General features: G+C 69.7%; 53 protein-coding genes and 1 tRNA gene (1 of these 54 only partly in view). 9 read left to right on the forward strand and 45 right to left on the reverse strand.

What is annotated here, in order from left to right; genetic code table 11:
- From VFR90_RS09150 to glyA, 6 genes are all read right to left on the reverse strand, one after another.
- Positions 1-97: the 5' end (the start) of a malate--CoA ligase subunit beta gene (locus VFR90_RS09150; protein WP_326405810.1), read on the reverse strand. 1,073 nt of this gene lie to the left of the window's left edge; only the first 97 of its 1,170 coding nucleotides appear in the window; the start codon lies at positions 95-97; its stop codon lies beyond the left edge, outside the window.
- A 36-nt stretch (positions 98-133) separates the two neighbouring features.
- Positions 134-760, reverse strand: a complete 627-nt coding sequence (gene fchA / locus VFR90_RS09155) for a methenyltetrahydrofolate cyclohydrolase (protein ID WP_326405811.1) — start codon at positions 758-760, stop codon at positions 134-136.
- 11 nt (positions 761-771) lie between these two features.
- A complete protein-coding gene (locus tag VFR90_RS09160) occupies positions 772-1,638 on the reverse strand; it encodes an NADP-dependent methylenetetrahydromethanopterin/methylenetetrahydrofolate dehydrogenase (protein ID WP_326405812.1) in 867 nt (288 codons plus the stop codon).
- Positions 1,639-1,701: 63 nt separating this feature from the next.
- Positions 1,702-2,655: a D-2-hydroxyacid dehydrogenase gene (locus tag VFR90_RS09165; protein ID WP_326405813.1), complete on the reverse strand. Its 954-nt coding sequence runs from the start codon at positions 2,653-2,655 to the stop codon at positions 1,702-1,704.
- Positions 2,656-2,657: 2 nt separating this feature from the next.
- The gene (locus tag VFR90_RS09170; protein WP_326405814.1) at positions 2,658-3,860 is read right to left on the reverse strand and encodes an aminotransferase class V-fold PLP-dependent enzyme; all 1,203 of its coding nucleotides are present in this window, start codon (positions 3,858-3,860) and stop codon (positions 2,658-2,660) included.
- A gap of 46 nt (positions 3,861-3,906) precedes the next feature.
- A complete protein-coding gene (gene glyA, locus VFR90_RS09175; protein WP_326405815.1) occupies positions 3,907-5,169 on the reverse strand; it encodes a serine hydroxymethyltransferase in 1,263 nt (420 codons plus the stop codon).
- Between the two features lie 174 nt (positions 5,170-5,343).
- On the opposite strand from glyA, the gene VFR90_RS09180 reads away from it, so the two are divergent.
- The 4 genes from VFR90_RS09180 to VFR90_RS09195 all read left to right on the forward strand — a co-directional run bounded on the left by VFR90_RS09180 (position 5,344) and on the right by VFR90_RS09195 (position 10,798).
- A complete protein-coding gene (locus VFR90_RS09180) occupies positions 5,344-6,606 on the forward strand; it encodes a glycerate kinase type-2 family protein (RefSeq protein ID WP_326405816.1) in 1,263 nt (420 codons plus the stop codon).
- A gap of 30 nt (positions 6,607-6,636) precedes the next feature.
- On the forward strand, positions 6,637-8,325 hold the full coding sequence (locus VFR90_RS09185) for a formate--tetrahydrofolate ligase (protein WP_326405817.1): 1,689 nt from the start codon (positions 6,637-6,639) through the stop codon (positions 8,323-8,325).
- A gap of 17 nt (positions 8,326-8,342) precedes the next feature.
- On the forward strand, positions 8,343-9,731 hold the full coding sequence (gene folC / locus VFR90_RS09190; protein ID WP_326405818.1) for a bifunctional tetrahydrofolate synthase/dihydrofolate synthase: 1,389 nt from the start codon (positions 8,343-8,345) through the stop codon (positions 9,729-9,731).
- Between the two features lie 137 nt (positions 9,732-9,868).
- On the forward strand, positions 9,869-10,798 hold the full coding sequence (locus VFR90_RS09195) for a transglutaminase-like domain-containing protein (RefSeq protein ID WP_326405819.1): 930 nt from the start codon (positions 9,869-9,871) through the stop codon (positions 10,796-10,798).
- Here VFR90_RS09195 and VFR90_RS09200 read toward each other — a convergent pair.
- The 11 genes from VFR90_RS09200 to argJ form a co-directional block, all read right to left on the reverse strand.
- A complete protein-coding gene (locus VFR90_RS09200; RefSeq protein WP_326405820.1) occupies positions 10,761-12,008 on the reverse strand; it encodes a glycosyltransferase in 1,248 nt (415 codons plus the stop codon). The two genes, VFR90_RS09195 and VFR90_RS09200, sit on opposite strands and share 38 nt — an antisense overlap.
- Before the next feature lie 52 nt (positions 12,009-12,060).
- A complete protein-coding gene (locus VFR90_RS09205; protein ID WP_326405821.1) occupies positions 12,061-13,608 on the reverse strand; it encodes an O-antigen ligase family protein in 1,548 nt (515 codons plus the stop codon).
- Between the two features lie 54 nt (positions 13,609-13,662).
- A complete protein-coding gene (epsG, locus tag VFR90_RS09210) occupies positions 13,663-14,553 on the reverse strand; it encodes a chain length determinant protein tyrosine kinase EpsG (RefSeq protein ID WP_326405822.1) in 891 nt (296 codons plus the stop codon).
- 5 nt (positions 14,554-14,558) lie between these two features.
- The gene (locus VFR90_RS09215; protein WP_326405823.1) at positions 14,559-15,956 is read right to left on the reverse strand and encodes a hypothetical protein; all 1,398 of its coding nucleotides are present in this window, start codon (positions 15,954-15,956) and stop codon (positions 14,559-14,561) included.
- Positions 15,957-16,005: 49 nt separating this feature from the next.
- Complete coding sequence (gene epsE / locus VFR90_RS09220) at positions 16,006-16,839, reverse strand: polysaccharide export protein EpsE (RefSeq protein ID WP_326405824.1); 834 nt, start codon at positions 16,837-16,839, stop codon at positions 16,006-16,008.
- A gap of 214 nt (positions 16,840-17,053) precedes the next feature.
- Positions 17,054-17,785, reverse strand: coding sequence for a bifunctional demethylmenaquinone methyltransferase/2-methoxy-6-polyprenyl-1,4-benzoquinol methylase UbiE (gene ubiE / locus VFR90_RS09225; protein ID WP_326405826.1), 732 nt, complete (start codon positions 17,783-17,785; stop codon positions 17,054-17,056).
- A gap of 5 nt (positions 17,786-17,790) precedes the next feature.
- Positions 17,791-18,207: a gamma-butyrobetaine hydroxylase family protein gene (locus VFR90_RS09230; RefSeq protein WP_326405827.1), complete on the reverse strand. Its 417-nt coding sequence runs from the start codon at positions 18,205-18,207 to the stop codon at positions 17,791-17,793.
- A 33-nt stretch (positions 18,208-18,240) separates the two neighbouring features.
- Positions 18,241-18,684 (reverse strand): HIT family protein, encoded by a 444-nt coding sequence (locus VFR90_RS09235; protein ID WP_326405828.1) that lies wholly within the window; start codon positions 18,682-18,684, stop codon positions 18,241-18,243.
- Positions 18,681-22,628, reverse strand: coding sequence for a DUF3683 domain-containing protein (locus VFR90_RS09240; protein WP_326405829.1), 3,948 nt, complete (start codon positions 22,626-22,628; stop codon positions 18,681-18,683). The genes VFR90_RS09235 and VFR90_RS09240 overlap by 4 nt, the downstream gene beginning before the upstream one ends.
- A gap of 167 nt (positions 22,629-22,795) precedes the next feature.
- Complete coding sequence (locus tag VFR90_RS09245; protein WP_326405863.1) at positions 22,796-24,139, reverse strand: MFS transporter; 1,344 nt, start codon at positions 24,137-24,139, stop codon at positions 22,796-22,798.
- Positions 24,140-24,146: 7 nt separating this feature from the next.
- Complete coding sequence (gene argJ, locus VFR90_RS09250; protein ID WP_326405830.1) at positions 24,147-25,388, reverse strand: bifunctional glutamate N-acetyltransferase/amino-acid acetyltransferase ArgJ; 1,242 nt, start codon at positions 25,386-25,388, stop codon at positions 24,147-24,149.
- A gap of 96 nt (positions 25,389-25,484) precedes the next feature.
- On the opposite strand from argJ, the gene VFR90_RS09255 reads away from it, so the two are divergent.
- Entirely contained in the window at positions 25,485-26,714 is a 1,230-nt protein-coding gene (locus tag VFR90_RS09255; RefSeq protein ID WP_326405831.1) for a hypothetical protein, read from the forward strand.
- Positions 26,715-26,729: 15 nt separating this feature from the next.
- Here the strand turns inward: VFR90_RS09255 and secA are convergent, their stop codons facing one another.
- Both secA and VFR90_RS09265 read right to left on the reverse strand, forming a co-directional pair.
- Entirely contained in the window at positions 26,730-29,495 is a 2,766-nt protein-coding gene (gene secA, locus VFR90_RS09260) for a preprotein translocase subunit SecA (RefSeq protein ID WP_326405832.1), read from the reverse strand.
- Positions 29,496-29,724: 229 nt separating this feature from the next.
- Entirely contained in the window at positions 29,725-31,002 is a 1,278-nt protein-coding gene (locus VFR90_RS09265) for a M23 family metallopeptidase (protein ID WP_326405833.1), read from the reverse strand.
- 14 nt (positions 31,003-31,016) lie between these two features.
- Between VFR90_RS09265 and VFR90_RS09270 the strand changes: the two genes are divergently transcribed.
- Positions 31,017-31,379, forward strand: a complete 363-nt coding sequence (locus tag VFR90_RS09270; RefSeq protein ID WP_326405834.1) for a hypothetical protein — start codon at positions 31,017-31,019, stop codon at positions 31,377-31,379.
- Positions 31,380-31,404: 25 nt separating this feature from the next.
- On the opposite strand, the gene VFR90_RS09275 is transcribed toward VFR90_RS09270, so the two are convergent.
- From VFR90_RS09275 to petA, 6 genes are all read right to left on the reverse strand, one after another.
- Positions 31,405-31,480, reverse strand: a tRNA-Thr gene (locus VFR90_RS09275).
- Between the two features lie 42 nt (positions 31,481-31,522).
- A complete protein-coding gene (locus VFR90_RS09280) occupies positions 31,523-32,074 on the reverse strand; it encodes a ClpXP protease specificity-enhancing factor (protein WP_326405835.1) in 552 nt (183 codons plus the stop codon).
- A gap of 18 nt (positions 32,075-32,092) precedes the next feature.
- A complete protein-coding gene (locus VFR90_RS09285) occupies positions 32,093-32,707 on the reverse strand; it encodes a glutathione S-transferase N-terminal domain-containing protein (protein ID WP_326405836.1) in 615 nt (204 codons plus the stop codon).
- A 133-nt stretch (positions 32,708-32,840) separates the two neighbouring features.
- Positions 32,841-33,611: a cytochrome c1 gene (locus VFR90_RS09290; protein ID WP_326405837.1), complete on the reverse strand. Its 771-nt coding sequence runs from the start codon at positions 33,609-33,611 to the stop codon at positions 32,841-32,843.
- 29 nt (positions 33,612-33,640) lie between these two features.
- A complete protein-coding gene (locus tag VFR90_RS09295) occupies positions 33,641-35,041 on the reverse strand; it encodes a cytochrome b (protein ID WP_326405838.1) in 1,401 nt (466 codons plus the stop codon).
- Positions 35,042-35,072: 31 nt separating this feature from the next.
- Entirely contained in the window at positions 35,073-35,687 is a 615-nt protein-coding gene (gene petA / locus VFR90_RS09300; protein ID WP_326405839.1) for a ubiquinol-cytochrome c reductase iron-sulfur subunit, read from the reverse strand.
- A gap of 262 nt (positions 35,688-35,949) precedes the next feature.
- On the opposite strand from petA, the gene mscL reads away from it, so the two are divergent.
- Both mscL and VFR90_RS09310 read left to right on the forward strand, forming a co-directional pair.
- Complete coding sequence (mscL, locus tag VFR90_RS09305) at positions 35,950-36,363, forward strand: large conductance mechanosensitive channel protein MscL (RefSeq protein WP_326405864.1); 414 nt, start codon at positions 35,950-35,952, stop codon at positions 36,361-36,363.
- A 43-nt stretch (positions 36,364-36,406) separates the two neighbouring features.
- Entirely contained in the window at positions 36,407-39,040 is a 2,634-nt protein-coding gene (locus VFR90_RS09310; RefSeq protein WP_326405840.1) for a DUF1631 family protein, read from the forward strand.
- A gap of 27 nt (positions 39,041-39,067) precedes the next feature.
- On the opposite strand, the gene pdxA is transcribed toward VFR90_RS09310, so the two are convergent.
- Complete coding sequence (pdxA, locus tag VFR90_RS09315) at positions 39,068-40,096, reverse strand: 4-hydroxythreonine-4-phosphate dehydrogenase PdxA (RefSeq protein ID WP_326405841.1); 1,029 nt, start codon at positions 40,094-40,096, stop codon at positions 39,068-39,070.
- The gene (locus VFR90_RS09320; RefSeq protein ID WP_326405842.1) at positions 40,093-40,842 is read right to left on the reverse strand and encodes a Nif3-like dinuclear metal center hexameric protein; all 750 of its coding nucleotides are present in this window, start codon (positions 40,840-40,842) and stop codon (positions 40,093-40,095) included. Before VFR90_RS09320 ends, pdxA begins: the two co-directional genes overlap by 4 nt.
- 50 nt (positions 40,843-40,892) lie before the next feature.
- Here VFR90_RS09320 and VFR90_RS09325 point away from each other — a divergent pair, with 50 nt between their 5' ends.
- Positions 40,893-42,065, forward strand: coding sequence for a S1C family serine protease (locus VFR90_RS09325; protein WP_326405843.1), 1,173 nt, complete (start codon positions 40,893-40,895; stop codon positions 42,063-42,065).
- A 16-nt stretch (positions 42,066-42,081) separates the two neighbouring features.
- Here the strand turns inward: VFR90_RS09325 and tatC are convergent, their stop codons facing one another.
- The 18 genes from tatC to VFR90_RS09415 all read right to left on the reverse strand — a co-directional run.
- The gene (gene tatC, locus VFR90_RS09330; protein WP_326405844.1) at positions 42,082-42,864 is read right to left on the reverse strand and encodes a twin-arginine translocase subunit TatC; all 783 of its coding nucleotides are present in this window, start codon (positions 42,862-42,864) and stop codon (positions 42,082-42,084) included.
- Positions 42,865-42,871: 7 nt separating this feature from the next.
- Positions 42,872-43,366, reverse strand: a complete 495-nt coding sequence (gene tatB / locus VFR90_RS09335) for a Sec-independent protein translocase protein TatB (protein ID WP_326405845.1) — start codon at positions 43,364-43,366, stop codon at positions 42,872-42,874.
- Positions 43,367-43,385: 19 nt separating this feature from the next.
- Positions 43,386-43,619, reverse strand: a complete 234-nt coding sequence (gene tatA / locus VFR90_RS09340) for a Sec-independent protein translocase subunit TatA (protein WP_326405846.1) — start codon at positions 43,617-43,619, stop codon at positions 43,386-43,388.
- A gap of 81 nt (positions 43,620-43,700) precedes the next feature.
- Positions 43,701-44,048: a histidine triad nucleotide-binding protein gene (locus tag VFR90_RS09345; RefSeq protein ID WP_326405847.1), complete on the reverse strand. Its 348-nt coding sequence runs from the start codon at positions 44,046-44,048 to the stop codon at positions 43,701-43,703.
- A gap of 14 nt (positions 44,049-44,062) precedes the next feature.
- On the reverse strand, positions 44,063-44,440 hold the full coding sequence (locus VFR90_RS09350; protein ID WP_326405849.1) for a DUF4870 family protein: 378 nt from the start codon (positions 44,438-44,440) through the stop codon (positions 44,063-44,065).
- A complete protein-coding gene (locus tag VFR90_RS09355) occupies positions 44,437-44,832 on the reverse strand; it encodes a phosphoribosyl-ATP diphosphatase (RefSeq protein ID WP_326405851.1) in 396 nt (131 codons plus the stop codon). The genes VFR90_RS09350 and VFR90_RS09355 overlap by 4 nt, the downstream gene beginning before the upstream one ends.
- Positions 44,829-45,227, reverse strand: a complete 399-nt coding sequence (gene hisI / locus VFR90_RS09360; RefSeq protein ID WP_326405865.1) for a phosphoribosyl-AMP cyclohydrolase — start codon at positions 45,225-45,227, stop codon at positions 44,829-44,831. The genes VFR90_RS09355 and hisI overlap by 4 nt, the downstream gene beginning before the upstream one ends.
- Positions 45,228-45,252: 25 nt before the next feature.
- Positions 45,253-46,014, reverse strand: coding sequence for an imidazole glycerol phosphate synthase subunit HisF (hisF, locus tag VFR90_RS09365; protein ID WP_326405852.1), 762 nt, complete (start codon positions 46,012-46,014; stop codon positions 45,253-45,255).
- A 32-nt stretch (positions 46,015-46,046) separates the two neighbouring features.
- Complete coding sequence (gene hisA, locus VFR90_RS09370) at positions 46,047-46,793, reverse strand: 1-(5-phosphoribosyl)-5-[(5-phosphoribosylamino)methylideneamino]imidazole-4-carboxamide isomerase (RefSeq protein WP_326405853.1); 747 nt, start codon at positions 46,791-46,793, stop codon at positions 46,047-46,049.
- 28 nt (positions 46,794-46,821) lie between these two features.
- A complete protein-coding gene (hisH, locus tag VFR90_RS09375) occupies positions 46,822-47,481 on the reverse strand; it encodes an imidazole glycerol phosphate synthase subunit HisH (protein WP_326405854.1) in 660 nt (219 codons plus the stop codon).
- 81 nt (positions 47,482-47,562) lie between these two features.
- Positions 47,563-48,162, reverse strand: coding sequence for an imidazoleglycerol-phosphate dehydratase HisB (gene hisB, locus VFR90_RS09380; RefSeq protein ID WP_326405856.1), 600 nt, complete (start codon positions 48,160-48,162; stop codon positions 47,563-47,565).
- Complete coding sequence (gene hisC, locus VFR90_RS09385; protein ID WP_326405857.1) at positions 48,159-49,262, reverse strand: histidinol-phosphate transaminase; 1,104 nt, start codon at positions 49,260-49,262, stop codon at positions 48,159-48,161. Before hisC ends, hisB begins: the two co-directional genes overlap by 4 nt.
- Positions 49,263-49,280: 18 nt before the next feature.
- Entirely contained in the window at positions 49,281-50,603 is a 1,323-nt protein-coding gene (gene hisD / locus VFR90_RS09390) for a histidinol dehydrogenase (protein ID WP_326405858.1), read from the reverse strand.
- The gene (hisG, locus tag VFR90_RS09395) at positions 50,600-51,250 is read right to left on the reverse strand and encodes an ATP phosphoribosyltransferase (RefSeq protein WP_326405859.1); all 651 of its coding nucleotides are present in this window, start codon (positions 51,248-51,250) and stop codon (positions 50,600-50,602) included. The genes hisD and hisG overlap by 4 nt, the downstream gene beginning before the upstream one ends.
- Positions 51,247-52,545 carry a UDP-N-acetylglucosamine 1-carboxyvinyltransferase gene (gene murA / locus VFR90_RS09400; RefSeq protein WP_326405860.1) on the reverse strand — a complete coding sequence of 433 codons (1,299 nt, stop codon included), beginning with the start codon at positions 52,543-52,545 and terminating at the stop codon, positions 51,247-51,249. The genes hisG and murA overlap by 4 nt, the downstream gene beginning before the upstream one ends.
- A 92-nt stretch (positions 52,546-52,637) precedes the next feature.
- Positions 52,638-52,925: a BolA family protein gene (locus VFR90_RS09405; protein ID WP_326405861.1), complete on the reverse strand. Its 288-nt coding sequence runs from the start codon at positions 52,923-52,925 to the stop codon at positions 52,638-52,640.
- Positions 52,926-52,947: 22 nt separating this feature from the next.
- Complete coding sequence (locus tag VFR90_RS09410; RefSeq protein WP_326405866.1) at positions 52,948-53,703, reverse strand: ABC transporter permease; 756 nt, start codon at positions 53,701-53,703, stop codon at positions 52,948-52,950.
- 35 nt (positions 53,704-53,738) lie between these two features.
- A partial coding sequence (locus VFR90_RS09415) for an ABC transporter ATP-binding protein (RefSeq protein WP_326405862.1) occupies positions 53,739-54,617 on the reverse strand: 879 nt, incomplete at its 5' end.

The following is a 54,617-nucleotide window of genomic DNA, read 5'->3' on the forward strand; positions in this document are numbered from 1 at the left end:
ACACCGCCTGGTCGGCGCTGTAGGCGACGCTGCCGCGCGGCACCGGCACGCCGAAGCCGGCGAGCAATTCCTTGGCCTGGTACTCGTGAATGTCCATCGGTTGGTCTCCTTGTGTGCGATGAGCGAGGCGGCGCTAGCCCAGCTTGGCCTTGACCTGCTCGTGGATCCGTTCGGACAGCGGCCCGCATTCGTCGAGCAGCGCCTTCAGCTCGGCGAGCGCGGCGTCGGTCCACGCGCGGTCCTTGATCTGCGGCGCGTTGATGTGCACGTTGAGCGCCGCGCTGCGCAGCGCCGCCCACGCGGCGAGCACGCCCACGCCGACGTCGCTGATCACGTTGAGGTTGCCGTGCTCGACCGCGCGCGCTGCGAGCCGCACGCCTTCGGCGCAGGCGCGCGCGCAGGCGAGCGGCGCTTCGGTCGCGGCCTTCAGGCCGCGCTGGATCGCGGCGCTGCGCACGGCCTTCTCGTCGTCGGTCGCCTTCGGCATCTTGTAGCCCGCCATCAGCGAATCGAAGGCGGCGATGTCCTCGGCCACCATGCCGGCGAGCCGCTTGCGCAAGGCTTCCGACTCGGCCAGCAACTGCTTCATCTGCGGCTCGACGGCCTCGTAGCCCTTCTTGCCGATGGTGAGGTTCGCGACCATCGAGACGAGCGCGGCGCCCATCGAGCCCATCACCGCCGCGGCGCTGCCGCCGCCGGGCGTCGCGTTGCCGCTGGCCAGCTCGTCGAGGAACCGCGCGGTGCTCCAGTCTTCGATCATCGTGCGCTCCTTCAGCCGACCATCGTCTTCGCGATGGCGTAGATCTCGTCGCAATCGAGCGAGAGGTCCTGCTGCTCGAACAGCTTGCCGATGCAGGCGCGGTGCAGCGCGATCTTCAGGGCGCCGAAGCCCAGCGCGCCGAAGACGAGCTTGCCGTGGCGCTCCTTCATCTTGTCCATCATGTCGATGCCCTCGATGCCGAGCGCGGGCGTCGCGTTGGCGTCGGCGAGCAGTTCCAGCGTCTTGTGCTCGCGCCACGCGGCCTCGTCGAGCAGCTGCACGCCGGCCGCGCCGGTCGCGAACACGATCTGCGCACCCTGGATCGCCTTCACGCGCGCCGCGTTGTCGGCCGCCTCGATCGCCTCGACCTCGACCTTGAAGCGCTCGGCGACCGCCTTGGCCGTCGCCTGCGCCTTCTCCTTGCTGCGGCCGGTGATCGCCACCTGCACGCCTTCGCGCGCCAGCATCACCGCGGCGCGCTGGCCGACCGGGCCAGTGCCGGCGAGGATCACCGCGCGCTTGCCGGCGAGCCGGCCCTTGGCCGCGTGGTGCAGCCAGGCCACGCCCGCTGCGGCGGTGGTGTTGGACCCATTGCTGTCCAGCATCACCGAGACGCGGAAGTTGGCGAAGAACTTCTTCTTCACCGCCTTCAGCAGCGCTTCGCCCGCGGCCATGTCGGAGCCGCCGACGAAGATCGCGGTCAGCTTCTTGTCCTTCGGCGCGCGCGTGAAGATTGCGCCGTCGACGAGGCCGCCGACGTTGGCCGGCGTGATGCCGCCGTAAGGCACCACCACGTCGGCACCGCCGTCGTGCGCGACGACGTTGTCGAACACGGAAGCGAGCGGGTCGGTGTCGAACTGGTAGAGCAGCTTTTTCATGGAGTAGGTCTCAGGTGGAGGCTGAAAGCCCGCACCTTAGCAAGCGGTCCTGCGGGGTCGGGCTCAAGTCACAAGGTGCTGTGGCTTGCCTTCGGCCCAGCGGTCGATGTTGTCGATGAGCTGGTCGGCGAGGAACTGCATCGCGCCGTCGCTCGCCCACGCGACGTGCGGCGTGAGGATGAAGTTGGGCCGGCGCACGTCGAGCAGCGGATGGCCGTTCTTCGGCGGCTCGGTGGTGATCACGTCGAAGCCGGCACCGGCGATCAGGCCTTCGTCGAGCGCGCGGATCAGCGCGGCCTCGTCGACCAGCCCGCCGCGCGAGGTATTGATCAGCAAGGCGCTGCGCTTCATCGCCTTCATCTGCTCGTAGCCGATGAGGTTCTTCGTGCTCGGCGTCAACGGGCAATGCAGCGAGATCACGTCGCTCTCGGCCAGCACCTGCTCGAGCGGCGTGAACTCGACGCCGGGCATCTTCGGCGGCTCGTGGTCGGCGAACAGCACCTTCATGCCGAAGCCGCGCGCGATCGCCGCGGTGCCCTGGCCGATCGCGCCCTCGCCGACGATCCCGAGCGTCGAGCCGAACAGGTCGCCGATCGGGTGCGTGAAGAAGCAGAACTGGTCGCTCTTCTGCCAGACGCCGGCCTCCACGTCCTCGCGGTAGGCCAGGATGCTGCGGCGCAGGTTGAGGATCAGCGCGAAGGCGTGCTCCGGCACCGTGTGCACCGCGTAGTTGCGGATGTTCGCGACCGCGATGCCGTGCTCCTTACAGTAGGGCACGTCGATCACGTCGTAGCCGGTGGCGGCCACCGCGATCATCTTCAGCTCGGGCAGCTGCCCGAGCACTTCGCCCCGCAGCGGCACCTTGTTGGTGATCGCGACGGTCGCGCCCTTGAGTTTGGCGACGAGCTCGTCGACCGAGGTCTTCTCGTGCTCGACGTAGCTCTCGGCCTGCGCGGGCTTGCGCACCTTCGCCTTCAGCGAAGCGCGGTCGAGGAAGACGACGCGGTGGGCAGCCATGCTCACATCCCCCCGGTGGTGCCGCTGGCCTCGGCCTCGTGCGCGCGCCAGAACTTCTGCGCGGCGCCGACGCCCGAGCCGGGCTCGATCTTGATGCCGTTGTCGAGCATCGCGAGCTCGGCGCCGCCGATCGCCGACAGCAGCATCAGCTCGTTCATGTCGCCGACGTGGCCGATGCGGAACACCTTGCCGGCCACCTTGCTCAGGCCGGCGCCCAGCGACAGGTTGTAGCGGCGGAAGGCGCGGTCGATCACCTTCGCGCCGTCGAAGCCCTCGGGCACGACGACCGCCGAGACGGTGTCCGAGTACCACTCGGGCTTCTTCGCGCAGACCTTCAGGCCCCAGCCTTCGTGCACCGCTGCGCGCACGCCGCCGGCCAGGTAGGTGTGGCGCTTGAAGATGTTCTCCAGGCCTTCCTCCTCGATCGCCTTCAGCGCCTCCTTCAGGCCGTACAGCAGCGAAAGCGCCGGCGTGTAGGGGAAGTAGCCGTTCTTGTTCTGGTTGAGCTGGTCGAGGTAGTCGAAGTAGCAGCGCGGCTGCTTGGCCGTGGTGCGGCGCGCTTCGAGCGCCTTCTCGGAGACGCAGGTGATGCCGAGGCCGGCCGGCAGCATCAGGCCCTTCTGCGAGCCAGCCACGCAGACGTCGACCTTCCACTCGTCCATGCGGAAGTCGATCGAGCCGAGCGCGCTGACGGCATCGACGAACAGCATGGCCGGGTGGCCGACCGTGTCCATCGCGCGGCGGATGCCGGCGACGTCGGAGGTGACGCCGGTGGCCGTCTCGTTGTGCGTCGCGAGCACCGCCTTGATCGTGCGGCCGGTGTCGGCTTCGAGCGCGTGCTGGTAGCGGTCGAGCGGCGCGCCCTCGCCCCATTCGCATTCGAGGACCTCGACCTCGAAGCCGAGCCGCGTGCACATGTCGACCCACAGGTGCGAGAACTGGCCGAAGCGCGCGATCAGCACCTTGTCGCCCGGGCTCAGGCAGTTGGTCAGCGCGGCTTCCCAGCAGCCGGTGCCCGAGGACGGGAAGATGAACGGCGTGCCGGTCTGCGTCTTGAAGACCTTCTTCAGGCCGGCCAGGCATTCGAGCGCCAGCGCCGGAAATTTCGGCGAGCGGTGGTCTTCCATCGACACGACCATCGCGCGCAGCACGCGGTCGGGCACGTTGGTGGGACCGGGAACGAAGAGGCCATTGCGACCAGCCATGGTGGTGTCTCCTGAAGGTGTGCGGTGAAAGGGAAAAGGAAGCGGCTCAGAGCTTCTGCGTCGGCCCGTAGACCGGGAAGCGGCGCGTCAGCGCGCTGATCTCGCCGGCGACGCGCGTGATCACCGCGTCGTCGTCGGGCGCCTCCAGCACGTCGGCCATCAGGTTCGCGATCTGCTTCGCCTCGGCGGTGCCGAAGCCGCGCGTCGTCATCGCCGGCGCGCCGATGCGGATGCCGCTCGTCACGAAGGGCTTCTCGGGGTCGTTCGGGATCGCGTTCTTGTTGACGGTCATGTGCGCGCGGCCGAGCACGGCTTCGGCGGCCTTGCCGGTGATCTTCTTGGCGCGCAGGTCGAGCAGGAAGACGTGGCTGTCGGTGCCGCCCGAGACGATGCGCAGGCCGCGCCCGGTCAGGGTCTCGGCCATCGCGCGGGCGTTGGCCTTGACCTGCTGCTGGTAGGCCTTGAACTCGGGCGACATCGCTTCCTTGAAGGCCATCGCCTTCGCGGCGATCACGTGCATCAGCGGGCCGCCCTGGATGCCGGGGAAGATCATCGAGTTCAGCGGCTTCTCGAACTCGGCGCTCGACAGGATCAGGCCGCCGCGCGGGCCGCGCAGCGTCTTGTGCGTGGTGCTGGTGACGAAGTGGGCGATGCCGACCGGGCTCGGGTACTCGCCGGCGGCGACCAGCCCCGCGTAGTGCGCCATGTCCACCAGCAGGTAGGCGCCGACGCGGTCGGCGATGTCGCGAAAGCGCTGCCAGTCGATCACCCGCGAATAGGCCGAGGCGCCCGCGACGATCATCTTGGGCTTGTGCTGCTCGGCGAGCTCGGCGACCTGCGCGTAGTCGATCGTCTCGGTCTCGGGCTCGAGCCCGTAGCTCACCGACTTGTAGAGCTTGCCGCTGAAGTTGACCGTGGCGCCGTGGGTCAGGTGGCCGCCGTGCGCCAGCGACATGCCCAGGATCGTGTCGCCCGGCTGCAGCATCGCCATGTAGACCGCCGCGTTCGCCTGCGAGCCGGAGTGCGGCTGCACGTTCGCGTAGTCCGCGCGGAACAGCGCCTTGGCACGGTCGATGGCAAGTTGCTCCGCGACGTCGACGTGCTCGCAGCCGCCGTAGTAGCGCTTGGCCGGGTAGCCCTCGGCGTACTTGTTGGTCAGCACCGAGCCCTGGACCCGCATCACGTTCGGGCTGACGTAGTTCTCGGAGGCGATCAGCTCGACGTGCTCCTCCTGGCGGTGCAGCTCCTGCTGCATCGCGGCGGCGAGTTCGGGGTCGGCGTCGGCAAGGCTGAGGTAGGCGTCGAACACGGCGGGCTCCGGCTGGTGCGAGTGCTTCGAAGCTGCACTCGATGTGCCGAAAGTCTGGCCGCGTGACGATGGCCTATGTATGAGTCTTTTTGGGCCGGGGCCTAAGCAAGACCAATGAGCCGGCGACCTCGTCCTGCCTAACATGCCGCGACCGCATCCCCGGAAAGCGCCCCGATGGCCGACGCCGCCACCACCCTGCTGCGCAGCATGTTCGACGCAGCCGTCGCAGCGGCGGCGCCCGCGCGCTGCCTCGCGGCGCACCTACCGCCGGCGCCGAAAGGGCGCACGCTGGTGATCGGCGCGGGCAAGGCAGCGGCCTCGATGGCCCAGGCGCTGGAGGCACTTTGGCCCGGCGAGCTCGATGGGATGGTCGTCACCCGTTACGGCCACGCGGTGCCGACCGCGAGGATCGAGGTGGTCGAGGCCGCCCACCCTGTGCCCGATGCCGCCGGCCGGGCCGCCGCCGCGCGGATGCTGCAGCGAGTGCAAGGACTCACGGCCGACGACCTCGTGATCTGCCTGATCTCCGGCGGCGGCTCCTCACTGCTGGCCCTGCCGGCCGAGGGCCTGACGCTCGAGGACAAGCAGCAGGTCAACCGCGCGCTGCTCAAGAGCGGCGCCAACATCACCGAGATGAACTGCGTGCGCAAGCACCTGTCGGCGATCAAGGGCGGCCGGCTCGCCGCGGCCTGCGCGCCGGCCCAGGTGCTGACGCTCACCATCTCCGACGTGCCCGGCGACGACCCGTCGGTGATCGCCTCCGGCCCGACGGTGCCCGACGCGACGACCTGCGAGGACGCGCTCGCGATCCTCGCCAAATATGCAATCACCGAGCCGAAAGCCGCGATCGAGCACATCCGCCGCGGCCACGACGAAAGCCCGAAACCCGGCGACCCCCGGCTGGCCCGCGCGCGGCAGGTGATGGTCGCGACGCCGCAGATGTCGCTGGAGGCGGCCGCGGCGGTCGCGCGCAAGGCCGGCGTCACGCCGCTGATCCTGGGCAACGCGATCGAGGGCGAGGCGCGCGAGATGGCCTTGATGCACGCCGGCATCGCGCGCCAGGTGGTGCAGCACGGCCAGCCGATCGACATGCCCTGCGTGCTGCTCTCGGGCGGCGAGGCGACCGTGACGGTGCGCGGCAAGGGCCGCGGCGGGCGCAACGCCGAGTTCCTGCTCGCGCTCGCGGTCGCGCTGGACGGCGATCCGCGCATGCACGCGATCGCCTGCGACACCGACGGCATCGACGGCACCGAGGACAACGCGGGCGCGCTGCTGACGCCCAGCACGCTCGAGCGCGGGCGCAAGAAAGACCTGCACGCGCCGAGCTACCTCGCCAACAACGACGGCTACAGCTTCTTCAGCGCGCTGGGCGACCTGGTGGTGACCGGCCCGACGCTGACGAACGTCAACGACTTCCGCGCCATCCTGATCACCTGACACCAACCATTCGAGAAGCGAGACAACGCCATGGCCTCCGACATCGACATCGCGCAAGCCGCCACCCTCCAGCGCATCACGCAGGTGGCTGCCCAGAAACTCGACATCGCCGACGAGCACCTCGAGCCCTATGGCCACTACAAGGCCAAGATCTCGCTCGACTACCTCGAATCGATCAAGGACCGCCCGAACGGCAAGCTGATCCTCGTGACCGCGATCAGCCCGACGCCGGCCGGCGAAGGCAAGACGACGACGACCGTGGGCCTGGGCGATGCGCTCAACCGCATCGGCAAGAAGACGATGGTCTGCCTGCGCGAGCCCTCGCTCGGGCCGGTGTTCGGCGTCAAGGGCGGCGCGGCGGGCGGCGGCTACGCGCAGGTCGTGCCGATGGAGGACCTCAACCTCCACTTCACCGGCGACTTCAACGCGATCCAGCTCGCCAACAACCTGCTGGCCGCGATGATCGACAACCACATCCACCACGGCAACGAGCTCGACATCGACGTGCGCCGCATCACCTGGAAGCGCGTGCTCGACATGAACGACCGCGCGCTGCGCGACGTGACGGTCTCGCTCGGCGGCCCGGCCAACGGCTACCCGCGCGAGGACGGCTTCGACATCGTCGTCGCCTCCGAGGTGATGGCGATCTTCTGCCTCGCGACCTCGGTCGCCGATCTGAAGGAGCGGCTCGGCAACATCGTCATCGGCTACACCAAGGCGCAAAAGCCCGTGACCGCGCGCGAGCTCAAGGCGCACGGCGCGATGACCGTGCTGCTCAAGGACGCGATGAAGCCCAACCTCGTGCAGACGCTGGAAAACAACCCGGCGATCCTGCACGGCGGCCCGTTCGCGAACATCGCGCACGGCTGCAACTCGGTGATCGCGACGCAGGCGAGCCTGAAGCTGGCCGACTACGTCGTCACCGAGGCGGGTTTCGGCGCGGACCTCGGCGCCGAGAAGTTCATCGACATCAAGTGCCGCAAGTCGGGCCTGAAGCCCGACGCGGTGGTGATCGTCGCGACGATCCGCGCGCTCAAGTTCCACGGCGGCGTCGACGTGAAGTCGCTCAATACCGAGAACCTGGCCGCGCTCGAGGCCGGCATCGAGAACCTCGAACGCCACGTGCGCAACGTGCGCGAGCACTACGGTCTGCCCTGCGTCGTCTCGATCAACAACTTCACCTTCGACACGCCGGCCGAGCTGAAGCTGCTGCAGGACAGGATGGCCAAGCACGAGGTGCCGGTGATCGTCGCGCGCCACTGGGCCGAGGGCGGCAAGGGCGCCGAGGACGTGGCGCGCGCGGTGGTCGACATCGTCGAGGGCAGGAAGCCGCAGAAGACCGCGGGCTTCCAGTTCGTCTACCCCGACGACGCCCCGCTCATGGACAAGATCTCCGCGATCGCGACCAGGATCTACGGCGCGGCCGGCGTCAGCGCCGACGGCAAGGTCAAGGAGCAGATCAAGAAGCTGCAGGAAGCCGGCTACGGCCATTACCCGGTGTGCGTCGCGAAGACGCAGTACTCGTTCTCGACCGACGCGAACGCCAAGGGCGCGCCGAGCGGGCACACGATCAACATCCGCGAGGTGCGGCTCGCCGCGGGCGCCGAGTTCATCGTGATGATCTGCGGCGACGTCATGACGATGCCCGGCCTGCCCAAGCTGCCCTCGGCCGAGAAGATCGACCTCGACGAGCACGGCAAGGTCGTCGGGCTTTTCTGACCACGCCGCTTCGCGCCATGCTCGCCCCCCGCCTCGGCGACCTGCCGCCGCCGGTGCTCGTCGCGACGACCGCCAATGCCGCGCCGCGCGGCCGGCCGCGCCGCCCGAGCGCGAAGGACGATCTCTCGGCCTGGCTGGCGTGGGCCGACGGCCTGCACCGCCAGACGATCGACATGGGCCTGGAGCGCGTCGTGGCGGTGAAGAACGCGCTCGGCCTCGCGCCCACCGTGCCGGTGATCACCGTGGCCGGCACCAACGGCAAGGGCTCGACCTGCGCGATGCTGGGCTCGATCCTGCAGGCGGGCGGCTTGCGCGTCGGCGTCTACACCTCGCCGCACCTGTTGCGCTACCACGAGCGCGTGCGCATCGACGGCGTGCCGGTGCCCGACGCGCTGCTGTGCGCCGGCTTCGCGCAAGTCGAGGCCGGGCGCGGCGACGTGCCGCTCACCCCCTTCGAGTTCGGCACCCTCGCGGCGATGAGCGTGCTGTGCGAGGCGGGGCTTGACGCGATCGTGCTGGAGGTCGGCCTCGGCGGACGGCTCGACGCGGTCAACGCCTTCGACGCCGATTGCGCGGTGATCACCAGCATCGGCATCGACCATGTCGAGTACCTCGGCCCCACGCGCGAGAGCATCGGCCGCGAGAAGGCCGGCGTGATGCGCGCCGGCCGGCCGGTGGTGAGCGCGGATCCCGAGCCGCCGGCGACGATCGCCGAGGAAGCCGAGCGCATCGGCGCGCGGCTCATCCAGAGCGGGCGCGACTACCGCGTGCGCAGCGAAGGCCCGGGCGATGCGCGACGGCACTGGATCGCGCGCCCCGGCCACCGGCCGATCGAGCTGCCGCCGCCGGCGCTGGCCGGCGAAGTGCAGTGGCACAACGCCGCGGCCTGCGTGATGGCGCTCGACGCGCTGGCCGATCGCCTGCCGCTCGCGCCCGAGGCGATCCGCACCGGCCTGGCACACGCCCGCCTGGCCGGCCGCTTCCAGCGCTGGCGGCGCGACGCGGCCAGCCCCGAGATCGTGCTCGACGTCGCGCACAACGCGCATGCCGCCACGCGGCTGGCCGACACGCTCGCGCGCGAGCCGCTGGGCTCGGCGCACGGCCGCACGTTCGCGGTGTTCTCGATGCTGCGCGACAAGGACATCGAAGACAGCGCACGCGCGCTGACCGCGAGCTTCGACAGCTGGTTCGTCGCCGGGATCGACGACCGCCGCGGCAGCACCGCGGCCGAGCTGGCGTCGGCGCTCGACCGCGCCGGCGTGCAGGGCGTCGTGCAGCTCGCCGGCTCGGTGCCCGAAGCGCTGCGGCGCGCGCTCGCGAAGGCAGGCCGCGACGATCGCATCGTCGTTTTCGGCTCCTTCCTTGCGGTGGCCGCGGGCTTGCGCGAACTCGGGCTCGATCGCTGAGGCGCGGGACCGCGGCGGCGTCCTACAGGCGCGGCCGGCCCGAGCCGATGGCCCGTTCGGCGGCGCGGCGCTGCAATCGACGACGATGCCCGGGACCCTTGCGGACCGATGGCATCGCCCCCGCCAAGGAGTCGTCCATGCCCGGCCTGATCGATCTCGTCCGCCCCAAGGTCCATGCCTTCGACGCCAGCGGCCGCACGCTCGAACGCCGCACCTACCGGATCGACTGCGAGTTGCGCTACGAAGTCGCCGCGCCGACCGAGTTCATCTTCCTCGTGCATGCGCAGGACACCTCGGAGCAGCTGGTGACGCAGGAGTGCCTGAGCTTTCGGCCGGCGCTCGAGCACCGCGTGTTCGAGGACCACGCCCGTGGCCACCGCTTCACGCGGCTTTCGGTCGAGCGCGGCGAGTTCACGCTCAGCTACCGCGCGCTGGTGCGCCGCACGCCGCCCCCCGCGTTGAAGCGGGGGCGCGAAACGCCGATCGCCGAGCTTCCCGACGCGCTGCTGCCGCTGCTGCTGCCGACGCGCTACTGCGAGTCCGACAAGCTGGCTTCGGCCGCGCAGAAGCTCTTCGGCGGCCACGCGCCCGGCCATGCGCGGGTGCAGGCGATCGCCGACTGGATCCACGACAGCATCGAGTACGCCCCCGGAAGCACCGACACGACGACCACCGCCGGCGACGTCTTCGTGCGCCGTGCCGGCGTCTGCCGCGACTTCGCGCACCTGGGCATCGCGATGTGCCGCGCGCTGAACATCCCGGCGCGGCTGGTCGTCGGCCACGCGCCCTTCGAGGCACCGCCGCCGGACTTCCACGCAATCTTTGAAGCCTGGCTCGGCGGACGCTGGGTGGCCTTCGATCCGACGCGGATGTCGCCGGTCGAGGACCTTGTGCGCATCGCCACCGGCCGCGACGCGAAGGACGTGGCCTTCGCGACCTTCTATGGCCCGGCGAAGCTCCTCTCGATGGAGCCGCGCATCGAACGGGTCGACGCCCGCGCCGCCGCCGCGCACCGCGACGGCGCGCCGCTCACAGCAATTCCATCAGCCACTGCGTCCGGCGCTTGAGCCAGATGTCCTGGGTGTTGTCGCGCGCGAAGGCCACGGCCGCGCTGGTCATGCCGGCGAGCTTGGCGCGGTCGCCCGCGAGTTCGACGAAGGCCTCGGCCAGGCCGCCGGCCTCGGGCCAGGGCGTGACGCGCACCGCGCCGCTCGCGCGCGCGAGGTCGTCGAAATAGGTGATGTCGAAGGCGACGATCGGGATGCCGCGGGCCATCGAATCAAAGGCGGCGCGCGGCGTGTCCTCGATCAGCGGCGCGGCGACCGACAGGTGCACGTCGGCCAGGCGCTCGAAGAGCGGCGCGCCGTAGGCGACCGGCGGCTCGAACGACACCGCGTCGCCGAGACCGGCGTCGCGCACCTGGTGCTGCAGGGCTTCGAGGCAGTCGCCGGCGCCGATCAGGCGCAGCCGCACGTCGGCGCCGCGGGCACGCGCGAGGCGAACCGCCTCGACGGCGCGGTCCATGCCCTTGTTCGGCGCGAGCCGGCCGAAATAGCCGACGACGAGCGGCCGGCTCGCATCGCGCGCCGCGGCCTCCTTCGCGGCCAGCTCGTCGGCGTTCAGCACGTGGTGCTCGGCATGCACGGTGTCGTAGAAGTTGCGCACGTTGGGCCGGCCCTGGCCGAAGTCCTTCACCATCGACGCGCTCTTCAGGCACACGAGCGTGAACATGCGCGGCGCCAGCCAGCACTGCAGCCACTTCAGCGGGTCGTACAGGTAGCGGTTGACGAGGTAGCTCTTCAGGCTCCAGCTGCCCAGGCGCCGGTAGCGCTCGGCATGGCGGCGGAAGTCGATGTCGACCATGAAGACGACAGGCTTCTTCGCGAGCCAGCCGGCCAGGTTGACCATCGCCATCAGCGGATGGCCCAGCTGGGTGGACATGCCCGAATGCACGATCGACGCGGTGCGCACCGCGTCGCGCGAGCGCTTCCACACCGGCCGCAGGTGGTGCAGCCAGAAGCCGGGGCGCGACACCGAGGTGGGATAGGCGGGCACGAACTGCACGCCGTCGTCGGCCTCGCTGAGCTCGCCGAGGCCGGGCTTGAGGCGCGCGTACTCGTCGTCGGTCAGCGACGGCGCGATCAGCACCAGCCGTGCGAAGCGCGGGCCGATGCGCAGGCGCAGCTGGCGCAGGTGTTCGGCGAATGCGCTTTCGGTGGCGCAGCGCCCGCCGGCGAGCGGGTAGGCCGGCGCCTGGACGGCCAGCACGTAATCCATCGGCGCGGAGCCGACGGCCGCTTCGGCACGATGGCCGGCGGGAGCGGCCACCTCAGTGAGCACGGCGCGCGCGGCCCTGGGTTTGCATCACGGCGCGCGCCGGCAGCGGCGCGCGCCGGCTCAGCGGCGTGATCGGCGTGACCTCGCGGCGGTCCAGGGCGATGTAGGCGGTGGTGAGCCCGAGCAGGGCCCACAGCAGCCAGTCGTAGCCGGCGGTGGCGATGTGCAGCAGCGTCGCCATCATCGAGGCGACCAGCGCGGCGCCGAGCAGCGTGTCGGACAGCTCGGCGTCGCGCTTGGCTTGCGAGATGCGCCAGGCGGTGAAGCTCGCGACGACCAGCGGCATCACGAACAACGTCAGGCCGACCAGTCCGTTGAACAGCGCGACCGACGCATACGCGTTGACCAGGTCGATGATCCCCTGGCCCTGGCGCAGGCTCTCCATGTCGCGCAGCACCAGCGGGTCGCCGAGGATCGGGTTCTTCAGGATGAGGTTCCAGGACGTCGCGGCGAGCTGCTGGCGGTAGACGACGTTGGTGCTGTCGACGGTGCCGATGAAGGGCATCACGTCCATGATGTCGTCCCCCCAGGGCGAGGCCATCAGAAGCCCGCCGCCGACCATCGCGAGCATCAGCAGCCGCTTGACGTTGGCCGCGCCGCCTGGCGCGAGCGCCGCGCACACGACCGCCGCCATGCCGGCGGCGAGCCAGGGCGCGCGCGAGAACGCGGCGATCAGGCCGAGCCACATCCACGCACCGACGACCCAGGCGGTCTTCGACGAGCCGATCGCGCGGGCCAGCGCGAGCGTCATGCCGAAGGCGATGGCCATGTGGAAACCGAAGGTGATCGAGTGGCCGAGCGAGGTCTGCGCACGCAGCGAATCGCCGCGGAACAGCCAGGCGAAGGGATCGGGCTTGCCCCAGAGCTCGCCCAGGCCCTGGTACAGCAGCCAGGAGCGCATCGTCTCGAACAGCGAGGGCAGCACGAGCACCGCGCACGAGAGCACCATGCAGGCCATCGTCTCGAACAGTGCCGCACGGGTCGTGACGGCACGGCTCAGAACGTAGTAGACGAGGCCGTAGTCGAGCACGAAGTGCAGGCCGCGGCGCAGGATGTTGGTGACCGAGTCGTGGGGCAGCAGCACGACCATCTGCACCAGCAGATAGCCGGCGACACCGATGTCGATCGCACGCAGCGCGCCGGCGTGCTCGCCGGGCCGCGGCTTGTTCCAGAGCTGCAAGGCCACGGGCAGCAGCAGCACCAGGGCCAGCAGGCGCTGATGGCTCAAGTCGAACAGCGCGCCGATGCCGATGGTCGGGATCGCGAGCATCACCGGCGGCACCGCGGTGGCCGCGAGCACGAACAACGCCACCGGGTTCGGCTCGTGCCGCGCAGCCTTGACGACGAGGATCGCGGCAATCGGTGCGTAGATCCAGAAGCTGGGGCTCGCGAAGGCAGCCACGGTGAGCAGCAGCCAGAGGTTGCGCCGCTGTTTGAACAGCTCCTCGGTCATGAAGCGCAACGCGAGCGGCTTCGCGAGGTGGAAGGTCATCCCCGCAAGCACGAGGACGACGACCAGCGCCTTGAGATTGGTCACCATCGGGGGACTTCGGCCGATTGTCGACGTCAGGGCCGCCGCACGCGGCGTCCGGCGTCAGCGCCTTGCGGCACCGGCCGGGATGTCGTTGAGCACCGAGCCGACCACGGCGACGCCGGCCTGCGTCAGGCCGAGCACGAGGTCGTTGAAGCCACTGACGCGCGTCTGCACGGTGCGCGCGATGGCCACCGCGGCGCCGGCGCGCATCGCGATCATCGCGGCCTCCTCGCCGACGGCGATGCTGGGCGTGTCGAGGATGATCACGTCATAGGACGCGCGCACGTGATGCAGCAGCTCCGAGAACGCAGGCCGGTTGATCAGCTCGAGCGGGTTCGGCGGCACCGGACCGGCCGGCAGCACCGACAGACCGACGAGGTCAGGGATGCGCACGATTGCCTCCTCGCGCGAGCGCTGCGCGAGCAGTGTCGACAGGCCGACCTTGTTCTGCAGCATGAACAACTCATGCTGGCGCGGGTTGCGCATGTCGGCGTCGATCAGCAGCGTGCGCTCGCCGAGCTGCGCGAACAGCACCGCGAGATTGGCCGCGAAGTAGCTGCGGCCTTCGCCGCGGCCCGGGCCAACGACCGCGAGCACCTGACGGTCTTCGGTCTTGTCGAACCAGCGCAGGATCAGCTGGCTGCGCACCGCGCGCAGCTGTTCGACCTGGGCGGAAAACGGCTGGTAGGCGGCGACGACTTCCTCGCTGACCGGCTTGTGGTCGGACAGGCGCAGGTAGGCGTAATCGAACTGGCGCGCCAGCGCGTGCTGGATGTCGGCCTCGGTGAGCAGGCCGAGCTTGACCGCGGCCTCGCCGAAGCGCAGGTTGTTCTGGCGCTGCATCCGCACGATCTGCTCGGCGTCGTCGGCCGAAAGCAGACCGGCGTCCATCAGGATCGCCCCGATCGTGCGGTTCGCACGCGGCAGGGTCGGCAGGGTGGCGACGCTCATTCGCATCAGGAAACTCCTATCGCGGGGAGGGCCCGGCGGCCGGCCGGCGGACCGCCGCCGCTGAGGCTGCGGAACACCGGCGCCTTCGAGCCGGCCGGGCGCAGAACGCCCAGCACCGGCACGCCTTCGAGGCCGAGGAGATCGTCGGGGCTGCGCACGCGGCGATCCTTCAGCTCCAGGCCGACGACCGCGCCCAGGCCCACCGCAAGACCGGCCAGGATCGCGACGCCGATGCCCTTGAACAGCTGCTTCAGCGAGGCGGTCGCCGGCTCGACCGCCGGGCTCATGATCTGCACGTTGGCCTGGTTGGTCTGGCTTTCCAGGCTCAGCTGGCTGAGCCGCGTGCGCGCACCTTCGTAGGCGCGCTGCGCGTTCTCGACGTCCTTGACGAGCACCGACATGTCGTCGCGTGCGCCCTTCATGCTGAGCACGCGCGCCTTCTGCGCATCGACGAGCCCCTGCAGCTCGGTGATGCGGCGCTGGTTCTGGCCGCGCATGACCGCCGCGCCGCCGGAGACGCGGCTGATCTCGGCGTTGACCTGGCGCCGCAGGTCGGCGACCTGCGCCTCGAGCGAGATGCGCTGCGGATGGCTGGTGCCGACGATGTTGCTGATCTCGCTGAGCTTGGCCTGCGTGGCCGACAGCTGCATCTTGAGGCTCTGCACCGAGGCCGCCGACTGCGGATCCACCGACATCTCGCCGCTGAGGCCGGGCATGCCGACGCCGGCCTGTGCGGTGGCGAGCTGGGTGACGAGCACGTTCAGCCGGGCGGTCTCCTGGTCAAGCTTGTCGTCGGTGATGCCCTTTTCCTGCTGGTAGTCGGAGAGGCGCTTCTGCGCGGACTCGAGATCGGCACGCAGCACCTTGGACTGCTCCTCGAACCACGCGGCGTACTGCTTGGCCGGCTGCACGCGCAGATCGACCGAGACGTCGAGGTAGGCCTGCGCGATCGCGTTGGCCGCGGCGGCGGCCATCTTCGGGTCCTGGGCGGTGTAGGTCAGGTTGATGAAGTTGCTGCCGCGCGAGGGCTCGACCGTCACACCCTTGACCAGCTGGGCGGCGAGGTAGTGGTCGATCGGCGTCTTGCGCTGGGTGGCTTCTTCCCACTGCTTGACGATCTCTTCCTTCTTGTCGAGGCCCAGCCGCTTCACCGCGCGCACCGCGACGTTCTCGCTGACCAGCATCTCGGACTGCGTGGCCATGAAGCCCGGCTGCACGAGGCCCGGCGCGACCGCGCCGAGGATCGGATCCGGCTTGAAGTCCACCAGCATCGACACCTCGGCCACGTAGCGCTTGGGCTGCAGCAGCGTGAACGCGATGCCGGCGATCGAGATCGCCGCGAACAGCATCAGGAACATCCAGCGCCGCGCCCAGACGATCCTTGCGTATTGCCAAAGGGACATGGTGTGTGACTCGCGAAGGTGGTGGGGTTGGATGGGTGACGGCGCGCGCTCAGAACAGGCTCTCGCGCACGTAGACGACATCGTCGGCGCGCAGCACTTCCTCGAGACCCGGCGTCAGGATCTGCACCTTGCCGTCGGGCCCGCGTCGATGCACCCGGATGCCCTTCTCGGTGCCGCGCTGCGTCAGGCCGCCGGCCGTAGCCAGCGCGCGCATCAGCGTCAAGCCGCGCTCCAGCCGCAGCGCGCCGGGGCGCTGCACTTCGCCGTAGACGAAGAACATCGGCGCGCGATCGACCCAGACGACGTCCTCGTTCTGCAGCAGCACGTCGTTGGTGGTGCGGTCCGGGCCGAAGACCGTCGGCAGATCGACTTCGAAGCGGAAGGGCTTGTTGTTGCGCTTGCCGACCACCGTCACCACGTCGGCGCCGGTCGGGGAGATGCCGCCGGCCAGCGCGAGCAGGTCGGTCAGCCGCATCTCGGCGGTCTCGATCGGGTAGCGGCCTGGGCGCAGCACTTGGCCGAGCACCGAGACCTGGTTGCCGCGCACCGTCGCGACGACGATCGACACCTGCGGCGCCTTGACGAAATTGCCGCTCTTGAGCCCGTCGGCGATCAGCTTTTCGCCTTGGGCGGTAGTGAGGCCGGCGAGCTTGACGGCGCCGAGCAGCGGGAAGGAGATTGAGCCCGATTCGGCGATGCGCGTTTCGATGCTCAGGTCCGGGTTCTGGAACACGGTGATGCGCACCGAGTCGCCGGCTGCAAGCTTGTATTCGGGAGGCGCCGCGGTGGCCGCCGGCGGCGGCGCCTGCCCGACGACGAGGCCCGACATCAGCACCATCGCCAGGCCAGCCAATACCCGCTTCAACGTCTGGATCGATCGCATTCGGAGGACTTTCGGGCAAGGCGGCGAGGGCTCTCGCGAGGCGCCACGCCGCAGGTCAAAGATCAGTGTAAGACCCTAGAACCGGACGGCTGCTACCCCGAAGCCGGGGGACGCGCCGCCCGCATCACAGGCCCGCGGACAAACCGCACGCTCATCGTCCTTATCGACGAGGAGCGACGAACGCCTTGGCCGGCAAGCGGCGTTCCCGCTCCACTCAGCAGCGGATGCCGACGTGCACCGCGACGACGCCGCCGGCGAGGTTGTGCACATCGACGTGGCCAAAGCCGGCCGTCTTCATCATCGACTTCAGCGTCGCCTGGTCGGGATGCATGCGGATCGACTCGGCCAGGTAGCGGTAGCTCTGCGCGTCGCCGGCGACCCAGCGGCCCAACAGGGGCAGCACCTTGAACGAGTACCAGTCGTAGGGCCTGCTCAAGACCTCGGCGGGCTTCGAGAACTCGAGCACCAGCACCCGCCCGCCGGGCCGCAGCACCCGCGCCATCTCGGCGAGCGCCTGCTCCTTGTGCGTCATGTTGCGCAGGCCGAAGGCGACGCTGACGCGGTCGAAGCTCGCGGGAGCGAACGGCAGCCGCTCGGCGTCGCAGATCGCCGTCGGCAGCATCAGGCCTTCGTCGACCAGACGGTCGCGGCCGACGCGCAGCATCGCCTCGTTGATGTCGGTGTGCACGACGAGCCCGTCGCGTCCCACCTTGCGTGCGAAGGCACGCGCGAGGTCGCCGGTGCCGCCCGCCAGATCGAGCACGCGGTCGCCTTCGCGCACCTCGGCGAGCGCGACCGCGTAGGCCTTCCACGCACGATGCAGGCCGAGCGACATCAAATCGTTCATCACGTCGTAGCGCGACGCGACGCTGTCGAAGACGCCGCGCACCCGCCTGGCCTTCTCGGCCTCGTCGACGTCTTCGTAGCCAAAGTGGGTCTGGCTCATCGTCTTCAGTGGTGGTGGCCGCAGGCCGAGCCGGCGGCGTCGGGCATCGGCGCGTCGCGATCGATGCCGGCCGCGGCGAGCCGCGCTTCGTAGTCGCGCCACAGCGCGTCCTGGTTCGCCCCGAGGCGGTAGAGCAGATCCCAGGCGTAGAGGCCCGAGCTGTGGCCGTCGGAGAAGGTCGGCTGCACCGCGTAGTTGCCGATCGGCTCGAGGCCGACGATCTCGACGCCGCGCTTGCCGGTCTGCAGCACTTCCTGCCCCGGGCCGTGGCCCTGCACCTCGGCCGACGGCGAATACACGCGCAGCAGCTCGAACGGGAGCTTGAAATGCGCGCCGTCGGAGAACTCGATCTCCAGCAGCCGCGACTGCTGATGCACGGTCAGCGCGGTGGGCGTCGGGGTGTCGGGGGTGAGGCCAGCCATGGTGTGAATCTCGAGCGACGAGGCCGCCAAAGTTTAGTAGCCGTCCAACGGTGCGAAAGCCGCGGCAACCCGCTCGTCGAGGGCTTCTGGGCTGGCACGCAGGCGCTCGGCGGGCCGCGGCTGCACGGTGCGCTGCGCAGGGCCCCACACCGGTTGCGGCCAGTGGCTGTCCCACTCAAAGCGCGCGATGACATGCCAGTGCAGATGGGGCACGAAGTTGCCGAGGCTCGCGAGATTGACCTTGGCTGGCGCGAGCGCTTCGCGCAGCACCGTCTCGACCGTCGCGACCGCCTGCATGCACGAGCTGCGCTGCGCCGGCGGCAGGTCGGTCCATTCGGCGACGTGCGCGTTCCAGACGACGCGGTAGGTCGCGGGGAAGGCCGCGTCGTCGGGGCGGATCACGCGCAGCTCCGGCCGGCGCACGACGAGCCGGCCGCCGTCTTCGGCGCACAACGGGCAGCCCGCGACGGTGCTCACACCAGCACCCGCTCGATGCCGCCGGCGTTCGCGCGTTCGACGTACCGGGGCATCCAGTCCTCACCCAGGATCTTGCGTGCCATCTCGACGACGATGTAGTCGGCTTCGAGCAGGCCGTTGCTCAGGTCGTCGCCGTAGCGGCTCAGGCCCTGCAGGCAGCTCGGGCACGAGGTCAGCACCTTGATCGGCGCCTCGGCCGCCAGCGCGCCGCTGGCGCGCAAGGCCGCCTCGTCGCGCCGCAGCTCTTCTTCCTTGCGGAAGCGCACCTGCGTCGCGATGTCCGGCCGGGTCACGCCGAAGGTGCCGCTCTCGCCGCAGCAGCGCTCGCTCTTGCGCACCTGCTCGCCAACCAGCGCCTTCACCGTCTTCATCGGCTCCTGCTGCTTCATCGGGCTGTGGCAGGGGTCGTGGTAGAGGTAGGCGCCGGCCTGCGTGGCGTCGAGGCGGATGCCCTTCTCATTGAGGAATTCGTGGATGTCGACGATGCGGCAGCCCGGGAAGATCTTCTCGAACTGGTAGCCCTGCAGCTGGTCGTAGCAAGTGCCGCAGCTCACCACGACGGTCTTGATGTCGAGGTAGTTGAGCGTGTTGGCAACGCGGTGGAACAGCACGCGGTTGTCCGTGATGATCTGCTCGGCCTTGTCCTGCTGGCCGCTGCCGCGCTGCGGGTAGCCGCAGCACAGGTAGCCGGGCGGCAGCACCGTCTGCACGCCGGCGTGCCAGAGCATCGCCTGCGTCGCGAGGCCGACCTGCGAAAACAGGCGCTCCGAGCCGCAGCCGGGGAAGTAGAAGACGGCCTCGCTGTCGGCGGTGGTCGAGCGCGGATCGCGGATCACAGGCACGTAGTCGGCGTCCTCGATGTCCAGCAGCGCCCGCGCGCTGCGCTTGGGCAGACCGCCAGGCATCTTCTTGTTGACGAAGTGGATCACCTGCGCCTTGAGCGGCGCGCGGCCGACGGTCGCCGGCGGCGCGCTCGTCTGCTTGCGCGCCGCGCGCTTGAGCACCTCGTGCGCGAGCCGCTGCGCGCGGAAGCCGATGCCCACCATCGCGCGGCGCATTGCGCGGATCGTGTCGGGGTTCTTCGCGTTCAGGAAGAACATCGCCGCGGCATTGCCCGGACGGAAGCTCTTCTGCCCCATCTTGCGCAGCAGGTTGCGCATCGCCATCGAGACGTCGCCGAAGTCGATGTTCACCGGGCAGGGCGAGAGGCACTTGTGGCAGACGGTGCAGTGGTCGGCCACGTCCTCGAACTCCTCCCAGTGCTTGAGGCTCACGCCGCGCCGCGTCTGCTCCTCGTAGAGGAAGGCCTCGACCAGCAGCGAGGTCGCGAGGATCTTGTTGCGCGGGCTGTAGAGCAGGTTCGCGCGCGGCACGTGGGTCGCGCAGACGGGCTTGCACTTGCCGCAGCGCAGGCAGTCCTTGATGCTTTCGCTGATCGCGCCGATGTCGCTTTGCTGAAGGATCAGCGACTCGTGGCCCATCAGCCCGAAGCTGGGCGTGTAGGCGTGGCTCAGGTCGGCCGCCAGCACGTCCTCGCCGAGCGTCTTCAGGGCCGCGCCGCGCAGCAGCTTGCCCTTGTTGAAGCGGCCCTCGGGATCGACGCGCTGCTTGTAGTCGGTGAAGGCGGCGATCTCGTCGTCGCTGAGGAACTCGAGCTTGGTGATGCCGATGCCGTGCTCGCCGCTGATGACGCCGTCGAGCCGGCGCGCCAGCGCCATGATCCGCGCGACCGCCTCCTGCGCCGTCTGCAGCATCGCGTAGTCGTCGCTGTTGACGGGGATGTTGGTGTGCACGTTGCCATCGCCGGCGTGCATGTGCAGGGCGACCCACACCCGGCCGTGCAGCACCTGTTTGTGGATCGCGCGGCAGGCGTCGACGACGGGCGCCAGCGCGGCGCCGGCGAACAGCGCCTGCAACGGCTTCAGGATCTGCGTCTTCCACGAGGCGCGCAGCGTGTCGTCCTGGATCAGCTCGAAGAAGCTGCGGCCTGCGGGTTGCACGACGTCCAGCCCGTGCAGCCAGCCATTCCACAGCGCCCTCACCTCGCGCAGCAGCGCGAGCGAGCGCTGCACACGGTCTTCGAGCAGCTCGGCGCTCGGGATCTCGCCCGCGTCGTCGTTCTTGCCCAGAGGCAGCGCGCCCTTGTCGAAGAAGGCCTCGAGCGCATCGACCAGTTCGAGCTTGTTGCGCAGGCTCAGCTCGACGTTGATGCGCTCGATGCCCTCGGTGTACTCGCCCATCCGGTGCAGCGGGATCACCACGTCCTCGTTGATCTTGAAGGCGTTGGTGTGCTTGCTGATCGCGGCGGTCCGCTTGCGGTCGAGCCAGAACTTCTTGCGGGCGTCGGCGCCGACCGCCACGAAGCCCTCGCCGTGGCGCGAATTCGCGAGGCGCACCACTTCGCTGGCCGCGCGTGCGACGACGTCCGGGTCGTCGCCGGCGATGTCGCCGATCAGCACCATCTTCGGCAACGTGGCCCGCTTCGACTTGGTCGCGTAGCCCACCGCCTTCAGATAGCGGTCGTCCAGGTGTTCGAGGCCCGCGAGGATGGCGCCGCCGCTCCTGCCCTGCTCGAACATGTAGTCCTTGATGTCGACGATGCTCGGCACCGCGTCCTTCGCGTTGCCGAAGAACTCCAGGCAGACGGTGCGCGTGTGCGCCGGCATGCGGTGGACGATCCAGCGCGCGCTGGTGATGAGCCCGTCGCAGCCTTCCTTCTGGATGCCGGGCAGGCCGGCGAGGAACTTGTCGGTGACGTCCTTGCCGAGGCCCTCCTTGCGGAAGACGCTGCCGGGGATGTCGAGCCGCTGCGTGCGTTCCAGCGTGCGGCCGTCGGCCGCGAAATGGCGCAGCTCGAAGCTCGCCATCGGCGCATCGTGGATCTTGCCGAGGTTGTGGTCGAGCCTCACGACTTCGAGCCACTTCGCCTCGGGCGTCACCATGCGCCAGCTCGCGAGGTTGTCGAGCGCGGTGCCCCACAGGACCGCCTTCTTGCCGCCGGCGTTCATCGCGATGTTGCCGCCGATGCAGCTGGCTTCGGCCGAGGTCGGATCGACCGCGAAGACCTGCCCCGCACGCTCGGCGGCGTCGGCGACGCGCTGTGTCACGACGCCGGCTTCGCTCCAGATCGTCGGCACCTTGTGGGCGACGCCGGGCAGCTCGACCCACTCGACCTCGCTCATCGCTTCGAGCTTCTCGGTGTTGATCACCGCGCTCTTCCAGGTGAGCGGGATGGCGCCGCCGGTGTAGCCGGTGCCGCCGCCGCGCGGGATGATCGTCAGGCCCAGCTCGATGCAGCCCGCCACCAGCGCGGCCATCTCGGCTTCGGAGTCGGGCGTCAGCACGACGAACGGGTATTCGACGCGCCAGTCGGTCGCGTCGGTCACGTGCGAGACGCGGCTCAGCGCGTCGAACTTGATGTTGTCCTTCGCGGTGCGGCGGCCCAGCTTGCGCGCGGTGCGCTGGCGCAGCCGGCTCACCGCGTCGAAGCCGCGCGCGAAGCGATCGACGGCTTCCCGCGCCATCGCGAGCAGCTCCATCACGCGGCGGTGGCGCAGCGCGGATTCGGCGTCGAGTTCGGCCTCGTCCTTGTCGGCGCGGCGGCGGTCGATTTCCCCGAGGCGGTGCTGCAGCGCCTCGACGAGCAGACGCTGGCGCTTCGGGTTGTCGAGCAGGTCGTCCTGCAGGTAGGGGTTGCGCTGGACGACCCAGATGTCGCCGAGCACCTCGTAGAGCATGCGCGCCGAACGGCCGGTGACGCGCTCGGCGCGCAGCTCGTGCAGCAGCTCCCAGGCGCGCACGCCGAGCAGGCGCTGCACGATCTCGCGATCGGAGAACGAGGTGTAGTTGTAGGGAATCTCGCGCAGCCGGGCCGTGGGCTCGGCTGCGGCGCCGGAAGCGATGGCCGGGGCGAGCGCGGAATGCAGAGGCAGGGGGGCGTTCATCGAGCCGGCGGCGCGGGAGGGCTTGCGATTATCGCGGCGCAGCATGGCCGCGCGCGGCGCGCGGGCTCATGGGCCGGGAGGCGTCGGGCGTGCCCGAGCGGGCCGTTCGAGCCGCCGCGATCAAGGCGCGCGAAGCCTTGGCGTGATGCGGCGAGCGTTGCCACGCATCAGGGCACGACGCTGTGCGGCGCGACCGAGGCTTCGGCGCCGAGCGCCTCCTCGGCCGCTTCGAGCGCCGGCAGGGCGGTGGTCGCGCGAATGACGGGGTGCCGCGACGCGGCCAGCGCGAGCAGCAGCGCGCCGCCCCCCGCGAAGGCGAGCGAGGCACGCAGGCCGACGTGCTCGCCGAGCCAGCCGCCGATCAGCGCGCCGGGGCCGGCGGGGATCAGGATCAGCCAGCGCATCGTGCTCGTCATGCGCCCGAGCAATTCCGGCGGCGTGATCGCCTGCCGCAACGCGAGGAAGTTGATGAAGATCAGCACCGCGCCGAGCCCGAAGCACAGCAGCATCGCGGCGAACACCGCCGTGCCGAAGGCGTTCGCCGGCGCCAACGCCAGCGCGCCCCAGCCGAGCCCGCAGATCGCCACCCCGAGCACCAGGCAGGGCCCCGGCCCGAGCCGCGTCGAGAGGCGGTTGCCGAACGCGCTGGCCGCCACCGTGCCGACGCCGAGCCCGACGAACGCGAGCCCGACCTGCGATTCACTCAGACCGAGCACGCGCGTCGCGAACAGGATCTGCACGACGATCGCCGCGTGATGGCACATCTGCCACAGGCCGACGGTCGCGGCCAGCGCCACCAGCAGCGGCGTGCCGCGCACGAACGACAGCCCCGCGCGCAGATCGGGCCAGAAGCGGCGCTCGGGCCGCGCCTCGAGCCGCTCGTGCACCTTCACGCCGCGCAGGATCGCCACGGAGGCGATCAGCAGCAGCGCGTCGACCAGCAAGGCCAGCGGCGCGCCGACCAGCTTGATCAGCGCTCCGGCCGCGCCCGGCCCCGCGACTTCCGCGCCCGAAGTCGCGAGCGAGTTCTTCGCATGCGCCTCGACCAGCCGCTCGCGCGCCACCACCTGCGTCAGCACGATCTGCGCGGCCGAGCCGGCCGTGACGTGGATGCTGCCCATCACGAAGGCGGCCGCGTACATCCACGGCATGCCGAGCCAGCCGGCCCACCAGGCCAGCGGCACGCTCGCCACCACCAGCGCGATGCTCGCCTCGCCGGCCACGTAGACCGGCAGCTTCCTGACGCGGTCCAGCCACACGCCGCAGGGCAGCGACAGCAGCACGAAGGGCAGGATCTCGATCGTCGTGAGCCAGCCCATCTGCGTGGGCGTGGCGTCGAGCAGCACGGCCGCGGTCAGCGGCAGCGCAAGCATCGTGACCTGCGCGCCGAAGGAGCTGATCAGGATCGAGCTCCACAGGCGGCGGTAGACCGCGTCTCGGAGCAGGTCGTCGGGCGCGAGTCGCAGCCGGCGGGCGATCCTCTCGATCAGTGGCGTGATGAACGACTGCAGGCGCGCCTCAACTGCGGTAGTCGGCGTTGATCTTGACGTAGTCGTACGAGAAGTCGCAGGTCCAGACGACGGCGCAGGGCTTGCGGTCGCTGGGGCCGCGATGCAGGTCGACGCGCACCGTGATCTCGGCGCGCTTCATCACGCGCGCGCCGTCGGCCTCCTGGTAGTCCGGATGGCGGCCGCCCTTCGTCGCGACGTGCACGTCGTCGAGCCAGAGGTCGATCAGGCCCTGATCGAGATCGTCGATGCCCGCGTAGCCGACCGCCGCGAGGATGCGGCCCAGGTTCGGGTCGCTCGCGAAGAACGCGGTCTTGACCAGCGGCGAGTGGGCGATCGCGTAGGCGACCTGCCTGCACTCGGCCTCGTTCGCGCCGCCGTCGACCTGCACGGTGATGAACTTGGTCGCGCCCTCGCCGTCGCGCACGATGGCCTGCGCGAGCTGCTGCGACACCGCGACGATCGCCTCGCGCAGCGTGGCGGCTTCGGGCGAGCCGGCGTCGGTGATCTCGGTGTGCGCGGCCTGGCGCGTGGCGACGAGCACGAAGCTGTCATTCGTCGAGGTGTCGCCATCGACGGTGATGCGGTTGAACGAGGCGTCGGCCGCCTCGCTGACCAGCGCCTGCAGCAACGACGGCGCGATGTGCGCGTCGGTCGCGACGAAGCCGAGCATCGTCGCCATGTTGGGCCGGATCATCCCGGCGCCCTTCGCGATGCCGGTGACGGTAACGACCTCGCCTTCGATCAGCACCTGCTTCGACGCGCCCTTGGGCACCGTGTCGGTGGTCATGATCGCGGTGGCCGCGTCCGCCCAGCGCTCGGCGCCGCGGTCGGCCAACGCCGCCGGCAGCGCCGCTTCGATGCGATCGTTCGGCAGCGTTTCCATGATCACGCCGGTGGAGAACGGCAGCACCTGCTCGGGCGCCAGGTTCATGTGGCGCGCGAGCGCGATGCAGGTCGAGCGGGCGCGCACCAGGCCGTCTTCGCCGGTGCCGGCGTTGGCGTTGCCGGTGTTGACGACGATCGCGCGGATGCCGTGGTCCGCGGCAAGGTGCTTGCGGCACAGCTGCACCGGCGCGGCGCAGAAGCGGTTCTTCGTGAACACGCCGGCGACCGCCGAGCCTTCGGCGAGCGTGAGCACCGTCAGGTCGCGTCGCATCGCCTTGCGCACCCCCGCCATCGCGATGCCGATCTCGACGCCGGGCACGGCATGCAACGAAGCAGGATCGGGCGCGGCGAGGTTCACGGGCATGGGGGTCTCCGGTCGAGGGGCCGGATTCTAGGGAGCCGGCCACGCCGGCATCGTGACGCGGGGGCGCCGCGCCTTGGCGCCGATAGACTGGTCCGCATGAAGCCGAACGCGCTGCTCGCCACCGTGATGCTGCTTGCCTTGACGAGCACGCGGCTCGACGCCGCGCCTGCCGCACCGCCTCCGGCCAACCCCTTGCCGCGCACACCGATGGACGCCACCGCCGATGCCGGCGCCGCGAAGGCCACGGCCCCCCGCCGCGTGCTGATTTCCGGCCACAGCCTGACCGACCAGCCGCTGCCCGACTACCTCGCGGCGATCGCACAGAGCCAGGGCCTGCCCTGGGACTGGCAACGGCAGTACGTGGTCGGCTCGTCGATCAAGGACCGCAGCGCGGGCCGGCCGAGCAACCCGGATCAGGCGCCGTGGAACGGCTACCGCAGTGGGCTCAACCGCAGTGGCGAGAACCTCGACATGCTCAAGGAGCTGCGCGCCGCCGGGGCCGGCCCGGAGCCTTACGACACGCTGCTGATCACCGAGCAGCACAGCGTGCTGGGCGGGCTGGTGTGGAACGACACGGTGCGTCACCTGCGCCACTTCCACGATCGCTTCATCGAAGCGAATCCACGCGGGCGCACCTGGTTCTACGAGTCGTGGTTCGGCATCGACGACAAGGCCGACCCGCGGCGCTGGATCGACTACGAGCGCGCCGCCTCCGTCGTATGGCGCTGCGTCGCGACGCGCATCAACGTGTCGCTCGAAGCCGAGGGCCGCGCCGATCGCATCCAGGCGCTGCCGGCAGGCCGCGCACTGGCGCATCTGGTCGAGCGCGCCACGGTCGCGCCGGGCGTCGAAGGACTGAGCGGCACCTCGCTCGACACGCCCGAAGCGCGCCGTGCCACCGTCGACAAGCTGGTGCGCGACGACGTGCACCTGACGCCGCTGGGGCTGTACTACGTCGCGCTCGTCACCTCGGCGGCGCTCACGCAAGCACCGCAGGCGGCGAGCTGGGCGCCGCCCGAGATCGACGCGGCGACCGCCGCGGCGCTGCAGCGCGAGGCATCGGCCTTCGTCGAGCAATGGCGCAAGGAGGCCGCGCGGGAAGACCTCGCCGCCTGCCGCCGCTTCGTGCAGCGCGACTTCATCCGCATCTACTGGAGCTACCTGCGCGACAAGGACTGGATCGAGAAGCAGGGCCGGCTGCGTGCGAGCCTGCGCTGGCTGACGCAGTCGGTGCAGTGGCAATGGCGCATGGCGCGCGACAACGCGGCGAATCCGTTCTGGTACGACGCGGCCAGCGACAAGAGCTACTGGCTGCCTCCGCCCTGAGCGATCGGGATCGGTTCAGGCCAGCCGGCCGTGGCAGTGCTTGTACTTCTTGCCACTGCCGCAGGGGCAGGGGTCGTTGCGGCCGGCGCGCGGCGCGTCGCTCGCCGCAAGCCTCGTCGCGACCGCGGTGGCCACATCGGCCTCGGTTTCGACGCTGCCGTCCTCGTTCGGGTGCGTGTAGGCGAGGTTGCTCACCGCCTCGGCCTGCTGCAGGGCCTGCTGGGCCGCGACCTCGACCTCTTCGCTGCTGCGGATGCGCACCGTCATCAGCAGGCGGGTCACGTCCATCTTGACGGTGTCGAGCAGCGTCGCGAACAGCTCGAAGGCCTCGCGCTTGTACTCCTGCTTCGGGTTCTTCTGCGCGTAGCCGCGCAGGTGGATGCCCTGCCGCAGATAATCGAGCGCGGCGAGATGTTCGCGCCAGTGGCTGTCGATCGACTGCAGCAGGACCGCGCGCTCGAAGGCCGCGAACTGCTCGGCGCCGACGACTTCGATCTTGTCGGCATAGGCCTTGTCCGCCGTGACGACGACCTTCTCGACGATGTCGTCGGCATCGATCGCGTCGCTTTTCTCGACCTCGCTCGCGAGCGGCAGATCGAGCAGCCATTCGTCGCGCAGCGTCTTCTCCAGGCCCGGCAGATCCCACTGCTCTTCGACGCTTTCGGCCGGCACGAAGCTGCGGACCACGTCGGTCATCGCGCCACGGCGCAGGTTCGCGATCTGCGCGGCGAGGTCGTTCGATTCGAGGATGTCGTTGCGCTGCTGGTAGATGACCTTGCGCTGGTCGTTGGCGACGTCGTCGTACTCCAGCAGCTGCTTGCGGATGTCGAAGTTGCGCGCCTCGACCTTGCGCTGCGCGCCTTCGATGCTGCGCGAGACGATGCCGGCCTCGATCGCCTCGCCCTCGGGCATCTTGAGGCGTTCCATGATCGCCTTGACGCGATCGCCCGCGAAGATGCGCATCAGCGGGTCTTCGAGCGAGAGATAGAAGCGCGAGGCACCCGGGTCGCCCTGGCGGCCCGAGCGGCCGCGCAGCTGGTTGTCGATGCGGCGCGACTCGTGGCGCTCGGTCGCGACGATGCGCAGGCCGCCCGCGGCCTTGACCTGCGCGTTGAGCCCGGCCCATTCGTCCTTGAGCTGCTGGATGCGCGCGGCCTTGTCGGCGGCGGCGATCGACTCGTTCGCCTCGATGAACTGGATCTGCTTCTCGACGTTGCCGCCGAGCACGATGTCGGTGCCGCGGCCGGCCATGTTGGTCGCGATCGTCACGGTGCCGGGCCGGCCGGCCTGGGCAATGATCTCCGCCTCGCGCGCATGCTGCTTGGCGTTGAGCACCGCGTGCGGCAGCTTCTGCTGTTCCAGCAGCTTCGACACCAGCTCGGAGTTCTCGATCGAGGTGGTGCCCACGAGCACCGGCTGCCCACGCTCGTGGCAATCGCGGATGTCCTCCACCACCGCGGCATAGCGCTCGCGGCTGGTCTTGTAGACGAGGTCGAGCTCGTCTTTGCGGATCGTCGGGCGGTTCGGCGGGATCACCACCGTCTCGAGCCCGTAGATCTCCTGGAATTCGTAGGCCTCGGTGTCGGCGGTGCCCGTCATGCCGCCGAGCTTGGCGTACATGCGAAAGTAGTTCTGGAAAGTGATCGAGGCGAGGGTCTGGTTCTCCGCCTGTATCTGCACGCCTTCCTTCGCCTCGACGGCCTGGTGCAGGCCGTCGCTCCAGCGCCGGCCAGTCATGAGCCGCCCGGTGAACTCGTCGACGATGATCACTTCGCCGTTTTGCACGACGTAGTGCTGGTCGCGGTGGTACAGGTGCCGCGCGCGCAGCGCGGCGTACATGTGGTGCATCAGCGTGATGTTGGCGGCGTCGTAGAGGCTCGCGCCTTCGGCCAGCAGGCCGGCCTGCGACAGCAGCTGCTCCGCGCGCTCGTGGCCGGCTTCGGTCAACACCACCTGATGCGTCTTCTCGTCGGCGGTGAAGTCGCCCGCCTCAATGACGCCTTCGCCGGTGCGCGGGTCAGCCTCGCCGATCTGCTTCTTGAGCTGCGGCGCGATCGCGTTGATCTTCAGGTAGACCTCGGTCTGGTCCTCGGCCTGGCCGCTGATGATCAGCGGCGTGCGCGCCTCGTCGATCAGGATCGAATCGACTTCGTCGACGATCGCGAAGTTGAGCTTGCGCGCGCAGACGCGGTCGGCCACCTCGGTGACCATGTTGTCGCGCAGGTAGTCGAAGCCGAACTCGTTGTTGGTGCCGTAGGTGATGTCGGCGGCGAACGCGGCCTGCTTCTCCTCGCGGCTCAGGCCCGGCACGTTGATGCCGACCGTCAGGCCGAGGAAGGTGTAGACGCGGCCCATCCATTCGGCGTCGCGGCGCACGAGGTAGTCGTTCACCGTCACCAGATGCACGCCCTGCCCGGCCAGCGCATTCAGGTAGATCGGCAGCGTCGCCATCAGCGTCTTGCCCTCGCCGGTGCGCATCTCGGCGATCTTGCCGGCGTGCAGCGCCATGCCGCCGATCAGTTGCACGTCGAAGTGGCGCATCTTGAGCACGCGTTTGCTCGCCTCGCGCACGACGGCGAAGGCTTCGGGCAGCAGGCTGTCGAGCGTGGCGCCTTCGGCGACGCGACGCTTGAGGGTGTCGGTGCGCGCGCGCAAGGCGGCATCGTCCAGCGCTTCGAGCGAGCCTTCGAGCGCGTTGACCTGCTCGACGACGCGCCGGTATTGCTTGAGCAGCCGCTCGTTGCGGCTGCCGAAGATCGAGGTCAGGAGTTTGGGCAGCATGCGGGCATCGTTCGATCAAGGCTCGGCGCGGTTGCCGAGAAGCGCGTCGAGCGGCGACCCAGGGGTCGCAAGCGTGCTCGCGCGAGCCGTGCAGGTGCGGACCGCAGCCCGCAAACCAAGAGCGGCGCCCGCAGGCGCCGCTCGAAGCGCGCGGAGTTTAGCTCGCGAGCCCGGGCGCAGACGCGCTGCGCCAGCGCAAGACCCATGCGCGGGGCGGGCGCCGCGAGGCTTAGCGCGAACTCGCCGCGTCGGGCGTGGCGGCGGGCGGCGGCACCTGCGGCGCGACCGGCGTCACCGTTTCGCGAATGCCGGCCGACGGCGCCGCAGCGGGCGCCTCGGCGTCCGGCACTTCGGCACGGGGCCGGCGGCGCTTGCGCTCCGCGCCCGCCGCCGCCAACGACGCGGTGTCCCGACGGTCGTCCGCAGGTTCGGCAGCGGCTTCACGCCGCTCTTCAAACGGCTCGGACGCCGCTTCACGGCGCAACTTCGGCTTGGCGCCGCCGAAGGCTTCGCCGGTCGCGCCGCGTGCAACTGCGGCCGAATGCCTGCCGGCCTGCGCCAGGAACTTGGCCGGATCCTGCGGCGCGCCGTCGACCAGCACTTCGAAGTGCAGATGCGGCCCGGTCGAGCGCCCCGAGCTACCGACCTCCGCGATCTTCTGGCCGCGGCGGATCAGGTCGCCATGCGTGACGACGACCTTCGAAGCGTGCGCGTAGCGGGTCACGAGGCCGTTGCCGTGATCAAGCTCGACGGTGCGGCCGTAGGCCGGGTGGGTTTCGGTGCTCAGCACCACCCCACCCGCTGCGGCGAGGATCGGCGTGCCGCTGTCGGCCGGGAAGTCGAGGCCGGTGTGCAGCGCGCCGCGGCCGGTGAACGGGTCGCTGCGGAAGCCGAAGCCCGAGCCGACCGGCCCCGTGACCGGCGCCGAACTCGGCACCAGCAGCGCACGCAGCCGCGATTCGAGCAGGCGCGATTCGATCAGCGTGAAGACGTCGGCGTTGCGGTCGGCGCTCTCGTCGAGCGTGGCAAGCGAGGCGGCGAGCTGGTCGAGCGTCGACACCGCGACGGTGGCGACCGGTCCTCGATCGGCCGGTACGAAGGGCCCGCCTCGACCCGCCCCACTGGCCGCGACAGCCGGCAGCGCCGGGCGGTCGAGGCCGCGGAAATCGTCGGCTTTCAGGCCAGCCAGGCCGGAGACGCGCTCGCCCATCGATTCGAGCCGGACCAGCTTGGCCTGCAGCTCGCCGACGCGCGAGGCCATTGCGTCCAGGTTCTCGCGCATCACGCGGTCGCGCTGGGCGGTTTCGTCGCGAACGACGAGCTTGACGATCCGGCTCACCACCGGCCAGCCTTCGCGGGCGGCCTTCAGCACGAGGAAGTGGTACGCGAGGCCCGAGACCAGCAGCAGCAGTGCCGCGAGCAGCGCGCCGGCGACCGCAAACTGCCAGCCCGGCATGTTCATCACGCGGCTTTTTGCCAGGCGGCCGTGGGTCACAATGACTTGCATCTCGCATCCTTTCAATGGGCGCGGCCGTGAGCTCGTCCACACCGCGTTCCTCGAATCCCACACCCCCGCTGGCGACCGGCGCGGTGACCATCGGCACCGCGCTCGCGTCGAGCGCGCCGCTGGCCCATCTGCAGGCCCTGCTGCGTGAATCGACAGCCCGCTTCGAAACCGTCCGGCCGCTGCTACCCGCCGCGCTGGTCGAGCAGCTGCGGCCCGGGCCGATCGACGAGAGCGGCGGTTGGTGCCTGCTGGCCTCGAACACCGCCGCGGCCGCAAAGCTGCGGCAGCTGCTGCCCGTGATCGAGCGGGCGCTGCTCGCAAGGGTCGGCAAGCCTACTGCCGTCCGGGTGCGCGTTCAATCGGCCCGGCCGCGCTGAAACGGCGCGCTGAAACACTTCGAGGTGGTGCCGGCTGTCCGGATCGAACGGACGACCTTCCGCTTACAAGGCGGGTGCTCTACCAGCTGAGCTAAGCCGGCACGCGGGCAATTCTAGGAAGCCGGCGCCTGCGGCCGCGCGGCTCACTTGATGCGCTTGAGCGTGGGCCGAGGGCCGCTGGGCGGCTCGTCGTCAGGATCTTTCGAGGCGATCGAGGCTTCGGCCGGCGCTTCGGCCGGCGTGCCTGCGCCGGGCGCGGGCGCCAGGCGCAGACCGCTCCGGGCGGGGCCTGCCGCATCGCCGGACGCAGGCGCCTGGGGTGACTCGGACGCCTCGCCGGCTGCGGCCGGCGCGGGAAAGGCCATGCCCTGGCCGTTCTCGCGCGCGTAGATCGCGATCACGTGATCGATCGGCACGCGGATCTCGCGCGCCACGCCGCCGAAGCGCGCCTTGAAGGCGATGAAGTCGTTGCCGAGCTGCAAGCCGCTGGTCGCCTCGAAGCTGGTGTTGAGCACGATCTCGTGGTTCTTCACGTACTCGGCCGGGACCTGCACGTTCGCATCCACGTACACCGCGAGGTAGGGCGTGAAGCCGTTGTCGGTGCACCAGTCGTGCAGCGCGCGGATCAAGTAGGGCCGCGTCGACGCGCCGCTGACGGCGGGCGCGTGCGGGGGCGGTGGCGGCGCGGAGCTCATCGTTCGGGCTTGCGCGCCTTACTTGCGCATCACCTTTTCCGACGGCGTCAGCGCCTCGATGTAGGCGGGCCGCGAGAAGATGCGCTCGGCGTACTTGAGCAGCGGCAGAGCGTTCTTCGACAGATCGATCTGGTAGTAGTCGAGACGCCACAGCAGCGGCGCGATCGCGACGTCGAGCATCGAGAAGTCGTCGCCGATGATGTATTTGTTCTTCAGGAAGATGGGTGCCAGCTGTGTGAGCCGGTCGCGGATCTGCGCGCGGGCGCGCTCGAGCTGCTTGTCGGTCGCCTTGACGCCGCCGCGGCCTTCGAGCTGGTTCACGTAGGCGAAGAGTTCCTTCTCGAAGTTGAACAGGAACAGCCGCACCTTCGCGCGCGCCACCGGGTCGCCGGGCATCAGCTGAGGGTGCGGGAAGCGCTCGTCGATGTACTCGTTGATGATGTGCGACTCGTAGAGGATGAGGTCTCGCTCGACGAGGATGGGCACCTCGTTGTACGGGTTCATCACCGCGATGTCCTCGGGCTTCGCGAAGAGATCGACGTCGCGAATCTCGAAGTCCATGCCCTTCTCGAACAGCACGAAGCGGCAGCGGTGGGAGTACGGGTCGGTCGTGCCGGAGTAGAGAACCATCATGGCGGCGGGCTCCTGTCGTTGTCAGTGTCGTCGGCGCGGCGGTTGAAGTGCGCGCCGGAAAGATTTCAGGCCGAGCCGACTGCGCCACCGGACTCGGCCTTCATGGGAGCAGGCGGCCGGGCCGCCACGGCGCTTACCTGAGGTCTCTCCAGTAGGCCGCGTTGAGCCGCCATGCGATGACGGTGAAAACCGCGAGGAACAGCAGCACGAACACGCCCAGATGCCGGCGGTCCCGCTGCGCCGGCTCGCCCATCCACTGCATGTAGGCGACGAGGTCGCCAACCGCGCTGTCGTATTCGGCCTTGCTCATCGTGCCGGGCGAGATCTGCTCGAAACCGGCGAAGCGCTGCATCGTCTTGGCGGCGTCGTGCGGGTCCTTGACCTCTTCGTAGACGGCGACTCGCTGGCCCTGCAGTTGCCACAGCACGTGCGGCATGCCGACACCGGGGAAAGCGAGGTTGTTCCAGCCGGTCGCCTTGGTCGGGTCGCGGTAGTAGGTGCGCAGGTAGGTGTAGAGGTAGTCGGCGCCGCTGCCCTTGCCCACGGCGGCGCGCGAGCGCGCGATGACGGTCAGGTCGGGCGGCACGCCGCCGAACCATTCCTTCGCGTTCTTCGGGTCCATCGAGACCTTCATCGTGTCGCCGACCTTGTCGGTCGCGAACAGCAGGTTCTGCTTGATCTGCGCTTCGCTCAAGCCGATGTCCTGCAACCGGTTGTAGCGATTGAACGCGGCCGAGTGGCAGTTGAGGCAATAGTTGACGAAGAGCTTGGCGCCGTTTTGCAGAGCGACCATGTCGGTCATCTTCTGCTCGGGAAAGCGGTCCCACTCGATGCCGCCCTCGGCGGCGCGCGCCGCACCGGCCAAGGCGAAGGCCGCGAGCAGCGAAGCGATAAGTCTTTTCATGATGATCGGAAGGCTCGACGGGGCCGGCATCAATGGGCGAAGGTCACGCGCGCGGGCACCGGCTTCGGCGTGCCGAGCTGGCTCCACCACGGCATCAGCAGGAAGAAGCCGAAGTAGTAGAGCGTGCCGACCTGCGAGACCAACGTGCCCGCGTCCGAAGGCGGCTGGATGCCGAGATAGCCGAGCACGAAGAAGAAGACGACGAACAGCCCGTAGAGGTACTTGTGCCAGCCCGGCCGGTAGCGGATGGAACGCACCGGCGAGTGATCGAGCCAGGGCAGGAAGAAAAGAATGACCACCGCGCCGCCCATCACCACGACGCCCCAGAACTTCGCGTCGAAGGTCTTCAGCAGCACGACCGCGACCGCGGCGGCAATCGCGATCGCAATCTTCGTCACGAGCGAGAAGCGTCCCTTGACGAAAGCGAGCAGCCCGCCGATCGCAACGATGCCGGCCAACACGTTGACCATCGGATCGGTCGTCGCGCGCAGCATCGAGTAGTAGGGCGTGAAGTACCAGACCGGCGCGATGTGCGCGGGCGTCTTCAACGGATCGGCCGGAATGAAGTTGTTGTATTCGAGGAAGTACCCGCCGAGCTCCGGCATGAAGAACACGATGCTCGTGAAGATGATCAGGAACACCGCGACGCCGAAGATGTCGTGCACCGTGTAGTACGGATGGAAAGGGATGCCGTCGAGCGGCATGCCGGTCTTGTCATTCTTCGTCGCCTTGATCTCGACGCCGTCCGGGTTGTTGGAACCCACCTCGTGCAGGGCGATGATGTGCGCGGCCACGAGCCCCACCAGCACGAGCGGCACCGCGATCACGTGGAAGGCGAAGAAGCGGTTCAGCGTCGCGTCGCTCACCACGTAGTCGCCACGGATCAGCAGCGCCAGGTCCGGCCCGATGTAGGGAACTGCAGCGAACAGGTTCACGATGACTTGCGCGCCCCAGTACGACATCTGGCCCCAAGGCAGCAAATAGCCCATGAACGCTTCGGCCATCAGGCACAGGAAGATCAGGCAGCCGAAGATCCAGACGAGCTCGCGCGGCTTGCGGTAGCTGCCGTAGATCAACCCGCGGAACATGTGCAGGTAGACGACGACGAAGAACGCCGAAGCGCCGGTGGAGTGCATGTAGCGGATCAGCCAGCCCCAGGGCACGTCACGCATGATGTACTCGACCGAGGCGAACGCCAGGTTCGCATCGGGCTTGTAGTGCATCACCAGGAAAATGCCGGTGACGATCTGGATCACGAGCACCAGCAACGCGAGCGAGCCGAAGAAGTACCAAAAGTTGAAGTTCTTCGGCGCGTAGTACTCGGACAGGTGCTCCTTCCACAGCTTGCTCGCGGGGAAGCGGTTGTCGACCCAGTTCAGCAGCTTGTCGCCGACGGGCGCGTTCGCGGGGACGGTCTTCATCTCAGCCATGGGGGTGCCTCGTGCTGCGTGTCCGGTCGCCTCAGGCCTTCTCGGCTTCGCCGATCAGCAGCCGGCTGTCGGAGAGGAAGGCGTAGGGCGGGACTTCGAGGTTGTCGGGCGCCGGCTTGTTCTTGAACACGCGGCCGGCCATGTCGAAAGTGGAGCCGTGGCAGGGGCAGAGGAAGCCGCCTTGCCAGTCGGCCGGCAGCGACGGCTGCGCGCCGCTGGCGAAGCGGTCGATCGGCGAGCAGCCCAGGTGCGAGCAGATGCCGACGACGACCAGGATCTCCGGCTTGATCGAGCGCCACTCGTTGCGCGTGCTCTCCATCGGCGTGAGCTCCGCCGGATTGCGCTTGGATTGCGGATCCGCGAGCTGGGCGTCGAGCTTCTTGAGCGCCTCGACCTGCTCCGGCGTGCGCCGCACGATCCAAACCGGCTTGCCGCGCCACTCGACCGTCATCTTCTCGCCCGGCTTCAGCCCCCCGATGTCAGCTTCGACCGCCGCGCCCGCGGCGCGCGCGCGCTCTGAAGGCTGGAAGCTCGCCACGAACGGCACCGCGGTGGCGGCGGTGCCGGCGACCCCGGCACAGGCCGAGGCGATCAACCAGGTTCGCTTGCTCGAGTCGGTCGGGGATTGGGCGGGCAATGCGCTCATGAGGCTCCTTGCGGGCCGGTCGAAGCCGGCGGCGTGCGTGTTCGCAAAGCTGTTGCGGATTTCTTGGGCCGCGTTTTCGGAACAGCCAGCGATTGTAGTTCAGCGACTTCGCCGGACGCTTGTGATCGGGTGTCGTTGCAGCTCGGCGACAGCAGCGGAGCGCCGCCGGGTGCAGCGGTCGCGCGAGGCCGCGCAATACTCCCGGCTCGGCGCGCGCGCAACGCGTGCGGCGTTCGGCAAACCAAGACCCACGGAGGTGCGCATGTCGTTCGTGAGCGAGTTCAAGGAATTTGCGATCAAAGGCAACGTGATCGATCTCGCGGTGGGCGTGATCATCGGAGGCGCCTTCGGCAAGATCGTCGACTCGATCGTCGGCGACCTGATCATGCCGGTGGTCAGCAAGCTGTTCGGCGGGCTCGACTTCTCGAACTACTACGTCGGCCTCGCGGGCCAGCCCGACGGTCTGCCGCTGGTCGAAGCGAAGAAGGCCGGCGCGGTGTTCGCCTACGGTAGTTTTGTCACGATCGCTCTGAACTTCGCGATCCTCGCGCTCATCATTTTCGTGATGATCCGGCAGATCAACCGGCTCAAGAAGGCGCAGCCGCCCGCCCCGCCCGCGGCCACGCCGGAAGACGTGGTGTTGCTGCGGGAAATTCGAGACGCCCTGAAGAAATGAGCCGCGCGGACGGTCCGCTGCGGCGACTGGCTGACCCCCGCCCTTGAACGCGCCTTTCGTCGACGCCGCCCTCTTCGCCGCCTGCACGCGCATCCAGACGGCGGTGCAGGGCGTCGCGCAACGATTGGTCGAAACGCTCGGCCAGCGTGGCGCCGGCTTCGCCAGCACGAGCGAGCGCCAGGCGCGCACCAATGCCCATTTCGACCTGAGCCGCAAGCTGCCGCTGTTCGCGCGCATCTTCGCGGACACGCTGCGCGAGCGCGTGCTCGAAGCAGCCCAGCCGACCAAGAAGGCGACCCAGCCGCTGGCCGCCTTCGACGCCGACTCGCTCAGCCTCGTCGAGGAGCACGAGGTCGACGACCGCGTGGCCTCCGAGCGCATCGCCGCGCAGATCCTGCAGCGCTGCGAGGCGGAATTCGTCCAGCTCGGCGGCTACTCGGCCTCGCTGCTGCAGCAGCCGATGCTCGAGCCGCAGCACAACCCGCTGCGCCCGGAGGTGATCGCCCGCGCGCTGCGCCGCGCGATCCACGCGGCGACCGACGACGCCCCGGCGCGCCAGGCGCTCGAAAGCGCCTTCGCCGCCGAGCTCGGCCCGACGATGAAGAGCTGCTACGCGGCGATCGTGGCCGATCTGCAGGAACGCGGGCTCAAGCCGACAGTGCTGTCGGTGCGCACGGTTCAAGGCCCCGGCAACGAACTGCCGCGCGAGGTGCATCGCGAGGTGTCGGCCTACCGGACCTCGGGCTTCGGCTCGATCAGCGGCGGCTTCCCCGCGTCGGCGCGCGACCTCGCGCAAGCCGAGCAGATGCTCAGTTCGCTGTTCGGGCTCGCCGCGAACGCCGGCACGACGGCGGCCGGCCTGCCGCCCGGGGGCGACGGCCCGGCGATCCGGGCACCCGGGCCCGCGGGCCACCCGGGCGGGAGCGCCTCGACCGGTGCGGGAGGCAGCGCCGCCGCGCGCGACGCGCAGATGCTCGCGATCCTGCGCCGGCTCAGCCTGCTGACGGCCGACGCGGCCGTGCCGGCGCACGCCTCCGGCGCCGGCCCGCTCGGGCCTGCGGTGTCGACTCCTTCCGGCTTCCTGGCCGGCGGCCTCGGCAGGGTCGCGCCCACGACCACCGCCGGCACCGGCCTGCCCTCGGGCCACCACACGACGGTGACGACCACCACGCGCGGGCCGGTCACGCCGCTGGCCGGGCTGATGGCAGTCAACGTGATCCGCCAGCATCGCGAGGAGCTGGTGCGCGCGTCGACCGGCGCGCTCGACCACATGGTGATCGACGTCGTCGGCGCGCTGTTCGACCAGGTGCTGTCCGACGACAAGGTGCCGCCGCAGCTCGCGCGCCAGATCGCGCGGCTGCAGTTGCCGGTGCTGCGCGCGGCATTGAAGGACGTCGGCTTCTTCAGCTCGCGCCGCCATCCGGTACGGCGCTTCGTCAACCGCATCGCCTCGCTGGCCGCGGCCTACGAAGACCTCGAGCACGGCCCCGGCAAGGCCTTCATCGACCGCGTGCAGTCGCTGGTCGACGAGATCGTCGCCGGCGACTTCGACCAGATGGAGCTGTACGACGCCAAGCTCCACGAGCTCGAGGCACTGGTCGCGGAGCAGGCGGCGCACGACGTGGGCCCGCAGGCGCCGGTGGCCGCACTGATCGTCGACAAGGCGACGCAGCTGCGCATCCAGCAGCGCTTCATGCGCGAGCTGAGCATCCGCCTGCACGAGGTGCCCGCACCCGAGTTCGTGCGCGATTTCATCGCGCAGGTCTGGAGCCAGGTGCAGGTGCAGGCCGCCGGCCCGGCCGGCCCGGCGGGCTTTGCCCAACGCGCCGCGCGTGCCGCCCGCGAGCTGGTGATGAGCGTGCAGCCCAAGGGCGACCCGGCGCTGCGCAAGGCCTTCCTGATGCAGCTGCCGCAGCTGATGAAGGATCTGAACGAGGGGCTCGCGCTGATCCGCTGGCCCGACGAAGCGCGCAAGGACTTCTTCGCCCAGCTGCTGCCGAAGCACTCCGAGTCGCTGAAGACGACCCCGCTGACCGATTTCGAGCAACGCCGCCTCAAGTTTCAGCTCGACCAGATCGAGAAGGTCGCGATCCCGACCGTCGCCGACCTCGACGCGCCGCTGACCGTGCCCGCGTCGCTCGGCCCCCCCAGCGGCGCGCCCCCAGCACCGCCGGCGCCCGCGCCGTCGATCACCGCGCAGGAGGCCGCCGTCAGCTTCTCGCCGGAGGAGGCGAAGAGCATCGGCCTGGTCGAGGAGGCCGCGGTCGACTGGACGCAGGCGGTGGACATCGAACTGGGCAGCGAGCCGGCCAAGGAAGACATCGACATCGTCATCGACGCGCTGGCTCCCGAGGGCCGCACGCCGACGCACGGCCCGCAGCTGATCCACCACCTGCAGACGGGCATCGCCTACCGGATGCACCTCGAAGGCCGCTGGCAACGCGTGCGGCTGAACTGGATCAGCCCCGGGCGCGCCTTCTTCGTCTTCACGCACGGGAAGGCGCACCAGAAGACGATCTCGATGACCGCGCGCATGCTCACCCGCATGTGCGACACCGAGCGCTTCCGCGCCTTCGAGCAGGCCGAGCTGATCGAGCGCGCGACCGCCCGGGCGCGGAAGCAGCTGGCGCAGCTCGGCGGCGCCTCGACCCAGGGCGCCGCGACGACGCCGGGCTGAGCGGCCGGCGCCGCCGCCGGCGATCGGTCAGCCGCCGGCGAGCCGCTTGGCCATCGCGAAGGCGGCGATCAGGCTGGTCGGGTCGGCCCGGCCGCTGCCGGCGAGGTCGAAGGCGGTGCCGTGGTCCGGACTCGTGCGCACGAAAGGCAGGCCAAGCGTGACGTTGACGCCTTCGTCGAGCCCAAGGTACTTGACCGGGATCAGCCCCTGGTCGTGGTACATCGCGACGACCAGGTCGAAGGCGCCGGGGTGGCCCGGCGCGTGGCGTGCGCGCATGAAGACGGTGTCGGGTGCGAACGGGCCGTGCGCGTCGATGCCTTCGGCGCGCGCCGCCTCGATGGCCGGCGCGATGTGGCGGATTTCCTCGTCGCCGAACAGCCCGCCCTCCCCGGCATGCGGGTTCAAGCCGGCCACCGCGATGCGCGGCTTCGGCTGGCCCCAGCGCGCCGCGGCCGCGTGCGCGATGCGCAGCGTCTCGAGCACCGAGTTCGCGTTGACCGCCTCGATCGCCTGGCGCAGCGCCATGTGGATGCTGACCAGCACCGTCTTGAGCTGGTCGTTGGCCAGCATCATGCGCACCGGCGGCGGCGGGCTGCCGGGCTCGGCCGCTTCGGCCTGCAGCATCTCGGTGTGGCCTGGGTAGGGCACGCCAGCCGCGGCCAGCGCCTCCTTGTGCAGGGGCGCGGTGACGATCGCCGGCACCTCGCCCGCGCGCGCGAGCCGCACCGCATGACGGATGCAGTCCGCGGCGAGCGCGCCGGCCTGCTTCACGGTGCGGCCGAAGACGAAGTCGTCGACGACGGCCGGCGACGCCGTCGCAACCGGCAGCACCGGCACGCAGCGCGGCGGGACCTCGAGCGCATCGGCCGGCCGCTCGATCACCGCGACCGGCAGGCCCGCGGCGCCGCCGGCGATCGACGCGGCGCGGCGCAGCAGGCCGACGTCGCCGACGACGAAGCCGCCCGGCAGCGCGCCACGCTCGAAGCCCATCGCGACCAGCTCCGGCCCGATGCCGCAGGCGTCGCCCATCGTGATCGCGATCGGTGGCTGATTCATGCTGGGTTCTCGATGTCGATGAACTGGTGTTCGAGCGCGAACAGCTCGGCCGCCTGCGCCGCGACGGCCGGCGCGCCGTAGCGCTCGGTCGCGTGGTGACCGCAGGCGTAGAAGGCGACGCCGGTCTCACGCGCGATGTGGGCCTGCGGCTCGGAGATCTCACCCGTCAGGTAGGCGTCGGCGCCGGCGGCGATCGCCGCTTCGAAGTAGCCCTGGGCGCCGCCGGTGCACCAGGCGATGCGCTTGATCATCCGGCCGTCGCCTTCGGCCACCACCGGCGCACGTGCCAGCCGGAACTGCAGCAACGCGGCCAGCGCCGCGCCGGTCATCGGCTGCGGCGCGCGGCCGATGAAGCCCAGGCGCTGCTTGCCGAAGCGGTCCTCGATGACGAACTTCAGCTTCGCGCCGAGCTGCGCGTTGTTGCCGTGAACCGGGTGGTCGTCGAGCGGCAGGTGATAGGCGAACAGGCTGATGTCGTGCTTCATCAGCAGCGCGACGCGCTTCTTCAGCCAGCCCGTCAGCGGCCCGGCGTGGCCGCGCCAGAACAGGCCGTGGTGGACGAAGATCGCGTCGGCCCGCGCATCGACCGCCGCCTCGATCAGCGCAAGGCTCGCAGTGACACCCGAGACGAGCTTGGCAACCTCGCGCTTGCCCTCGATCTGCAGACCGTTCGGCCCATAATCTTCAAACCGTTCGGGCTCGAGCAGCGTCGCGAAGTAGCGGTCAAGATCGTCGCGGCTCGTCATCGCCCCACCCCTCTTCCTTCGATGCGTCCCGGCGCGCTCGTGCGTTTCACATGCGCAAGACCTGGCTCATATTCTCGCAAGCCGTCACGGTCGCCGTGGCGGTGCTGTTCGTCGTCGCGACGCTGAAGCCGGATTGGCTGCAGCGCCGCGCCGGCTCGGCCAACCCCGTCCCGGTGCTGTTGCCCAGCGAGCCGGTGGCCACGAACCCGGGTGGTGCGGGCGTCGTGACCGGCGCGGCGAGCTACGCCGCGGCGGCGAAGCGGGCCGCGCCGGCGGTCGTCAGCATCGTCACGAGCAAGAGCGCCAGTTCGCGTCACCCGCGCGGCGACGACCCCTGGTTCCGGTACTTCTTCGGAGAGCAGTCACCGTCGCCGGGCGGCATCGGCTCGGGCGTGATCGTCAGCGCGAACGGCTACGTGCTGACCAACAACCACGTGATCGACGGCATGGACGGCATCGAGGTCGCGTTGTCCGACGGCCGGCGCGCGAAAGCCGAGGTGATCGGCGCCGACCCGGAGGCCGACCTCGCGGTGCTGCGCATCGCCCTGGACAAGCTGCCGGTGGTCGCCTTCGGGGATTCCGACGCGCTGCAGGTGGGCGATGTCGTGCTCGCGATCGGCAACCCGTTCGGCGTCGGCCAGACGGTCACCGCGGGCATCGTCTCGGCGCTCGGCCGCAACTCGCTGGGCATCAACACCTTCGAGAACTTCATCCAGACCGATGCGGCGATCAACCCCGGCAATTCCGGCGGCGCGCTGGTCGATGCCGCGGGCAGCCTGATGGGCGTCAACACCGCAATCTATTCGCGCTCGGGGGGCAACCTGGGCATCGGCTTCGCCATCCCCGCCACCACCGCACGGCAGGTGATGGACGCGCTGATCCGCGACGGCCAGGTCACCCGCGGCTGGATCGGCGTCGAGCCCCGCGAGCTGACCCCCGAGATCGCGGAGACCTTCAAGCTGCCGGCCACGCGCGGCGTGCTGATCACCGGCGTGTTGCAAGGCGGCCCGGCCGGCGAAGCCGGGCTCAAGCCGGGCGACGTGGTGCAGCGCGTCGGCGAGGAGCGGGTGGACAACACCGCGCAGCTGCTCAACGCGGTTGCGGCGTTGAAGCCGAAGTCCAAGGCCAGCCTCGGCGTGCAGCGCGGCGAGCGCGAACTGGAGCTGGAAGTGCTGGTGGCCCAGCGGCCCAAGCAGTTGCAGGCCCAGGCACGGGACCAGTGATCCCGGCGCGGCCGCTTCAGGCGGCCTTGCCTTCTTCCTCGGGCGCCTTCGAGGGCTTGACGAACAGGCCCGCCGCCCAGATGCCGATCTCGTAGAGCAAGCACATCGGCACCGCCAGGGCGAGCTGCGAGATCACGTCCGGCGGCGTGACCACCGCGGCGATCACGAAGGCCAGCACGATGAAGTAGCCGCGAAAGCCCTTGAGCTGCGCCACCGTCACCAGGCCGACCTTCACCAGCAGCACCACAACGATCGGCACCTGGAACGCAAGCCCGAACGCGATGTACAGGCCCAGGATGCTTTCGACGTAGGAGGCGATGTCGGGCGTCGCCGCCACGCTCTCCGGCGTGAACTGCTGGATGAAAGTGAACATCTTGTCGAGCACGAAGAACTGCACGAAGGCAATGCCGCCGTAGGCGAGCAGGCTGCCGAAGATGATCAGCGGCAGCGCAAAACGCTTCTCGTGCTTGTAGAGCCCCGGCGCGACGAAGGCCCACAGCTGGTACATGAGCCACGGCAGCGCGAGCAGCACCGCGCCGAGGAACAGCACCTTCAGCGGGATGAAGAACGGCGAGAAGACGCCGACCGCGATCAGTTTCGCGTCGGGCGGCATGTGGTTGCGGATCGGGATCGCGATCCAGTCGATCAGCCTCGACGGCCCCGGCCACAGCGCGAGCGCGCCGAGCGTGATGCCGAGGCCGTAAACGCAATACAGCAGCCGGTCGCGCAGTTCGACGAGGTGGGCGACGAAGGGCTGCTCGCTGCCTTCGAGCTCGTCCTTGGTATCGAAATCGGCCACGAGCGATTCAGCTCGCGCGCGGCGGGCGGAAGCGCGCCACCCGCGCCGCGCCCGACAGCGCCTTGGCGCGCACGCCGTGGCGGTGGCGGTACCACTGAGGCACCGCACCGCGCTTGACGCGCCAGTTCTTCTTCGGCGGCTTGTAGTCGAGCGGCGGCTCGGCCAGCGTGCTGCCGGCGTGCCAAGCGTCGGCCGGGGCCGCGTCGGGGCTCGAGGCGATCGAGTTCCACGTCGAGTTTATCTCGCTGCTGGCCTGCTGCACTTCGGCGTGGACGTTCTTCTCCACGTCGCGCGCCGCGTCCTCGAACTGCGTCTTCATCTTTTTGAGCTCTTCGAGCTCGATCGACCGGTTGACCTCGGCCTTCACGTCGGCGACGTAGCGCTGCGCCTTGCCCATCAGGTGCCCGACGGTGCGGGCGACCCGCGGCAGCTTCTCGGGGCCGATGACGATCAGCGCCACCGCGCCGATCAGCGCGAGCTTGTCGAAGCCGAAGTCGATCATCGGAAGGCCGCGCCGGCGGTCAGACCTTGTGCTTCGCGTCGACGTCGACGGTGTTGGGGTCGGCGGCCTTGTTGGCGGTGACTTGCTGCGAAGGCTCGGCCGGCGCACCGGCCGAGCCGTCCTTCATGCCGTCCTTGAAACCCTTGACGGCGCCGCCGAGGTCGCCGCCGATGTTCTTCAACTTCTTCGTGCCGAAGATCAGCACGACGATCAGCAGCACGATCAGCCAGTGCCAGACACTGAAGGAACCCATGGTGTTCTCCTGAGGAGCGAAAAGCGCCCGAAATTCTAGGGGGCGCGCGTGTCGGAGCCGGGTCGCGGCCTGCGGTTCCGGTCAGCCCTTGGTCCAGGGCCGCGGGCCGCCCATGACGTGCATGTGCAGGTGGGGCACCTCCTGGAGGCCGTCCTTGCCGGTGTTGATCAGCGTGCGAAAGCCGTTGCTGACGCCCAGCTGCTTCATCAGCCGGGGCGCGAGCGTCAGCATCCGTCCCATCAACTCGGCATCGTCGTCGCCGACGTCGGCAAGGCTTTCGATGTGCTGCTTGGGCACGATCAGCACATGCACCGGTGCCCAGGGCGCGATGTCGTGGAAAGCGAGCAGCTGCTCGTCCTCGTGGGCTTTGCGGCTCGGGATCTGGCCGGCGACGATCTTGCAGAAGATGCAGTTCGGATCGGTGTGCATGGCGGCGCGTCGGTTCAGGTGGGCATCGGCTGGTTGCCGTTCAGGTTCAGCCAGCCGCGCACGATGCGGTAGAGGAACCAGATCGAGATCACCGCCCAGGCGATAGCGCCCGGGAGGTAGAGCGCAAGGAACAGCGGCAAGGTGATCACGTAGAGCGCGCCAGCCCACAACACCGACCGGATGCGCCAGCGGAAGTGCGATTCCTGCCAGGTGCCCACGGCATCGTCGCGCTTCACCATGTCAATGATGAAAGCGACGAGCAGCAGCGCGATGCCGGGCTGGAAGCTGGGGATCACGGCACCTACCGCGACGATCAGGTGCAGCACATAACTCACCGTGCCGATGGTCTTCAGCGAACGCTCACGCTCGCCAGCGTCGATCAACGGGTTCATGGCTGCTCGGCCTCCTTCGGCCCGCAAATGGCGGCATCCGGCCGTTCCGCAAGGTCGCGGGCATCGGCTTTGCGCGCGGCGAACTCCTCGAGGCCGGACAGCCCCTCGCGCCGCTCGAGTTCGGCCAGCACGTCGGCGGGCGTCAGCCCGAAGCGGGCAAGCGCGAGCATCGTGTGGAACCAGAGGTCTGCGGCTTCGTAGACGATCTTCTCGGGCACCCCGTCCTTCGCGGCCATCACGAACTCGCATGCCTCTTCGCCGACCTTCTTCAGCATCGCGTCGGTGCCCTTGTCGAACAGGCGCGCGACGTAGCTCTTGCTCGGGTCGCCGGCGCGGCGCTGCTCGATCACCGCGGCGAGCCGCGCGAGCGTGTCGTTCGAGCTGACGCTCATTTGTAGATGCGCTCCGGGTCTGCGAGAACAGGGTCGACGGCATGCCAGCCTTCGCCGTCGTGGCGCTGGAAGAAGCAGCTGTGCCGCCCGGTGTGGCAGGCGATCGACGGATCGTGGCCGAGTTGGTCGACCTTGAGCAGCAACACGTCGCGGTCGCAGTCGAGCCGCATCTCGCGCACCTTCTGGATGTTTCCGCTCTCCTCGCCCTTGTGCCAAAGGCGCTGGCGCGAGCGGCTCCAGTAGACGGCCTCGCCCGTCTCGGCGGTCTTCGCAAGCGCTTCCCGGTTCATCCACGCGAACATCAGCACGTCGCCGCTCGAGACTTCCTGGGCGATCACGGGAAGCAGGCCGCGCTCGTCCCAGGTGATGTCGTCGAGCCAGCTCATGCGGCCCAGTTTAGCGACCGTCCCGCAAGCGGGATCAATGCCGAACCGGGATTCCGCGTGCCGCCATCAAGGCCTTGGCCTCGGCCACCGTGTGCCGGCCGTAGTGGAAGATGCTCGCCGCCAGCACCGCATCGGCGCCGCCCTGCTGCACGCCCTCGACCAGGTGCTCCAGCGTGCCGACGCCGCCCGAGGCGATCACCGGGACCGACACCGCGTCGCTGACGGCGCGCGTCAGCGGCAGGTTGAAGCCGATCTGCGTGCCGTCGCGGTCCATGCTGGTGAGCAGCAGTTCGCCGGCGCCGTACGCGGCCATCTGCCGGGCCCACCGGACCGCATCGAGGCCGGTGGGCCTGCGCCCGCCGTGCGTGTACACCTCCCAGCCCGCGCCGTCGGATGTCGCCTTCGCATCGATCGCGACGACGATGCATTGCGCGCCGTATTTCTCCGAGGCCGAGCGGATGACTTCCGGATTCGCGACCGCCGCCGAATTGAAGCTGACCTTGTCGGCGCCGGCGTTCAGCAGCCGGCGTACGTCCTCGACCGTGCGCACGCCGCCGCCGACGGTCAGCGGGATGAACACCTGCGAGGCGACGGCCTCGATGATCGGCAGGATCAGGTCGCGGCCGTCGGAGGTCGCGGTGATGTCGAGGAAGGTGAGCTCGTCCGCGCCCTGCTCGTTGTAGCGCGCGGCGATTTCGACCGGATCGCCGGCGTCGCGCAGCTCGACGAAGTTGACGCCCTTGACGACGCGGCCGCCCGTGACGTCGAGGCAGGGAATGATCCGCTTTGCGAGCATGTCAGAGCTCGCTTCGTGGGCCTTCGAGCACGTCAGGCTTCGGCGTTGAGCGCGTCCGCCCGCGCCTGGGCCGCTGCGAAATCGAGGTCGCCGGTGTAGATCGCCCGCCCGCAGATCACGCCTTCGATGCCTTCGCTTTCGACCGCGCAGAGCTGCTCGATGTCGGCCAGCCCCTTCAGTCCGCCGGAGGCGATCACCGGGATCGTCAGCGCCTGCGCCAGCTTCACCGTCGCTTCGATGTTGATGCCGGTGAGCATGCCGTCGCGGCCGATGTCGGTGTAGATCACGCCCTCGACGCCGTGATCCTCGAACTTCTTCGCGAGGTCGATGACCTCGTGGCCGGTCATCTTGCTCCAGCCGTCGGTCGCGACCTTGCCGTCCTTCGCGTCGAGCCCGACGATGATGTGGCCGCCGAAGGCCGTGCAGGCGTCGCTGAGGAAGCCCGGGTTCTTCACCGCGGCGGTGCCGATGATGATGTAGCTCAGGCCGTCGTCGAGGTAGCGCTCGATGGTGTCGAGGTCGCGGATGCCGCCGCCGAGCTGCACCGGGATCTCGTCGCCGACTTCCTTCAGGATGGCCTTGATCGCCGGCTCGTTGACCGGCTTGCCGGCGAAGGCGCCGTTGAGGTCCACCAAATGCAAGCGGCGCGCGCCGGCGTCGAGCCATCGGCGGGCCATCGCGGCCGGGTCGTCCCCGAAAGTGGTGGCGGCCCTCATGTCGCCTTGTTGGAGGCGCACGCAACGACCGTCTTTCAGGTCGATCGCCGGAATCAGCAACATCGCTCGCGCGGGAAAAGAGGAACGGAGGTCAGGGACGCCAGCCGAGGAAGTTGCGGTAGAGGGCCAAGCCGTGGGCCGCGCTCTTCTCGGGGTGGAACTGGGTCGCAAAAATGTTATCCCGCGCCACCGCACTGGTAAAGGCGGCGCCGTACTCGGTTTCACCCACGGAATGCGCCGCGTCGGCGGTCTCGGCGTAGTAGCTGTGCACGAAATAGAACCAGCTGCGGTCGGGCACGCCCTGCCAGAGCGGGTGCGCCCGTGGCTGCGCGACACGGTTCCAGCCCATCTGCGGCACCTTGAAGCGGCTGCCGTCCGGCTGCAGACGGCCGTCCAGCCGGAAGCGGCGCACGCGGCCGGCGATCAGGCCGAGGCCGGGGGTGTCCTGCTCCTCGCTGTGGTCGAGCAGCATCTGCATGCCCACGCACACGCCCATCAGCGGTTTGGCGAGCGCAGCGTCGAGCACCGCGTCGAGCAGCGCGCCGCCGTCGGCCTCGCGCAGCTCGCGCATGCAGTCGCGCATCGCGCCCTGGCCTGGCAACACGACGCGCTCGGCCGTGCGCACCGCGTCGGCCCGCGCGGTGACCACGACCTCGACGTCGCCCGCCTCGCGCGCCGCATGCAGCACCGCCTGAGAGACCGAGCGCAGGTTGCCCATGCCGTAGTCGATCACCGCGACGGTGCGCTTCATCTCGATGCCGCCCGGCTGCCTGCGAGCACCAAGCGCTGCGTCTGGAGGCAGCGAGGCGGATGGAGGCGTGCGCGCTTCATCTCAGAGGCTGCCCTTCGTCGAAGGAACGACGCCGGCCATCCGCGCGTCACGCTCCAGCGCCATGCGCAGCGCGCGTGCGAAGGCCTTGAAGACCGTCTCGCACTGGTGGTGCGCGTTGTCGCCGTGCAGGTTGTCGATGTGCAGCGTGACGCCGGCGTGGTTGACGAAGCCCTGGAAGAACTCGTAGACGAGCTGCGTGTCCAGTGCGCCCACCATGCCCGCCTTGAAATCGACGCGCATGTGCAGCCCCGGCCGGCCGGAGAAATCGACGACCACGCGCGACAGCGCCTCGTCGAGCGGCACGTAGGCGTGGCCGTAGCGACGCAGTCCTTTCTTGTCGCCGACGGCCTTCGCGAAGGCCTGGCCGAGCGCGATGCCGACGTCTTCGACCGTGTGGTGGCCGTCGATGTGCAAGTCGCCCTCGGCTTCGATCTCGAGGTCGATCAGCCCGTGGCGGGCCAGCTGGTCGAGCATGTGGTCGAAGAAGCCGATGCCGGTGGCGAGCTTGGCGACGCCGCTGCCGTCGAGGTTGACGCGGATGCGGATCTTCGTTTCCGCCGTGTCGCGGCGGACTTCGGCAATACGGTCTTCGGCGGTCATCGCGCGGTGTCCTCGTTCAAGATTTCGCCGAGCGCGGCGAGCAGTCGATCGTTCTCTTCGGGCAGGCCGACGGTCAGGCGCAGGCAGTTCGCCAGCAGCGGATGCAGCGCCGAGACGTTCTTGACCAGCACGCCGCGCGACTTCAAGCCGTCGAAGGCGAGTTTCGCGTCGGGCAGCCGCACCAGGATCATGTTCGCTTCGCTCGGGAACGGGCGCGCGCCGTGCAACGCCTGCAGGGCGACCAACAGCCGTCGGCGCTCGCTGCGCACCGACGCGGCCTGGCGTGCGTACTCGTCGTGATGCTCGAGCGCGAACAGCGCCGCCTCGGCGTTGAGCACGCTGACGTTGAACGGCGGGCGCAGCTTGTCGATCTCGCCGATCAGCTCGGCGCGCCCCATCAGGTAGCCGATGCGCACGCCGGCCAGGCCGAACTTGCTCATCGTGCGCATCAGCAGCACGTGCGGATGGCGTTGGAGGCGGCCCATCGAATCGCGCGCGGCGAACGGCTGGTAGGCCTCGTCCATCACCACCAGGCCGCCGATGTCCGCCATCGCCTCGATGCAGGCGTCGATTGCAGCGTCGTCCCACAGGTTCGCGGTCGGGTTGTTCGGATACGCGAGGTAGAGCAGCGTCGGCCGTTCCCGCTCGATCGCGGCGAGCATCGCGGCGCGGTCCAGCTCGAAGTCGGCAGCCAGCGGCACGCCGACGAAGCGCAGCCCCTGCAGGGCGGCCGACATCGCGTACATCACGAAGCCCGGCACCGGCGCCATCACCGCGGCGCCGGGCACCGCACCGGCGAGGGCCAGCATGCTGATCAGCTCGTCCGAACCGTTGCCCAACATGAGCTCGCAGCCGGCCGGCAGCCCGGCTTGGCGCGCCAACGCGGCGCGCAGGTCGTCGCCCCGCTCGGCCGGGTAGCGGTTGATTGCGACGCGCCCGAGCCGCTCGCCAAGCGCCCGCTGCAGCGGCTCGGGCAGGCGGTGCGGGTTCTCCATCGTGTCGAGCTTGACGAAGCCGGCGCTCGGCTGCACCGCGTAGGCGTGCAGGTCCTGGATGTCGCGACGGATCGTGCGGGCCATGCAGTGGGCGAGCAGCGTCATCGCGGTTCCGTTCGGGCTTCAGCGCTTCAGTCGCATCTCGGCCGCGCGGGCGTGGGCCTGGAGGCCCTCCCCTTCGGCGAGCTCGGCGGCGATCCGGCCGAGCGACTGCGCGCCGGCCTCGCTCACTTCGATCAGGCTGCTGCGCTTCTGGAAGTCCATCACGCCCAGCGGCGACGAGAAACGCGCGGTGCCCGAGGTCGGCAAGACGTGGTTCGGGCCGGCGCAGTAGTCGCCCAGGCTCTCGCTGGTGAAGGCGCCGAGGAAGATCGCGCCCGCATGCACCAGCAGCGGCTCCCAGCGGTGCGGGTCCGCGGCGCTGACCTCCAGGTGCTCCGGCGCGATGCGGTTGCTGATCGCACAGGCCTCGTCCATCGAGCGGCACTGGATCAGCGCGCCGCGGCCCTCGAGGGAGGCGCGGGCGATCGCGGCGCGCGGCAGCGTGTCGATCAGGCGGTCGATCTCGCGTTGCACCGCGTCGAGGAAAGCCGCGTCGGGGCTCAGCAGGATGCTCTGCGCCAGCTCGTCGTGCTCGGCCTGGCTGAACAGGTCCATCGCGACCCAGTCGGCCGGCGTCGTGCCGTCGGCCAGCACCAGGATCTCGCTGGGGCCCGCGATCATGTCGATGCCCACGGTGCCGAAGACGCGCTTCTTCGCGCTGGCGACGTAGGCGTTGCCGGGGCCGGTGATCTTGTCGACCGCGGGGATCGTCGCGGTGCCATACGCGAGCGCGGCGACGGCCTGCGCGCCGCCGATCGTGAAGCCGCGCGTCACGCCGGCCACGTGCGCGGCGGCGAGCACGAGCGGGTTGCGCTCGCCACCCGGCGTCGGCACGACCACGACGATCTCTCGGACGCCCGCCACCTTCGCCGGCACCGCGTTCATCAGCAGGCTCGATGGGTAGGCCGCCTTGCCGCCGGGCACGTAGAGACCGACGCGATCCAGCGGCGTGACCTTCTGGCCGAGCAGCGTGCCGTCGTCGTCGCGATAGCTGAAGCCGCGCCCGCAGGCCTCGAGCTGGCGCTCGTGGTAGTGGCGGATGCGATCGGCGGCCTGCTGCAAGGCAGCGCGCTGCGCCGGCGTGATCGCCTCGAAGGCGGCGGCGAAGTCGGCCGGGCCGAGCTCGAGCTCGGCGACGCTCACGGCTTCGAGCCCGTCGAAGCGCGCCGTGTACTCGAGCACCGCGGCGTCGCCGCGCGCACGCACGTCGGCGAGGATCGAGGCGACGCGCTGCTCGATCGCCGCGTCGGCCTCGCTCGACCAGTGCTGCAGCTTCGCGAACGCGGCCTCGAAACCGGCTTGCGCCGTCGAGAGCCGCGCGATCCTGACCGTGGCCGCGCTCATGGCTGCGTGGCCGCCGCGAAGGCGTCGATCAGGCGGCGCATCGGCTCGCGCTTCAACTTCAGCGCCGTCTGGTTGACGACCAGCCGCGCCGAGATGTCCATGATCTTCTCGACCTCGCGCAGCTGGTTCGCCTTCAGCGTGCTGCCGGTCGAGACCAGATCGACGATGGCATCGGCCAGCCCCGTCAATGGCGCCAACTCCATCGAACCGTAGAGCTTGATCAGGTCGACGTGCACGCCCTTCTCGGCGAAGTGATCGCGCGCGACGCTGACGTACTTGGTCGCGACGCGGATGCGCGAGCCCTGCTTGACCGCGTTCGCGTAGTCGAAGTCGGCGCGGGTCGCGACGCTCATCCGGCAGCGCGCGATGCCCAGATCGAGCGGCCGGTACAAGCCGCCGACACCGACGGCGGCATCGTGTTCGAGCAGCACGTCGAGCCCGGCGACGCCCAGATCGGCGCCGCCTTGCTGCACGTAGGTAGGCACATCGGTCGCGCGCACCAGCACCACGCGCACGTCGGGCCGCGAGGTGTCGAGGATCAGCCGGCGCGAGCTCTCTGCGTCGTCCGTGATGGTGACGCCCGCGGCCGCGAGCATCGGCAGCGTCTCGTCGAAGATGCGGCCCTTCGAAAGCGCGAGCGTGATCATTGCGGCGCCTTGACCCGTTCGATGTCGGCACCGAGCGCGCGCAGCTTGTCTTCCATCCGGTCGTAGCCGCGGTCGAGGTGGTAGATGCGATCCACGCGCGTGTCGCCCTCGGCCACGAGGCCGGCGATCACCAGCGAGGCCGAGGCGCGCAGGTCGGTCGCCATCACCGTCGCGCCGGAGAGCTTGGGCACTCCGGTGACCACCGCGGTGTGGCCGTCGATCTCGATCCGCGCGCCCAGCCGCAGCAGCTCGTTGACGTGCATGAAGCGGTTCTCGAAGATCGTCTCGCTGATCGGCACGCTGCCGTCGGCGACGCAGTTGACGACCATGCACTGCGCCTGCATGTCGGTCGGGAAGGCCGGGTACTCGCTGGTGCGAAAGCCCACCGCCTTGAGGCGCCGGTCGCTTCTCACGCGCAGGCCGCGCTCGTTCGCCTCGATTGCCACGCCGGCCTCCCGCAGCATCTCGATGACCGCTTCGAGGTGATCGCCGCGCGCGCCGACGAGCTGCACGTCGCCGCCGGCCGCGGCCACCGCGCACAGGAAGGTGCCGGCCTCGATGCGGTCCGCGATGATCCGGTGCGGCGTGCGCGGCGCATGCAGCCGCTCGACGCCGACGATGCGGATGCGGCCGCTGCCGTGGCCCTCGATGCGCGCGCCCATCGAGATCAGCAGTTCGGCGAGGTCGACCACCTCCGGCTCGCGCGCCGCGTTCTGCAGCACCGTCTCGCCCTCGGCCAGTGTCGCCGCCATCATCAGGTTTTCGGTGCCGGTGACGGTGATCATCGCGGTCGTGATGCTCGCGCCCTTGAGCCGGCCGCGGCGGCCGTCGGCGGCCTCGGGCGTCTTCGCGAGGATGTAGCCGTGCTCGACGGCGATGTCCGCGCCCATCGCCTGCAGCCCCTTGATGTGCTCGCCGACCGGCCGCGCGCCGATCGCGCAGCCGCCGGGCAGCGAGACCGTCGCCTCACCGAAGCGCGCAAGCAGGGGCCCGAGCACCAGCGCCGACGCACGCATCGTCTTCACCAGCTCGTAGGGCGCCTCGGGGTTGGTGACGCGGCTCGCGTCGATGCCGACGACGTCGGGCCGCACCTCGCTGCGCTCGGCCGATGCGCCCATGTTGCGCAGCAGCTTCAAGGTGGTCGAGACGTCCTGCAGCCGCGGCACGTTGTGCAGCGTCACCGGCTCCTCGGTGAGCAGCGCGGCGCACAACTCGGGCAGCGCGGCGTTCTTGGCGCCGGAAATCGTCACGTCGCCGTGGAGCGGGCGGCCGCCGCGGATGAGGAGTTGGTCCATGGTTCGGGGCTCGCCGACCGTCGTCACCGCTTGCACGACCCGCTCCCGCGAAGAGAGCGTGCACAAGCCGCGCCCGCCGGGCGGCTCGTGGTTCAGTGGTGGTGAGGCGTGGGTGCCGCGCCGCTGCCCTGGGGCGCAAACGCTGCGGCTTCCGAGGGCGTGAGGGTCTTCATCGACAGCGCATGGATTTCGGCGCGCATCTTATCGCCCAGCGCCTGGTAGACCCGCTGGTGGCGCGCGATGCGCGAGAGCCCGTCGAACTCGGCCGAGACGATGGTCGCGAAGAAATGGCGACCGTCGCCTTCGACCTCGACGCGCTCGCAGGGCAGGCCTTGCGCGATGTAACGCTGCACGTCGGCGGGGGTCGGGTCGGCAGCCATGCGTGCGAGTCTAGCGACGGGTTCAGGCTCGCAGCTTGTAGCCGGTCTTCAGCAGGCGCAGCGCGACGGCGGCCGCCACCGCGAAGCTCGCGCCGACCACGGCCAGGCTCACCCAGGGCGACACGTCCGCAACGCCGAAGAAGCCGTAGCGAAAGCCGTCGACGATGTAGAAGAACGGGTTCAGGTGACTCACCGCCTGCCAGAACGCCGGCAGCGAGCCGACCGAGTAGAAGACGCCGGCCAGGAAGGTCATCGGCATCACGAGGAAGTTCTGGAAGGCCGCGATCTGGTCGAACTTCTCGGCCCACAGCCCGGCGATCAGGCCCAGCGTGCCCATGATCGCCGCGCCCAGCAGCGCGAAGACCAGCACCCACAGGGGGCCGACGAAGCCCGGCGGTCCGAACCACACGGTGACCCCGAGCACCCCAAGGCCGACCAGCAAGCCTCGAATGATCGACGCGCCGACGTAGGCGCCGAACCAGGCCCAGTGCGACAACGGCGTCACGAGCAGGAAGACCAGGTTGCCGGTGATCTTGCTCTGGATCAGCGACGAGCTGCTGTTCGCGAAGGCGTTCTGCAGCACGCTCATCATCACCAGGCCGGGGATCAGGAAGCTCGTGTAGCCGATGCGGTCGAACACCAGCACGCGGTCTTCGAGCACGTGGCCGAAGATCAGCAGGTAGAGCACGGCCGTCAGCACCGGCGCGGCGATGGTCTGCACCGCCACCTTCCAGAAGCGCAGGCACTCCTTGTAGAGCAGCGTGCGCCAGCCGGTCATCGCGCCGCCGGCGATCGATGCGGGCGCGACGGCGCTCACGGCGTCGCCTCCAGCGGCGCCGGCCGCGAGGCGGCGCCCTGCATGATCCCGATGAACACGTCTTCCAGGTCGGCGCGGCCGATCTCCAGCTCCTCGGGCACCAGCCGCGCGGCGCGCAGCGCGGCCAGATGGGCCTCGACCTCGCCGGCGTCGCGCGCGGCGAGCTGCACGACGCGCCCGGTCACGCGCGCCTGCGCGGCCAGCGCCGGCGGCAGCGCCGCGTCGGTCTTGAAGCGCAGCATCGTGCTCGCGGTGCCGGCCAGCAGGTTCGCGGTGCGGTCGAGCGCGACGACGCGGCCGGCCTTCAGCATCGCGATGCGGTTGCACAGCGCCTCCGCTTCCTCGAGGTAGTGCGTGGTCAGCAGCACGGTGTGGCCTTCGCGGTTCAGCCGCGCGATGAAGTGCCACAGCGTCTGGCGCAGCTCGACGTCGACGCCTGCCGTCGGCTCGTCGAGCACGATCACCGGCGGGCGGTGCACCAGCGCCTGCGCCACCAGCACCCGCCGCTTCATGCCGCCCGACAGCTGGCGCATGTTGGCGTGCGCCTTGTCGGCCAGGCCCAGGGCGGCCAGCAGCTCGTCGATCCAGGCCTCGTTGCCGTGCACGCCGAAGTAGCCGCTCTGGATGCGCAGCGCCTCGCGCACGCTGAAGAACGGGTCGAACACCAGCTCCTGCGGCACGATGCCCAGGCTGCGGCGCGCCGCGGCGTAGTCGTCGACGACGTCGTGGCCGTGCACCGTGACGCGGCCGCTCGTCGCGCGGACGAGGCCGGCGAGGACCGAGATCAGCGTCGTCTTGCCGGCCCCGTTGGGGCCCAGCAGGGCGAATATCTCGCCGCGGCGGATCTCGAGGTCGACCGACCTGAGCGCCTGGAA

This window comes from Methylibium sp. (assembly GCF_035762065.1).
Taxonomy (GTDB): Bacteria; Pseudomonadota; Gammaproteobacteria; order Burkholderiales; family Burkholderiaceae_C; genus Methylibium.

Excerpts from the sequence above, each read along its gene's own strand:
- epsG (WP_326405822.1), bottom strand. The coding sequence starts at position 14,553 with ATGAGCGTCGCCACCCTGCCGACCCTGCCGCGTGCGAACCGCACGATC.
- VFR90_RS09205 (WP_326405821.1), bottom strand. The coding sequence starts at position 13,608 with ATGGTGACCAATCTCAAGGCGCTGGTCGTCGTCCTCGTGCTTGCGGGG.
- murA (WP_326405860.1), bottom strand. The coding sequence starts at position 52,545 with ATGGACCAACTCCTCATCCGCGGCGGCCGCCCGCTCCACGGCGACGTG.
- VFR90_RS09405 (WP_326405861.1), bottom strand. The coding sequence starts at position 52,925 with ATGGCTGCCGACCCGACCCCCGCCGACGTGCAGCGTTACATCGCGCAA.
- pdxA (WP_326405841.1), bottom strand. The coding sequence starts at position 40,096 with ATGAATCAGCCACCGATCGCGATCACGATGGGCGACGCCTGCGGCATC.
- VFR90_RS09410 (WP_326405866.1), bottom strand. The coding sequence starts at position 53,703 with ATGACCGGCTGGCGCACGCTGCTCTACAAGGAGTGCCTGCGCTTCTGG.
- VFR90_RS09160 (WP_326405812.1), bottom strand. The coding sequence starts at position 1,638 with ATGAAAAAGCTGCTCTACCAGTTCGACACCGACCCGCTCGCTTCCGTG.
- fchA (WP_326405811.1), bottom strand. The coding sequence starts at position 760 with ATGATCGAAGACTGGAGCACCGCGCGGTTCCTCGACGAGCTGGCCAGC.
- hisG (WP_326405859.1), bottom strand. The coding sequence starts at position 51,250 with ATGATCACGCTCGCGCTTTCGAAGGGCCGCATCTTCGACGAGACGCTG.
- VFR90_RS09185 (WP_326405817.1), top strand. The coding sequence starts at position 6,637 with ATGGCCTCCGACATCGACATCGCGCAAGCCGCCACCCTCCAGCGCATC.
- VFR90_RS09350 (WP_326405849.1), bottom strand. The coding sequence starts at position 44,440 with ATGAACCCGTTGATCGACGCTGGCGAGCGTGAGCGTTCGCTGAAGACC.
- hisC (WP_326405857.1), bottom strand. The coding sequence starts at position 49,262 with ATGACGCTGCTCGCCCACTGCATGGCCCGCACGATCCGTCGCGACATC.
- VFR90_RS09195 (WP_326405819.1), top strand. The coding sequence starts at position 9,869 with ATGCCCGGCCTGATCGATCTCGTCCGCCCCAAGGTCCATGCCTTCGAC.
- VFR90_RS09290 (WP_326405837.1), bottom strand. The coding sequence starts at position 33,611 with ATGAAAAGACTTATCGCTTCGCTGCTCGCGGCCTTCGCCTTGGCCGGT.
- mscL (WP_326405864.1), top strand. The coding sequence starts at position 35,950 with ATGTCGTTCGTGAGCGAGTTCAAGGAATTTGCGATCAAAGGCAACGTG.
- VFR90_RS09345 (WP_326405847.1), bottom strand. The coding sequence starts at position 44,048 with ATGCACACCGATCCGAACTGCATCTTCTGCAAGATCGTCGCCGGCCAG.
- secA (WP_326405832.1), bottom strand. The coding sequence starts at position 29,495 with ATGCTGCCCAAACTCCTGACCTCGATCTTCGGCAGCCGCAACGAGCGG.
- argJ (WP_326405830.1), bottom strand. The coding sequence starts at position 25,388 with ATGCCCGTGAACCTCGCCGCGCCCGATCCTGCTTCGTTGCATGCCGTG.
- VFR90_RS09355 (WP_326405851.1), bottom strand. The coding sequence starts at position 44,832 with ATGAGCGTCAGCTCGAACGACACGCTCGCGCGGCTCGCCGCGGTGATC.
- VFR90_RS09170 (WP_326405814.1), bottom strand. The coding sequence starts at position 3,860 with ATGGCTGGTCGCAATGGCCTCTTCGTTCCCGGTCCCACCAACGTGCCC.
- VFR90_RS09180 (WP_326405816.1), top strand. The coding sequence starts at position 5,344 with ATGGCCGACGCCGCCACCACCCTGCTGCGCAGCATGTTCGACGCAGCC.
- VFR90_RS09325 (WP_326405843.1), top strand. The coding sequence starts at position 40,893 with ATGCGCAAGACCTGGCTCATATTCTCGCAAGCCGTCACGGTCGCCGTG.
- VFR90_RS09200 (WP_326405820.1), bottom strand. The coding sequence starts at position 12,008 with ATGGATTACGTGCTGGCCGTCCAGGCGCCGGCCTACCCGCTCGCCGGC.
- VFR90_RS09215 (WP_326405823.1), bottom strand. The coding sequence starts at position 15,956 with ATGTCCCTTTGGCAATACGCAAGGATCGTCTGGGCGCGGCGCTGGATG.
- VFR90_RS09285 (WP_326405836.1), bottom strand. The coding sequence starts at position 32,707 with ATGATGGTTCTCTACTCCGGCACGACCGACCCGTACTCCCACCGCTGC.
- folC (WP_326405818.1), top strand. The coding sequence starts at position 8,343 with ATGCTCGCCCCCCGCCTCGGCGACCTGCCGCCGCCGGTGCTCGTCGCG.
- epsE (WP_326405824.1), bottom strand. The coding sequence starts at position 16,839 with ATGCGATCGATCCAGACGTTGAAGCGGGTATTGGCTGGCCTGGCGATG.
- ubiE (WP_326405826.1), bottom strand. The coding sequence starts at position 17,785 with ATGAGCCAGACCCACTTTGGCTACGAAGACGTCGACGAGGCCGAGAAG.
- hisF (WP_326405852.1), bottom strand. The coding sequence starts at position 46,014 with ATGCTCGCAAAGCGGATCATTCCCTGCCTCGACGTCACGGGCGGCCGC.
- hisH (WP_326405854.1), bottom strand. The coding sequence starts at position 47,481 with ATGAAGCGCACCGTCGCGGTGATCGACTACGGCATGGGCAACCTGCGC.
- VFR90_RS09280 (WP_326405835.1), bottom strand. The coding sequence starts at position 32,074 with ATGAGCTCCGCGCCGCCACCGCCCCCGCACGCGCCCGCCGTCAGCGGC.
- VFR90_RS09255 (WP_326405831.1), top strand. The coding sequence starts at position 25,485 with ATGAAGCCGAACGCGCTGCTCGCCACCGTGATGCTGCTTGCCTTGACG.
- hisB (WP_326405856.1), bottom strand. The coding sequence starts at position 48,162 with ATGACCGCCGAAGACCGTATTGCCGAAGTCCGCCGCGACACGGCGGAA.
- tatA (WP_326405846.1), bottom strand. The coding sequence starts at position 43,619 with ATGGGTTCCTTCAGTGTCTGGCACTGGCTGATCGTGCTGCTGATCGTC.
- VFR90_RS09240 (WP_326405829.1), bottom strand. The coding sequence starts at position 22,628 with ATGAACGCCCCCCTGCCTCTGCATTCCGCGCTCGCCCCGGCCATCGCT.
- VFR90_RS09230 (WP_326405827.1), bottom strand. The coding sequence starts at position 18,207 with ATGGCTGGCCTCACCCCCGACACCCCGACGCCCACCGCGCTGACCGTG.
- petA (WP_326405839.1), bottom strand. The coding sequence starts at position 35,687 with ATGAGCGCATTGCCCGCCCAATCCCCGACCGACTCGAGCAAGCGAACC.
- tatB (WP_326405845.1), bottom strand. The coding sequence starts at position 43,366 with ATGATCGACTTCGGCTTCGACAAGCTCGCGCTGATCGGCGCGGTGGCG.
- hisA (WP_326405853.1), bottom strand. The coding sequence starts at position 46,793 with ATGTTGCTGATTCCGGCGATCGACCTGAAAGACGGTCGTTGCGTGCGC.
- VFR90_RS09265 (WP_326405833.1), bottom strand. The coding sequence starts at position 31,002 with ATGCAAGTCATTGTGACCCACGGCCGCCTGGCAAAAAGCCGCGTGATG.
- VFR90_RS09320 (WP_326405842.1), bottom strand. The coding sequence starts at position 40,842 with ATGACGAGCCGCGACGATCTTGACCGCTACTTCGCGACGCTGCTCGAG.
- VFR90_RS09270 (WP_326405834.1), top strand. The coding sequence starts at position 31,017 with ATGGGCGCGGCCGTGAGCTCGTCCACACCGCGTTCCTCGAATCCCACA.
- VFR90_RS09165 (WP_326405813.1), bottom strand. The coding sequence starts at position 2,655 with ATGGCTGCCCACCGCGTCGTCTTCCTCGACCGCGCTTCGCTGAAGGCG.
- hisD (WP_326405858.1), bottom strand. The coding sequence starts at position 50,603 with ATGAGCGCGGCCACGGTCAGGATCGCGCGGCTCTCGACGGCGCAAGCC.
- VFR90_RS09295 (WP_326405838.1), bottom strand. The coding sequence starts at position 35,041 with ATGGCTGAGATGAAGACCGTCCCCGCGAACGCGCCCGTCGGCGACAAG.